The following is a 56,169-nucleotide window of genomic DNA, read 5'->3' on the forward strand; positions in this document are numbered from 1 at the left end:
GCTGCTGACGGTCCTCAATGCCATGATGCGAGACCGAAAGCCGTACCTACAGACCAAACCAACATAACAGTTGCCGGGTCGCGCTTCGCTTGCCCGGGACGACGGCTGAGTCTGCCGAGAGGATCAGCCCATCATTTGCAGGGCTTGGAATCCCTGACGTCGAATTTGTCCAGCGCGCCCGAGATCACGAAATCGTTGTAATCCAGTACCAGCGCGCGAGAGACGCCGTTCTCGTAGAGCTCGAACGACATCGCGTAGACCGGCGTCTGCTCGCCGTCCTTCGCGCGCGCGTCGCTGTCGTAATAGCTCACGGTCACCGGCCAGCGCGTCATGGCCTTCATCGCATTGCTCGCCGTCGACGGATCGGGCGATGACGGCGCGCGGTCACCCGCGATCGGCCGCCCGATCACGGTCAGCGTGTTGTAGATCTTCTCGCCGTTGTCGGAGCCGTCATAGACGGTCTGCTCGAGCACCGATTTGCCATCGCGGGCGGCACCGATGATGTGCTGGATCTGCTCGGTCGGGAACACGATCTTGCCGTCGATATTGAACGTCTTCTTCACCGGCTGGGTCAGCTTCACGGTGATATGATCGCCGACCCGCTCGGCGATGCCGTCGACCGGCGACGATTCACTGTCGTTCATCCGCGTATCGATCTTGAAGCGGTAGCTTTTGCCCGACGCGTCCTCCCAGGACGTGGAGCGAAGATCTGATAGCGTCACCTTGCCCTCGCCACTATCGAGCTCGGACACCTGGCGGAACTCGGAGGTATAGCCTTCGCAGGAGTTGCCGGAGAAATTGTAGAGGATGCGCCCGCGCGCATCGCTGACCGAGTTGGAGCCGCGCGACTTCACCAGGCTGAGGTCGTAGAGCGCCTGATGCGCGAGGAACGGCCCGCTTGCCGCAGCGACCGCGGACCCCTGAACCAGGCCGGATCCTGCGGCAACGGCGATCGCAAACACCAGGGCACGCGACGGAGTCCGGAACGGCAGGGTCATATGGTTTCCTCAAGGAGGTAGGGATTCGCCACAATAGTGACGGTGGTATTGCGCCGCAACTGGGGCAAGTCTGACAAAATGGCAATGTACGCAGCGAAAATGCCGTCATTTTCGGCAGCTTTCCGTGCGATTCGGCACGTCATGGCCGCGTTGTCCTCACCTTACCGTCGCTTGCAACCGGCGGCATGATGCGCGAAACAATCGAAACAAACTTGGCCCTGACCGCGTTTCAGGCTTCGTGCAATCCAATTTGGGGGACCAAAAGATGGCGGGTACCGTCGAACAAAAACTGGCATCACAGGGCATCACACTTCCCGAGCCGACCTCCCCGGTCGCAAACTATGTCCCCTTCGTCCGCAGCGGAAACCTGCTGTTCGTGTCCGGCCAGGTCTGCTTCAACGCCGAAGGCAAGCTGATCGCCAAGGGCAAGCTCGGCGCCGGCGTCACGCTCGAACAGGGCGCCGCCGCCGCGCGCGGCTGCGCAATCAACCTGCTGGCCCAGATCAAGGCCGCGCTCGGCGACCTCGACAAGGTGGTGCGCGTGGTGCGGCTCGGCGGCTTCATCAATTCGGCGCCCGACTTCTTCGACGGGCCGAAGGTGCTGAACGGCGCCTCCGACCTGATGGTCGAAGCATTCGGCGACAAGGGCCGCCATGCCCGCACCACCGTCGGCGTCGCCTCGCTGCCCGCGGACGCCGCGGTCGAAGTCGAAGGCGTGTTCGAAGTCGCCTGATCGATGCGCGCTCCTGATTGGCTGACGAAACGGCCGGTCGCCCATCGCGGCCTGCATGATGTCGCGCGCGGCATCATCGAGAACATGCCGGCCGCGGCCACCGCCGCGGTCGCCGGCAACTTCGCCATCGAGTGCGATATCCAGCTCACCGCCGACGGCGAGGCGATGGTGCATCACGACGATGCGCTCGGCCGCCTCACCGAGGGGGCGGGCCTGCTGGCGACCAAGACGGCGGCCGAGCTGAAGGCCGTCAAGTTCAAGGACACCTCCGAGCAGATGATGACGCTTGGCGATCTCTGCGCGCTGGTCGCCGGCCGCGTGCCGCTGGTGGTCGAGGTGAAGAGCCATTTCGACGGCGACCGCAGACTGGTGCGGCGGATGGCCGAGGTGCTGGCGTCCTATTCCGGCCCGGTGGTCGGCATGTCCTTCGATCCCGACCAGGTGCTGGCGCTGCGCGAGATCATGCCGAACCTGCCGCGCGGCATCACCGCCCAGCGCACCTATGACGACGGCCATTGGGACAAGCTGACGCCGGCGCAGCGCGACAGCATGCTGTACCTGCGGCACGGCTTTACGACCGAGCCGCATTTCGTCGCCTATTGGGTCAACCAGCTGCCGGCGCCGGAGCCGTGGATCGCCCGCAACGTGTTCGGCTGCCCGCTGCTGGCCTGGACCGTGCGGACCGCGGAACAGCGCGAACGCGCGGCGCGCTACGCCGACCAGATGATTTTCGAGGGGTTTGTGCCGGGAACCTGACATGTCCGAGACATGCCCCCTGCAGTCTTGAACTCATCGCTGCGACGCACGATGTTGGCGAAGGTTGGTCGTCATCGGCGATGGCGGAATGCGGGGCATGATCCGGAAGTGGAGCCAGCTGTTCCGGAAAGATCATGCTCAAACGAGGCACCGGTCTTCATTCTCGATGGCGTCTTCTGAAATCACCCTAGAGGCTGTAGCTGACATCGGCGGCATTCCGACCGCCGAATGGGACGCCTGCGCCAATCCCAAGGCGAACGCGGACAGCATCCATAACCTCGACACGCTGGCCTCGCCCGGTTCCGCAAACGATTGCCAGACCGCCGCAAGTTCGAGCTATAACCCGTTCGTTTCCCACGCCTTTTTCGCCGCCGCCGAAGCCTCCAATTCGGCCTGCTCGCGGACCGGCTGGGGCCCGCGGCATCTGATCGCCAAACTCGACGGCCGGATCGTCGGCGTCGTGCCCTGCTATCTGAAATCGCACTCGCAGGGCGAATACGTGTTCGATCGCGGCTGGGCCGAGGCCTATCACCGCGCCGGCGGCAGCTATTACCCGAAGCTGCAGGTGTCCGTCCCCTTCACGCCCGCGACCGGGCCGCGGCTGTTGATCCGCGACGGCGTCGACCGCGAGGTGATCGGCTCGGCGCTGGCGCGGGGCCTGCGGGCACTCTGCAACGCTACCGAGGCCTCCTCCGTGCATGTGACGTTCGCCCGCGAGGACGAGGCCAGGTTCCTCGGCGCACACGGTTTCCTGCAGCGGACCGACCAGCAGTTCCACTGGCACAATGAGGGCTACAAGACCTTCGACGACTTTCTCGGCTCGCTGAACTCGCGCCACCGCAAGGGCATCAAGCGCGAGCGCCGCGAGGCGGTTGCCGCCGGGATCACCATCCACTGGCTCACCGGCTCCGACATCACCGAGGACGCCTGGGATGCGTTCTTCGAGTTCTACATGGAGACCGGCTCGCGCAAATGGGGCCGGCCGTATCTGACCCGAGAATTCTTCTCGCTGATCGGCGAGACCATGAGCCGCGACGTGCTGCTGGTGATGGCCAAGCGCAACGGACGCTGGATCGCGGGTGCGATCAACTTCATCGGCTCGGACACGCTGTTCGGCCGCAACTGGGGCGCGATCGAGCACCACCCGTTCCTGCACTTCGAGGTCTGCTACTACCAGGCGATCGACTTCGCGGTTCAACGCGGGCTCAAGGTGGTCGAGGCCGGCGCGCAGGGCGAGCACAAGCTGGCGCGTGGCTACCTGCCGCAGACGACCTATTCGGCGCATTTCATCGCCGATCCCGGACTGCGCAGGGCGATCGCCGATTACCTCAAGCGCGAGCGCGACTATGTCGCCGAGGTCGGCCGTGAGCTCGCCGAGGCCGGCCCGTTCCGCAAGACGGTCGACGACGACGCTTGACGTCTCCGCCGCCACCTAGGCAATAAAAGCAGCATCATCGAGGAGCCGCCGCCATGCCCGCCGCCTACGACAGCAACAACATCTTCGCAAAGATCCTGCGCGGCGAGCTGCCCTGCTACAAGGTCTATGAAGACGAGCACGTGTTCGCCTTCCTCGACATCATGCCGCGCTCGCCGGGGCATACGCTCGTCATTCCGAAGGCCCCTGCCCGCAACATCCTCGACATCAAGCCCGACGACTACGCGCACGTCGCGCGCGCCTCGCACAAGATCGCCGCCGCCGCGATGAAGGCGTTCGAAGCCGACGGCATCACCGTGCAACAATTCAACGAGCCCGCCGGTGGCCAGGTCGTGTTCCATCTGCACATGCACGTCATGCCGCGCAAGGACGGCGTCGCGCTGCTGCCGCCTGCGAGCCACAAGGAAGATGCCAAGGTGCTGGAGGCGAGCGCGGCAAAGCTGAGCGCGGCGTTGAAATAGGCCACGGCGCTATTCCGTAGCCCGGATGAAGCGCAGCGCAATCCGGGAATCTCTGCCGTGCAGTAAGAGTGCTGCACCGGATTTCGCTTCGCTGCATCCGGGCTACGACGTCGCAGATTTTACTCCCTCTCGAAGTCCCCCGCCTGCGGCGGGGCCAGCGGGGTGAACTCGCAGCGGTCGGGCTTGACGTCGATCAGCGGCGTCTCGTCGAGGCAGTCGAGGCCGCGCACCAAAATGACGTTGCCCTCGACACCGACCAGCTTGACGATCGAGGTGCCGATCGGGTTGGGGCGCACCGGCGAGCGCAGCGAGAAGGTGCCGCGGGTGTTGCCGTTGTTCTTCGGGCTTTGCAGCACGATGTCGCGGCGCGACTGGTGCAGCCAGTACAGCACCTCGAGATTTGAATAGAAATCGACGCCCTTGATCGCGGCGACCCAGGGCTCGAAAATCTCGAGCCGGCACACCGGGCCGTCGTGCCGCCCCTGCCGCGGCGTCGCCAGCCGCGAGGTCCAGGGCGTACGGATGCGGCCGATGAAGACCAGCCCGGCATCGCGCGCCGTCGGCATGTCGACGGCGACCTCGCCCTGGCGCAGTTCCATTTCACGTACCATGTGTCAATCCAGCGATATGTTCAGCGCCTTGACCACGCCCGCCCATCGCGCGCGATCGGTATTCACGAACTTGTCGATCTCGGCCTGGCTCTTCGCGTGCAGCGGCGGGAATCCGATCTTGAGCAGCGAAGCGCGGAACGCCTCGTCGTTCAAGGCCCGGTCGAGGCTCGCCTTGATCTTGTCGGCGACGTCATCAGGCACTTTCGATGGCGCTGCGATACCATACCAGACGCTGACCGCATAATCGGGATAGCCGCTCTCGGCGATCGTCGGCAGATCGGGCAAATCGGGGATGCGCTCCGTCGAGCTGACGCCGAGCGGCCGCAGCATGCCCGATTTGACCGGCGGCAGCGCGGTGCCGAGCGTGTCGAACATCAGCTGGATGTTGCCTGACAAGAGGTCGGTCAGCGCCGGACCCGCGCCCTTGTAGGGCACGTGGGTCATCTCGACGCCGGCCATCTGCTTGAACATCTCGCCGGCGAGATGAACCGTGCCGCCGGTGCCCGCCGATCCGAAATTGAGTTTTCCGGGATTCTTCTTCGCGTAGGCGACGAACTCCGCGATCGTCTTTGCCGGGACGGACGGATGCACCTCCATGATCATCGGCGCGTCCGTGATCACCGACAGCAGACGGAAATCCCTGGCCGGATCGTAGGGCAGCTTCTTGTAGAGCAGCGGATTGAGTACGAAGATCGAGGCCGCCGTCACGAATAGCGTGTAGCCGTCGGGATCGGAGCGCGCCACGGCCTCGGCGCCGATCGCCCCCTGCGCGCCGGCCTTGTTCTCGACCACGACCACCTGCTTGAGATCGCGCCCGAGATATTCGCCGACGATGCGGCCGAGCACGTCGGTCGGCCCGCCCGCGGCATAGGGCACCACGAGCTTGATCGGTCGCGTCGGATAATCCGCGGCACGCGCCGGCAGCGTCGCCGCCAGCAAAGCCGTCAGAGCAACAATGAATAGCGATGATGCGCGCCGCTGCATGCCGTTTCCCCGTTGTCTTGTTCTTGGGGAGCGAGAGTAGCGGATAATGCGGACGCCGCAATCAGCCGAGCCAGTATTTGCCTGCGATCATGACGATCTCGCCCGCGATCACGCCGGCGAAGATCGACTTCCTCGCCAGCATGAACACGACAAAGCCCGCGGCGACGGCGCCGTAACGCAGCCAGTCCGGCACGCTGGCGAGCGCGCCCGGCGGCTGCACCACGATCTGCGCGATGATGCCGGCGAGGATCGCGGTGGCGACAGCCCTCACCCAGACCAAGAGCTCGGAGTTCTCGTCGATGCCGCCGCCGAACCACAGGCCGAGCATGCGCCAGATCTGGTTGGGGATGACGCCCGCGACGAACAGGATCGCGAGCGCGTGCCAGTCGCCGATGAAGGTACTCATGCGCGCGCCCCGACGATGCCCGCCCTCGCCCGGTGCACGGCATAGGCGATGGTGCCCGCGACGACCCCGCTGACCAGGATGTCGACGCCGCTGTTCAGCATCGCCGCCAGCGGGAACAGCAATAGACCGAGCACCAGCGCGATGACATCGGCGAGCTCGCGACAATTGCGCGCCGTGGAGAACAGGAAGGCGAGCGGCGTCAGCATCAGCATTCCGGCGGCGAACAGCGGCGTGAGGTTGGCCGCGAGCATGTAACCGAACATGTTGGCGATCAGGCAGACCGTGACCAGCCCGCAGCCGAGCCCGTGGATGAAGGCGATCCGCCGGTTGCGCGGCACCTGCGGCAGGAAGCGGAAGCATTCGACCCACAGCGTGACGGCGGTGAGATGCGCCACCAGGATCAGATGCCGCCGCTTGGTCTGTTCGGTGCGCATCATCGGCAACACCGAGACCACCATCGGGAACAGGCGGATCGCGCTGACGGTGACCGCGATTGCCGATTGCAGCACGGTGGCGCCGGAGCCGAGCGTCGTGATCACGATGATCTGCGCAGGACCGGCCCAGACAAACGCCGTGCTTGCCAGGGTCCAGCCCAGCGAGAAGCCGGAATCATGCGCCAGCGCGCCGATGCCGAGATAGGTCGCAAACAGCACCAGGGTCAGCACGGTCGCGCCGATCGACCGTGCGCCCCACAGGAAGGCGCGGAACGAGGTGTGCCATTGCGGAGAATCGAGCGGAGGAAGCGCCACGGGGAACCGGATGGTTTTGCAATCGCGGCGGATTAGGGCGCGGACAACGCAGGGTCAAGCAAGAGACGGCGCACGGCGGGTATGCAGTAGCCCGGATGGAGCGCAGCGTAATCCGGGGATCGCGCCCGACGCCAACGTCCCGGATTTCGCTTCGCTTCATCCGGGCTACGCAATCACGCCCTGTTCTTCAGCACAAAGCACGCCCCGCCCGCCTTGCGGATACGGCTGCACAGGCCGTCGGCTTCGGGGCGCGTGTCGGCGCCGATGCGCACTTGGTAGAAGGTCGCGCTGCCGCGGGTGCGAAGCCGTGAGCTCAGCAAACTCGGATCCTGATCGCCGATCACGTTGGCAAGGCGCTTGATGGCGCGGGCATACATCGCGAGCGCCTTGTCGCGGCTGAAGCCGGCGGCAAGCTGCACGCCCCAGACCTTGGCCGCCGACAGCGTGATGTGCTGCTCGAGCCCTGCGACGAACGGGTTAGGCGCGCGCTTCAGCAGCGCCATCAGCTCGCGGCAGCTCGTGGTCGGCGCGCGCTGCGGCATCTTGCCGTTGCGCCCGGCGGCGGCCCAGTCGTCGACGCTGGAGCCGGTGATCGCGGAGACGTAATTGCGCGTCTCCTGCGGCATGTAGCCGGAGCCGGCGAGCCAGTCCTGGATCCGGCGCGGGCCGGCATTGTAGGCCGCGGCCGCGAGGCCGAGATTGCCGAACTGGTTGCGCAGCTCGCTGAGGAATTCGGCCGACTTCGGCAGCGCCTGCACCGGATTGAAAGGATCCAGCAGCCCGCGCTCGTTTGCCGTGCCCGGCATGAATTGCGCGATGCCCTGCGCGCGCTGGCCGTTGCGCGTCATCGGACCAACCGCATCGGCCTGGAAGCGGCTCTCCTGCCAGATCACGCGCGCGAAGAATTCGAGCGGCAGGTCGTTCGCCCGCGCCGCCGACTCGATCATCAGGCACATCGCCTCGCGGGTGTCGCTCTCGCGCGCGTCGTCCGCGGGTTTCTCAGTCGTTGCCGCAGGTTTCTCGGCCTGTGTCGCCGGCGTATCCGCGGGGGGTGCAGGTTTCTCGGCCGATGGCGCAGCCTGCTCTCCCGGCGGTGGCGCAGGCTGATCTGCCGGCGCCGCGGCGGGTTTCTCGGCGGGCGCGGCGGGCTGGTCAGCGGGCGGCGCTGCGGGCTGCTCGGCGGACGGCGGCGGCGCCGGGGCTGCGGCAGGCGCGTCCTCGGCGCCGGCGCCGACCGGCGACACCAGCAACACAAGCATGACCCATGCGGCGCAACGACCCGTTCGCATCGCAAATCTGTTCCCGCGCGGCGTGGCTTGACACCGCAAGCTCGTGGTCTAGCTATGGACTGAAATGATGGCGCGCAAAAGGGAGCGCAAAATGGCCGCAGCTTCGGACGATCAACTCGGCTTTGCCCCCGACGACGACGCCCCGATCGGCTATATGAAGCGGACCCGCGATTATTACGCGGCGATCGGCTACACCACCCCCTACCGCTGGGCGCATTACACCTCCGCCCCGTTCCAGCCCCTGAAGAAGCCGTTGAACCGGTCCCGCGTCGCCATCATCACGACGGCAGCGCCCTTCGATCCCGCCAGGGGCGACCAGGGTCCCGGCGCGAAATACAATGGCGGGGCCAAGTTCTATGCGGTCTATGACGGCGACACGTCAAAGCCACAGGACTTAAGGATTTCGCACATCGCCTATGACCGCACCCACACCACGGCGACCGACAGCGGCACCTGGTTCCCACTGGCACAGCTCAAGCGTCTCGCCGCGGCCGGCACGATCGGCGACGTCGCCCCGCGCTTCTTCGGCGCCCCGACCAACCGCAGCCATCGCGTCACCATCGAGACCGACGCGCCCGAAATCCTCAAGCGCGGCCGTGACGACAAGGTCGACGCCGCGGTGCTGGTGCCAAACTGCCCGGTCTGCCACCAGACCGTCAGCCTGGTGGCGCGGCATCTCGAAGCCAACGGCATCTCCACGGTCGTGATGGGCTGCGCCAAGGATATCGTCGAGCACGCCGCGGTGCCGCGCCTCCTGTTCTCCGACTTCCCGCTCGGCAATTCCGCCGGCAAGCCGCAGGACGTCGCCTCGCAGGCGTTCACGCTGGAGCTGGCGCTGCGCGTGCTGGAGTCCGCGCCCGGCCCGCAGACCACCGTGCAGTCGCCGCTGCGCTGGAGCGCGGACGCTGCCTGGAAGCGCGACTACAGCAACGCCGATGCGCTGAGCGCCGAGGAGCTGGCCCGCCTGCGCCGCGAGTTCGACGCGCAGAAGGAAGTCGCCAAGGGGCTGCGCGAGCGCGTGGCGTAAGGCTCGGCCTGTCTACAATTTTCTTGCCATGCCCGCTTCCATGGCTTCAACGCGACCTCCTTTTGTCAGGGTGTTGCGACGACCGGTCGAATCCGCCCAGTATTCCAGAGACACCGGTCAGTCACGGAGAAGCCGCGGCGTACCGGGTCCCCCGGTCAAGCCGGGGGACGACAAGCGGAGAGAGCTCGCTCAATGCGCCTTCACCGGCGCCGGCAAAGCGCCTGAAGTGGCTTCCTCGGCCTCCGGCCTCCGCATAACGCCGCGCCGATGCGGCCCGGCCGTCGAGTTGGCCTAGGCGATCACGGAACGCGGCGGCCGTAGGACTGAAGTGATATGCCTGCTTGGCTGCGCCGGCCAAATAGTTTGATGCGTCGGGTCAGCCCAGCGCTTCCGCCTCAAAATCAGCCTGTGAATATTCCGGATAACGTGCAGAGCCGCTGGCACGCTCGTCGAGCGTGTCGTGCTTACATCTCGCACGAATCACTGACAAGAGAATGCAAACTTGGCCAGCCGAAATCAGCCTTGCTTTTGTGGCTCCGGAAAAAGATTTAAGCACTGCCACGGACGCTATCGCACCGAAGCTGAACCGTTGTCGCTCGAGCGTCAAAAAGCAATCCTTCATGATCGGCAGAAGCAGCAGGGGTTCGGGAAGGCAATCCAAACCTACGGCCTTCAGAAAGGTAGGGCCGTTGTTGTGGGTCGCTCAATTTTTGTCGGCGAGTGGGTAACCTTCACCGATTTCCTCCTCACCTACCTCGCGGAACGGATTGGTAAGCAATGGATTGCAGCTGAGATGACCACAGGCAGCGATGGTCATCTCATCGGACAATGGGCGTCCGCCATGCGCCGAGCCGCGAGGAGCGCGCCTTCGCCAGCACGCTCCATAACAAAAGCCAAAGTCAACAACGGGTTTCGAAGTACTCTGGCACTTGCTTATGATCTATACCTTATCGAACATCACTATGAGCAATACGATGAGCCGCTACTCGATCGAATGATCAACCGACTTCGTATGTCGGATGGCTTCCTGGCGACTTTGTCGGAGATGCACGCAGCCGCCGCATTCTTGAAGGCCGGCTTCTTCCTCAAGTATGAGGACGACCTGCGTCCAGGGCACCACGCTGAGTTCACTGCCATCTCTCCGGAAACGGGCCGCCGCTTCTCTGTTGAAGTCAAGACTCGTCTCGGCCAACTCAACGCCGAACGCCCTTCAATTGATCAGATCAAGCTGAAGAACAAACTATCTCAGGCTCTGAAGAAGGACCTGCCGTGGTCTCGGGTCGTTTTAGTCGACCTCAACTTGCCAGATGTCACGGGCGACTCAATCAATGAGTCACTGCTTAGCGCACTTCTGTTCCAAGTCGAGGACGCCGAACGTTCGCTCAAGATCCGAGGCCAGCTCGCCCCATCCGCTTATCTATTCTTGCTGAACCAACCATTTCATCACAATCATGACTCGCTAGAAGGCGCGTCAGTGGCAGCCGCGATAGGGTTTCGTATGCCCACCTTTCAACCGCGCCCGCCCGCGACGTTTCAGCAAATCGTCCTAGCGCGCGAAGCACATCCGGAAATGCATCGGCTAATAGAATCAATGAAAGTGCACACGGAAATACCGTCAACCTTCGATGGTCAAGCTCCGGAATTTGCGTTCACCGATCAGTCCGATCACCCTCGCTGGATCGTCGGCAACGAGTATGCCGTGCCAGATGCTAGCAACAAGAATGTCTTAGCACGCCTTGTGAGCGCATCTGCCAACGCAGAGACAAAGACGATGCATGGAGTATTCGAAGCCAACGGCGCGAACTTTCTAGCGTCTTGCCCCATGACAGATATCGAGGTCGACGTATTCCGACGAAATCCGGAAACATTTTTTGGCGTACTACAATCCGTCGATCGGCGAGCCCAAAATGCATACGAACTCGCCGAGTTCTTCTACGAGACCTACAAAGATACTCCACGAGAAAAGCTGCTTGAGTTTTTGAAAGACCATCCTGGTTTGGATGCCTTCCGCGACTGGTCCCAAAAACATCTTGCGATCTTCATTTGCGAGCAATGGGCCCTCGGCGCAGAAGGCAGCACCAAGACCCGTCGACCGCAAGAAGGTCAGCCAAACATCGTTGATCCGAGCAAAGACACCAACTAGCCCGACAACAGTGTGAATATAATGGAGATCCAGAAACTTCCCCCGCTGATCACAATGACTACGTTCGCAGCCCTTTCTGTTGCGATGGCGCGAGCCCATCAATGCACAACACTCAGACCCAATTGACTGCGCAGATATCGTCGCACGCAGGCGCCTACGAGTTAACAGCTGCTAGCATACCGGTCCGTTCGTGACAGCCGAGATATTCGAAGAACTGCTCGTCCGCGGCTGCCACGGTGACCTCGTGATACAGCCTGAGCTTGGCGTTCGGGCCCAATGTCGAGAGATACTTCATCGCCGCGCCAAAAATCCTGACATGGGTCGGGTGCGATTCCGCCCAGCGCTCCAGCGCCGCGAGGCTCTTCCACCAGCTCTGGCCGTAGGACTTTTCGGTCGGCCTGCCCTCCCCATCGACAACGCGCATGTAGCGGTTGGCGTAGCAGCCGATCGGCACGCCGTCGTCGCGCAGGAAATCCATGCCCTCGCGCAGCACCGGCTCGACATCGTCGAGATACATCTTGCGCTCCGATGTTTCGGTGTCGCTCCAGTCCTGTCCGGAGCGGATCAGGCAGAGATTGTCATGCGCAATCACGCGGATGCGTGCGCCGTCGCGGATCGCGCGCGGATCGCCGCCCGGCGTCATCGCGTCGGTCTGCGACAGCGGGATACGGTCGCGCATGCCGCCCCAATAGGCGTGCTCCTGCACCTCTCCGCTCATGCCATCGGCAAGCACAGCGACACCCTCCGGACGGCCGAGCGACGAGAACAGGGTCTCGTAGCGCGCAACATGCGGCCGCAGCACCTCGATGAAGCGGCCAACACCGTCAGTGGCGCCGCTGCCGGTCCAGGTCTCGCGCGCACCGTCGAACCAGGCGTCGAAACGCCCGGCATCGTCCCAATAGGCGACCGAGACGACATTGGTGTAGCCGGCCTGGTCGACATGTTGCGCACGATCCCAATGCGTCGGGCCGTTCTCGCTGGCAAAGCGTTTTGCGATCGATGCGAGCGCCTCGTTCGCCGCGGCAGTCAGTTCGCCGCGAAACTGCACGCCGAAATAGGCCATGATCACGCGTGCCACCGCAGGCTTGTGGCGCGCGACAAAGGACGGATAAGGCGGCGCGTAGTCGTCGGGCACGCGACGATGACGGGTCCGCTCTGTCTTCAGGTGAGAGGGAATCGCGGATTCCATGGCAGTCGCCTCCGGTTGGATGTCGTGCGTTCAGCTCGCAGCCGCGTCGATCTCCTCAAGGCTGTCGAGCGGCAGCGCGAAGTGCTCGACGCGCTTCGAGGGCTTCTTGTTCAGCAGCAGACGCGTGACATCGGGGCGCGAATAGTGCCCGGCCGGGTCGGCGGCGTTCTTGGCGATCCCGATCGCGCCGAGATCGATGTCGGCGAGCAACAGCCCCTCCTGCTCGGGCGGCAGCTTCTCGGCGATCGAGCTGCCGTCCGGCCCGTAGATCGCGGCATGTCCGCCGCCGACATGCAGCAGCGCGTGCTTGTCGTCGCGGTCGCACATCTCGTCGACCATCGCCTGCGAGACCGTGGCGCAGGGCGCCAGCACGAAGCACGAGCCCTCGACCGCATAGACTCGCGAGGCCGCGTTGTTGACCTCCCAGCCGAGCGCCGGCGCGAACGGATCGTACAGCGAGAAGCTCGGCCAAGCCGCAACATGGACCTGCTCGTTCTGGGCATACATCGCGTATTTCGACAGCGGCTGCAGGTGCTCCCAGCAGCACAGCGCGCCGAGCCGGCCGATGCCGGGGCGGTCATGCACCGCAAGGTCGCTGCCGTCGCCCTCGCCATAGACGGTGCGCTCGGCATGGGTCGGCCGCAGCTTGCGCCGCTTGGCGATGGTCTCGCCGTCGGGCCCGATCAACCATTGCGCGAGGTAGAGGCTGCCGCCGTCGCGCTCGGACAGGCCGAGCACCGCGGTCATGCCGGCCTTTTTCACCGCGAGCCGCAGCTTCTCGGCCTGCGGGCTGTCGTAGCTGAGCGAGTTGTCGAAATAGCGCTGCACGAAGCCGCGCCCGATCGCCCAGGCCGGCGAGTCCAGCCAGATGTACCAGGGATAGCCGGGGATGAAGGCCTCGGGAAACGCGATCAGCTTCGCCCCCTTGGCGGCTGCCTCCTCGATCAGCGCGATGGACTTGGCGATGGAGGCGTCGAGGTCGAGCCAGGCAGGTGCGGCCTGCACCACCGCAACGCGGTATTTCGGATGTTGGATGCCCATGATGTCCTCCTCGCGGCCGACGCTTCCGGCCGGTTCGTACTTGATCGGCCATGGCGGCCTCTGACATCATGCTGCCCCGGGACCGGGCACGCCGTTCGACCAGGACGGAAGGAAAATTCGACTGCGGAGGAGATTCCCCGGCCGCCCCCGGTATGAAGCTTGCTTTGTTCGCGTGGCCAGCGTTTGCACTCGTGAAGGGAGGAAATCATGCCGGCCCTGTTCACCACGGAAGACGCGCCCACCCATCGGCGCCTTGCGCTCTGGCAGGACATCGTCTGCGACGTCTTCGTGCAGCTCGACTGCAAGTCCGATCTCGGCACCGCCTTCCACGGCGCCATCACCAGCACGCAGCTGGGCGCGGTGAAATGCTCCCTCGTCTCGTCGAGCCAGCAACGGGTGCTGCGCACGCCGTCGCGGATCGCACGCGCCAGCGAGGATCTTGTTCTGTTCGCGCTCGGCCGGAGCGGCGCTGGCGCCGTGCTGCAGGACGGCCGCGAGACCGTGATCCAGCCCGGCGAGTTCGCATTCTACGACACCACCCGGCCCTATGAATTGCGCTTCAACGCCGACTTCACGCAGACCATCTTCCAGGTGCCGCGCGCCATGCTGCACCGGCGCTTCGCCGGCACCCAGGGCTTAACTGCGACCACGTTCACATCGGATCGTCCCGTGCAGCGGCTCGCCTGGCAGTTCATCGCGGGGCTCTCCGAGATCGCCGACAAGCTCGATCCTGACAACGCGATCCGCCTCGCCGACCAGGCTGCCGACCTGCTCGCGATGGCGATGAGCGAGCGGCTCGGCGGCGCCGCGCTGCCCGCCTCGACCCACCGCTCCGCGCTGCTCTACCGCCTGAAGGCGCATGTGCTCGCGCATCTGCCGAACCCCGAGCTCGGCCTCACCGAGACCGCCGCCGCGCTCGGCATCTCGCCGCGCTACGTCAACAGCCTGCTGGCCGACGAGGACACCTCGTTCCAGCGCTTCGTGCTGGCGCAGCGGCTGGAGCGCTGCAAGCGCGACCTCGCCTCGCCGGCGCACGCGCATCGCCACATCGGCGAGATCGCATTCGCCTGGGGCTTTAACGATCTCTCGCATTTCGGCCGCGTGTTCCGCGACCATTACGGCCTGTCGCCGCGCGACTGGCGGCAAAGCCGGCTGCCGAACTAAAGCGTTTTCGAGCGAAGCGGATACCGGTCCGCGTTAAGAAAACGCGCCAAAAGAAGAAACCAAAGCCCAGGGGTCTTTGCGGCGCAAAAAATACCCGGGAATCCGCACCCTCGCAGAGCAAACAATTTACACTAACTGCAACGGGTTCCCCGGCGCCCTTCTTTTCGCTGAGGCGGACCGGTACAGTCGTGCCGTTCATTTGGAGGATTTCCCATGCAGGACCGGCGCCAGAGCGTACGCGACAAGGTGTTTTATGGTGCGGTTGCGGAGATCAATGAACGCGGCTCGACGATGGATTGCGTCGTTCGCAATATCAGCGAAGGCGGTGCCTGCGTTGAATTTGGCGATGCCGTGCATCTGCCCGAAGAGATCAATCTCAGCGTCGCACGCAAGGGCCGCTCGTTCCTGGCCCGCCTGATCTGGCGCCAGGCGAACAAGGTCGGCCTCGCCTTCCGGATCATGACCTCGGACACACCGGTCAGCGATCTCGACGAGCGGGTCCGCCGCAGCGAGATCAAGAAGCGGCAGCTGCAGCGGCGCATCAATGAGTTGCTCGGCCAGGGCTGAGCCAGCTCGGCTCGGAGCCATCGTTTCCGTCGCGGCCGACATCCGGCATTCGGGGTTGCAAAGGCCGGGCTAATCCAGCATGCGGTAATCCCCGCAACGCCGGAACCCGAGAGCCACTCCACGACATGTCGTCCGCGATGACAGAGCATCCCGACGGGCTGCCGCAGCCGCAGCGCAATTGGGCCATTCTCACGATCGCGCTCGGCCTTGTGATGGCCGTCGTCGACGGCTCGATCGCCAACGTTGCGCTGCCGACCATTGCCCGGGATCTGAACGCCAGCCCCGCGTTCTCGATCTGGATCGTCAACGGCTATCAATTGGCGATCACGATCTCGCTGCTGCCGCTGGCCTCGCTCGGCGAAATCATCGGCTATCGCCGCGTCTATCTGGCGGGGCTGTTGCTGTTCACGCTGGCCTCGCTGTTATGCGCGCTGTCGCATACGCTGCCGTTGCTGACGGTCGCCCGCATCCTGCAGGGGTTTGGCGCTGCCGGAATCCTCAGCGTCAACACCGCGCTGGTCCGCTTCATCTACCCGCATTCGCAGCTCGGCCGCGGCATCGGCGTCAACGCGCTGGTGGTCGCGATCTCGGCCGCGGTCGGCCCGACCATCGCCTCGTTCATCCTGGCGGTCGGGACCTGGCCGTACCTGTTCGCCATCAATGTCCCGCTCGGCATCGTCACGCTGGCGCTGGGCTGGCGCTTCCTGCCCCACACCAGGCCGGCGGTTCACGCCTTCGACTGGCAGAGCGCCGCGATGAGCGCCATCGCGTTCGGGTTCGGCATCAGCGCGATCGACAGCGCCGGCCACGGCGGGGCGCTGTATCTCTGCGCATTGGAGTTCGCCGTCGCCGCGGTCGCCTCGCATTTGCTGTACCGGCGGCAGCAGCATCTGCCCTCGCCGCTGCTGCCCGTCGACCTGCTACGAATTCCGATCTTCGCGCTCTCGATCGGCACCTCGATCGCCTCGTTCTGCGGTCAGATGCTGGCCTTTGTCGCGATGCCGTTCTATCTCGAGAACCATTTCGGATATTCGGCGGTTCAGATCGGCCTGTTGATCACGCCCTGGCCGATCGCGGTCGCGTTCGCCGCCCCGCTCGCGGGCTGGCTGGTGGAACGTTATCCGGCCGGCCTGCTCGGCGGCATCGGCCTGCTGCTGTTCGCGACCGGATTGGGCACGCTGGCCTTGATGCCGGCCAACGCCGCGCCGATCGACGTGATCTGGCGCATGGCGCTCGCCGGCGCCGGCTTCGGCCTGTTCCAGACCCCAAACAACCGCACCATGATCGCCGCCGCCCCGCGCGAGCGCTCGGGCGGCGCCAGCGGCATGCTAGGGACCGCGCGCCTGCTCGGACAGACCATCGGCGCCGCGCTGGTGGCACTCTTGCTGGCACGCTATCCGGCTGACGGCACCCGGATCTCGCTGATGGTCGGCGTCGGCTTTGCCGTCGTGGGCGCTGTGCTCAGCACGCTGCGACTGTCCTCGGCCGGCCGCCGCGGCGCCGATCAGGTCCGGGTCCATGAGGGCCAGCGCCTGAAGGGCGAGTGACGCCGCATACAATGCGGATCGCATCGAGGCCCTCCACCGCCGCAAACAAAAAGGCCGGCTGTCCTCAGCCGGCCTTTTCGTTTGGTTGTTCGCTCGCGCCTCAGACCTTGACCATCGGCCCCTTTGAGGCCGGCCCCTTGGTGCCGCCTCCGCCGCCGTTGGGACCACCCTTCGGCGGCTTGCGCTTGCGCGGCGGCAGGTTCTCGGGCTTCGGCGTGACCGGACCCTCGACATATTCGAAGCCGATCTTGTCCTTGGCGGTCGCCTCGTCCTTGACCAGGATGACGCGGACGTGTCCGCCGCCCTTGAGCTGGCCGAACAGCACCTCATCCGCGAGCGGCTTCTTGATGTGTTCCTGGATGATGCGCGCCATCGGACGTGCGCCCATCTGCTCGTCATAGCCGTGCTCGATCAGCCAGGCCTTTGCAGGCTCGGACAGCTCGATCGTGACGTCGCGGTCGGCGAGTTGCGCCTCGAGTTGCAGCACGAACTTCTCGACCACCATGCCGATCACCTCGGCATTGAGGTGCGCGAAGGAGACGATCGCATCCAGCCGGTTGCGGAACTCCGGCGCGAACTGGCGATTGATCGCCTCGTGATCGTCGCCTTCCCGCTTCGAGCGGGTGAAGCCGAAGGCCTGCCGCGCAAGATCGGCCGCCCCGGCATTCGTGGTCATGATCAGGATCACGTTGCGGAAGTTGACCTGCTTGCCGTTGTGGTCGGTGAGTCGACCATGATCCATGATCTGCAGCAGCACGTTGTAGAGATCCGGGTGCGCCTTCTCGATCTCGTCGAGCAGCACCACGCAATGCGGATGCTGATCCACGCCATCGGTGAGCAGGCCGCCCTGGTCGAAGCCGACATAGCCGGGAGGCGCGCCGATCAGGCGCGACACGGTGTGCCGCTCCATGTATTCGGACATGTCGAAGCGCAGCAGCTCGACACCGAGCGACGCCGCGAGTTGCTTCGCCACCTCGGTCTTGCCGACGCCGGTCGGCCCCGAGAACAAATAGCTGCCGATCGGCTTCTCCGGCTCGCGCAGGCCGGCGCGCGCCAGCTTGATCGACGCCGCCAGCGACTCGATCGCCTTGTCCTGGCCGAACACCGTGCGCTTCAGGGTCTGCTCGAGATGCTTCAGCACCTCGGCATCGTCCTTCGACACGCTCTTCGGCGGGATCCGCGCCATGGTCGCGATCGTGGTCTCGATCTCCTTGATGCCGATCGTCTTCTTGCGCTTGCTCTCGGCGACCAGCATCTGCGCCGCGCCGGACTCGTCGATCACGTCGATCGCCTTGTCGGGCAGCTTGCGGTCGTGGATGTAGCGCGACGACAGCTGCACCGCCGCCTCGATCGCCTCATTGGTGTATTTCAGCCGATGGTAATCCTCGAAATAGGGCTTCAGGCCCTTGAGGATCGCGATCGCATCTTCCACCGTCGGCTCGTTGACGTCGATCTTCTGGAAGCGCCGCACCAGCGCGCGGTCCTTCTCGAAGTGCTGACGGTATTCCTTGTAGGTGGTCGAGCCCATGCAGCGGATCGTGCCCGAAGCCAGCGCGGGCTTCAGCAGATTGGACGCATCCATCGCGCCGCCGGAGGTGGCGCCGGCGCCGATCACGGTGTGAATCTCGTCGATGAACAGGATGGCGTTCGGATGCGCTTCCAGCTCCTTCAGGACCTGCTTGAGCCGCTCCTCGAAATCGCCGCGATAGCGGGTGCCCGCGAGCAGCGTGCCCATGTCGAGCGAGAACACGGTCGCGGCCGCCAGCACTTCCGGCACGTCGCTGTCGACGATGCGCTTGGCGAGGCCTTCGGCGATCGCGGTCTTGCCGACTCCGGCTTCGCCGACGAACAGCGGGTTGTTCTTCTGGCGGCGGCACAAGACCTGGATCGCACGGTTGATCTCGGCATTGCGGCCGATCACCGGATCGATCTTGCCGTCGCGCGCCTTCTTGTTGAGGTTGACGCAATAGGTCTCGAGCGCCTCGCCCTTCTTCTTGGCGTCCTCGTTGCCCTTGGTCTCGGTTTCCTCGTCGACGCCGCGCACCGGCCGCGCCTCGGACACGCCGGGCCGCTTGGCGATGCCGTGGCTGATGTAGTTGACAGCGTCGTAGCGCGTCATGTCCTGCTCCTGCAGGAAGTACGCGGCATGGCTCTCGCGCTCGGCGAAGATCGCGATCAGGACGTTGGCGCCGGTCACTTCCTCGCGACCGGACGACTGGACGTGAATCACCGCGCGCTGGATCACGCGCTGGAACCCGGCGGTCGGCTTCGCGTCATCGGCGCCGTCAGTCACCAGGTTTTCGAATTCGGTCTCGAGATAATTAACGAGGCTCGTCCTGAGCTTGTCGAGATCGACGCTGCAGGCCCGCATCACAGCCGCCGCATCCGAGTCGTCGATCAGCGACAGCAGCAGATGTTCGAGCGTCGCGTATTGATGGTGACGCTCGTTTGCGATCGCCAATGCACGGTGCAGCGATTGTTCAAGGCTTTGGGAAAAAGTTGGCATTCGCGTCCTCTATGGCCCCCTGCCATCATGATCGCCATTACCGGGTCAGGCAATAACAACCTTCGTGATCGCCTTTGATATAGTTACGGCGGATCGTGGCGAAAGACCGGTCCCGCGATGATGGTTTTCTTCTAAATTCGGGGCATCGGGGCGTCGCGTGGCGGCGCCCCGTGATCGTACGGGAACGCCGTTCACCACCATCAAAAACCGCGATGCAAGACCCGTTCCGCGCCCCGCGGCGGGTCAGTCGTTCCAGCGAGCTATTTCTTTTCCATCACGCATTGCAGTGGATGCTGATGCTTGCGCGCGAAGTCCATGACTTGCGTCACTTTGGTCTCGGCGATCTCGTAGGTAAAAACGCCGCACTCGCCGATCCCGTGGTGGTGAACGTGCAGCATGATCTTGGTCGCCGCCTCGGCGTCCTTGTTGAAGAAGCGTTCCAGCACGTGAACGACGAACTCCATCGGCGTGTAGTCGTCGTTCAGGATCAGGACGCGGTACAGGTTCGGGCGCTTGGTCTTCGGCTTGACCTTGGTGATGACCGAGGTCGACGGGCCGCTGCCCGTCCCATTGCGGTTGTCATCATTGTTCATTTTCGGCGCCGGCGCGGCGGCCACCGCCGGCATCGACGAAACCGGCTCGGAAATCGGGACTGTCAACGTGGATCGCAACATGGCTCAGGCGTTCGAATTCCCCAAGGGAAACCGGATGGCGGGAAACCGGATGGCAATTGGACGGTGGTCGCGATTGCCGCAAGACTGATCGCGGAACCCCCAGCAATGCTTTCCAGATTGCCGCTCCCGGTCCGATCCGGCGGCCGGATCGACCTCCCGAATATGGGCCTCGCGAGGTCCTGCCGCAAGCGCGGACCCGGCGCGGCCCACCGGTCCGATTCCCGGCGCGGCAACCCTCGGAAGGTTAATCATTTCTGCCTGATTTGACAAAGGAGTCGGGCCGCCAATTTAGACCTCATTGAGGATAGCCAGCGCTTTTGCCCGGCTTTTGAGCCTCCCCCGCGCCACCCTGCCGGGTTTCCCGCGCCCGATTCACTATCTGTTTAGCGGCGCCGGTCGAGATGCCACCGCAATTCATTTCGACGAGAGTGCCATGCTTGGTTCAGCCATTTCCGATCGCGTCTGCGCGGTTGCTCGCCGGTTTTCCAGGGCAAATAGCGGCAATGTCGCGGTGATCTTCACCTTCGCAATGCTGCCGCTCCTCGCTTTCGTGGGAGCCGCGATCGACTATACCCGCGCCAACAACGCCCGCTCCGCGATGCAGGCGGCGCTCGATTCGGCCGCGCTGATGCTGTCCAAGGATCTGACCATGGGCAACATCACGGCTGCGGATATCCCGAGCAAGGCGCAGACCTATTTCACCGCGCTTTACACCAACAAGGACGGCCAGGGCATTTCCGTCACTGCCAACTATACCACCCCGACCTCTGGCGCGGCGGCCAACATCCTGCTGGGCGGATCCGGCCACATCAAATCCGATTTCATGCAGCTGGCCGGTTTTCCGACGCTGGGTTTCAACAGCACGACGACCACCACCTGGGGCAACACCCGTATGCGTGTCGCGATGGTGCTCGATAACACCGGCTCAATGGCCCAGAACGGCAAGATGGCAGCACTCCAATCCGCGGCCAAAAGCATGATCGATACGCTGTCGACCTATAACAAGCAGACCGGCGATGTTTATATTTCGATCATTCCATTCTCGAAGGATGTGAATGTCGATCCAGCGAATCTGAACCAATCCTGGCTCAATTGGACCGAATGGGAGGGTGAGCCGCCGATTCTCAAGAACAACTATCCGAGCGGCTGGAACACGATCCAGGCCGGATCGGATTGCCCGTTCACGAACAGGACGCACGGCTTTACGTGCACGGACCGGCCAGCGACCGTGAGCGGTGCCAGAAGCACGAACACGATCCCCTCAACCGGCACGTATGCAGGTTACATCTGCCCCAGCATGGACAGCGGCAGAAAGTTACCCGGCAAGACCAGCATCTACTACAACGGGTGCTACACGACTGTTACAGTGCCGGGGACCACCGTTGCTTCCGGCTCCGGCGCAAGCTGCGGCTCGACCAGCAACTGCACCTGTTCCGGGAGCGGCAGCAGCAAGGTTTGCAGCACGCCGACGACGTATTCTCATCTCTGGCGCGGCGACGGTACCGCCGCGACCGCGGCAGCCGCACCCAGCCGCAGCACGTGGACCGGTTGCGTGAACGATCGCGATCAGGACTACGATACGAAGAATACGGGCCCCTCCTCCGGCAGCGGGACGCCGTCCACGCAGTTCTATGCCGAGCAGTTCGCGGATTGTCTTCCCGGCACGGTGACGGCAATGAGCAACCAGTGGAGCACGCTCAAAACCCAGATCGACAATATGTATCCAAGCGGCAACACCAATCAGGCGGTGGGGCTGGCGTGGGGATGGCTGTCGCTGAACACCGCAAACCCGCCGATCACGGCACCGGCGAAAGAGAGCAACTACGCATACAAGGACTATATCGTCCTGCTATCCGACGGACTGAACACCCAAAACCGCTGGAGCACGACCCAATCGGACATCGACACTCGGCAAGAGCTGCTGTGTTCGAACGTCAAGGCCGATCCGACCAGCAGCATCACAATCTTCACGATCCAGGTGAACATCAACAACGCGGACCCGAAATCGCAGGTGCTGCAGGATTGCGCGACCGACGGCAACTTCCAGATGATCACGTCAGCCGGTCAGACGGCTGACGCCTTCCAGAATATTCTCACGCAGATCTCGAAGCTGCGGCTGGCGAAATAAACGCCCGCTTCAGGCACAACAAAAAAGCCCGGCCGAAACGGCCGGGCTTTTCGTTTGTCCTGGTCGGCAACGCTTACTGAGCGGCGGGCGCGAACTTGGAGACCAGGCCCTCATAGGGCTTGAAGGTCTGCTTGGCGCAGTCGCTGTAGAGGCCAGCGATCTTCTGCGATTCCGCAACGAAGGTCTCGTAGGACGAGCGCAGGTACTCGGTCTGCGCCTCGAGCGCCTTGTCCAGCGACTTCACGCCCGACAGCTTCTCGACGAACGACTTGGTGTCCTCAAAGGACTTCTTGGCATAGTCGCCATAGGCGGTGGCGATGGCCTGAACGCCGCTCTGCAGGTTGTTGGCCGACGCGGTGACCGACTCGAAATGCTCTTTGCCGTAGTTCTGAATGTCTTCGATCTTGACCATGGATGGAATTCCTTTTCCCAGACTTGAAGGCGCAAATTCCCATTGCCGGGAAGCTCCCGGCCCCCTGACGCCGATAGCCATATCGCATCGCACAATAGAGTCAATGAATATTGTGCATCGCACAATCACACAACCCCGAATCTCCGGCATTTGCGATAAACCCCGGGGGACTACGCAACGGTTGCTTAAGCTTTTGGAAACTCGGTCCGCCTAACCTGATTCCCGGACTTTGTTCGCCTTCCGACAGACAGCCTTGAAAGCTGTTTGTGAACAACACCTTAGCTAGAAGAGCGACCTGAGCCGCCACGTGGGCCGATGGTTCTGCCCGAAGTGGTTTGTTGCGCAGGCAAGGATCGATGGCCGCCGGGCACAATTTCGCCTCACGAGCCAGTGATCTAGATAGAAATTGGGACGGGGAAGTAGATGCTTCGAACAACCTTGGCCTCCTCGCGGGCGCTGCGAGTTGGCGTTCTTGGGCTCGTTACCGTCACGACGGCGATCCTGATCACGAGTGATAGCGCCGAGGCGCGCCGTCACCGGCGCCACTACGCCCGTCACCACCACAGCGAGGCCGCGCGCGAGAGCTACAGCCCGCAATTCGCGTCGATCATCGTCGACGGCAACACCGGTTCGGTGCTCACCGCCACCAGTCCCGACGGTCTGCGCCACCCCGCCTCGCTGACCAAGATCATGACGCTCTATCTGCTGTTCGAGCGCCTCGATTCCGGAAAGATGAAGCTCGACACCGAAATGCCGGTGTCCGAGCACGCCTCCGAACAGGACCCGACCAAGCTTGGCCTGCGGCCCGGCTCGACCATCAAGGTCGAAGACGCCATCAAGGGCCTGGTCACTCGCTCGGCCAATGACGCCGCGGTCGTGATCGCCGAGGCGATCGGCGGCAGCGAAGACGATTTCGCCCGGATGATGACCCGCAAGGCCCGTGCGCTCGGCATGAGCCGGACCGTTTATCGCAACGCCTCCGGCCTGCCCAACGATGAGCAGGTGACGACGGCGCGCGATCAATCGACCCTCGGCCGCGCGATCCAGGATCGCTTCCCGCGCTATTACCGCTACTTCTCGACCTCGGTGTTTAACTTCCGCGGCCAATCGATCCGCAACCACAACCATCTGCTCGGCAACGTCGAGGGCGTTGACGGTATCAAGACCGGCTACACCCGCGCCTCCGGCTTCAACCTCGTGACCTCGATGCGCCGCGGCAATCGCTTCCTGGTCGGCGTGGTGCTCGGCGGCCGCAGCGGCGGCTCGCGTGACGCCATCATGCGCAACCTGCTCGCAGAGAACGTCGGAAAGGCCGCGACCACCCGCACCGCCGCCGCGATCACCGAACGCAATCCGGCCGACGCCAATGTCGAGGTCGCCGACGCGGATAACGCGCGCGCGCCGGACACCTCGCCGGTCGCCGCGTCGGAGCCCGCCGCTGCAGCTGCCGCGATCCAGGCGCCGCGCCCGGCCAGCAAACCCTCGCTGATGGCGGCGGCCGCCGCCGCGCTGCCGCCGCTCCCGGCCAAGCCGGAGCCGCAGGCCAAGCCCGAGCCGGCGCCGCTGACCTCAGGCGTGATCCAGACCCAGCCGATCGCCGCGATCCCCGGCTCGGCTGAACCGATGAAGCCGGTCAAGGTGAAGACGGTGCAGGTCAAGGCCGGCCAGATCAAGCTCGCCGCGGCCGGCCCGGCGCAGTCCGCGCCTCCGGTCACCAACACGATCCCCGCGCGCGGCGAAGTCCCCGAGACCTCCAATGCGATGATGGCGCGGGCCGCCGAGACCTCGAGGCCCGAAATGCCGCCGCAGCCGGCCAATTTCGGCACCGGAAACGGCATCCTCGGCGTGCTGCCGGCCTCGGCCGTCCATGCACCCGCTGCCCCGGCGCCGCAGGCCGTGGCGTCGATCGAACCCGCTACCCGCAGCCTGCAGGCCGCTCCGCCGACCAGCTCGGCAAAGCCGAGCGCCGCGCACACCGGCTGGATCATCCAGGTTGGCGCGCTGGAGTCCGAGGGCGAGGCCAACAAGCGCATCGACCTCGCGCGCAGCTCGGCCCGCGGCCTGCTCAGCAAGGCGGATCCGTTCACCGAGGTGGTCGCCAAGGATAATCGCAAGCTCTATCGCGCCCGCTTTGCCGGCCTCGAGCGCGATCAGGCCGAGGCGGCTTGCAAGACGCTGAAGCGCGCCGAGATCTCCTGCATCACGGTTCGCAACTGATCGTCGGCATCAGCTGATTTCAAACGGCCGGCGCAGCAATCGCCGGCCGTTTTGCTTTTGCCGTCGCGAAAACGGCCGGCGGGCCGCGCGCGGCGCGACCATGAAACTTCTCGTCAAGATTTTACGGTTAAATTTCCCGAAACAACGATCGGCCACGCCGGACAGCGGCGGGCCAGACGGGGCATCAATCAGAAACGGAAGGCAGCTCTCGGCTGTGGCGTTGGTAGCGTAGCCGGAGTTAGAGATGCGTGCGAAGCAAAGTATCCTTGGCCTCGTTCACACGGGCCGCGAGGTACGTCGAGCCCCCCTGGTCGGGATGGAGTTTCTTCATCAGGGTACGGTGAGCCCGGCCGATATCGTCGCGCGACGCTCCCGGCTGCAGGCCAAGGATCTGATAGGCCTCCTCGTTCGTCATTTTGCCACCCGACGCCGCACGGCCCTGCCCCCGTGCCCGGTCGCCCTGTGCGTCCTGACGCCAGGCGGGAAAACGGCGATCCAGATAGCTTTCAAGTAGCGCGACGCTCTCGGCGTCGAAGCTCGGGACCATCGCCAATAGCTGCGACAGGTCGAACTCGTCGAGCATGCGGCCGGCCTGCGGTCCGGCCACGATCTGGCCCCTGAGCACGCCGCTGCCGTGATCGAGGGTCATATCGAGATATTGCGAGCGCACCCGCGAGCTTTGTCCCTGGCTGCGCGAACCGCCGAACATGCCCCCGAAATTGGGAAATCCGGTGGTTCCGAACGGCGACCAGCCGAGCAGTCCGGCGCCGAAGATGCCGAGCGGAATTGCCACCGCCAGTTCGCCCCGCACGCCGGTAAAGGCCGCGACCGCCAGCGCGAGCACCCCGCCACCGATCTTGATCGCGCGCGCAAGCACGGCGGGATTGGCCGCACGAAACATCTGCAGCGCGGAATAAAGGACGACAACGGCGACGACGCCAGCGATCAGGGTTGGCATGTCCGGAATATAAGCGGCCCGGCGGCAAAAAGCATGCGAAGCTTCGTCTCACCGGCATCAGGCGGACCCTGACGCGACGCGGCGCTATTTCATCTGACCGATCAGCTTCGCCGCGCCGCTCGCGGTCTTGGCCAGTTGCAGCAGGGCCTCGCGGCCGCCGGCGGCATAGGCTGCGGCGGCACGCAGCAATTCGCGGAGCTGCGCGGCCGCGCCGGGATCGAACCTGCACCATGCACCGCCGGTCAGCCGCGCGACCTCGCGAAACGTCTGTTCGGCGGTCACGTCATGCCCCTCCTGGAACATGAAGACCGGCACCTTGAGCAGGCCGAGCTCGCCCGCTTTGGCGCACAGATCGTCGGCGCTCTCCTCCATCGCGTCGCCGACGAACACCAGCGCGCGCACCCCTGCCTCGACCGCCTCGCGGCGCGTCTCGGACAGCACCTTGCCGATCTGGGTGTTGCCGCCCTGGCAATCGATCTTGCTCATCAGCCGCGCGAGCTGTGCGCTGTCGGAGATCCAGCCTGACGCACGGCACTCATTGAAGCCGCGATAATAGACGAGGCGGATATCGAGACTGCCGAGCGCGCCAGCCTCGCGGAACATGTCCGCCTGCAGTGTGCACGCCATGTCCCAAGTCGGCTGCCGGCTCATCGTGGCGTCGAGCGCGAACACCAGCCTGCCGCGCGCGCCGGCGCGATGCGGCGACATCGCCCGCGCCTTGGCGACGAATGCCGCGATGTCGTTCGCGCTGGATGTCGGCACGCCAGGCGCATGGGCCGGGCGTACATCGCTTCCGGATGTCGGTTTGATCGTCTTGCCGGCCATCAGCGCTTGCCTCGTACAGCAAACACTATGTGGGCCGCGGCTGCGGATTGGTCAACGTGACGGGCCAGCCTGGATCCCGGGCCGCCCGGTCAATTCGTGACCGACGGATCCTTCTTCGTCTCGGTCTTGGTCAGCGAGAGCGACTTCTTGAGCTTGTCGGTCAAGGTCTGAGGTTTCTCGACTGGCACGTAGAGCGAGACGGGACCGGGCTCCAGAATCTTCGGCGGCGCATTCCTGGTGTCGACCGGCGCGACAGCGCTGTCGGTATCGGCCAGGAATTTATCGAGCATGGCCTGGATCGAGTCCTTGGCCTTCTCGGGCCCGGTGTCACGCATGTCGTTGTGCTGGAAGTTGGTGTTCACCACGGTGATGCCGGCCTTCTCGCATTCGTCGGCATCGGGAACGACACCCGGATCCGGCTTGAACTGCGAATCGTGAGACCGGAATGAAAGAATCTTGAACTTGCCGTCGGTCATGAACGGCACGCGCAGATTGTCCAGCGTCACCACCTTCTTGATCTCGTCCGGATACTGCTTGGCGAAATACATCGCGATGTCGCCGCCATTGGAATGGCCGACCATCGTCAGCTTGCTGTAGTCCGCGTTCGGCTGGCGCTTCTTCATCTCCTCGATCGCGAACTTGATGTTGGTGATGCCGCGCTGGTACTGCGGCAGGCGGCCGACATAGAGCTCGCCGACCTTGGTCACCATCGGTCCGTCCGACGGCAGGTCGTTCTGAATGCTGATGGTCAGATAGCCGCGCGCCGCGAACACGTTCGCGAGGAAGGAATATTCGGTGAATTTGACGGTATTGCCATGATTGAGGATCGCAACCGGCAGCGTGATCATGCCAGCGTCGGCCTGCATCTCCTTGTCGAAGCGCACGGCAACGTCGACCGCGACCGGCCGCTCATCGCGCGTCGGGTCCTTGAACATGAGAGTTTCGTGACGGATCGCCCACTTGCTCGCGGTGAAATAGGCCGCCGTGATCACCACGGAGAGAGAAAGCAGAACGAGAATTCCACGCTTCATGACGTCCTCGAGGTGCCCGCCTTTTCAGGGCTATTCTTGGCCGGAGACTCTTCGGCCTCCTTTTGAGAATATATGTCACAGCGCTGTGACAGGAAGTCTAAAAGTTGGGACTTCGCAGCACGTTCATTGTGCGGCGCACACAACCTTTGTGCATTCGCTTCTAGCGCCATGGCTCTGCGGCACGATAATACCTCAAGACCAGCCGACGGGAGCGAGAACGCGGCTGGCTTGGGAAAACCGGATCTGGCCAGCTTTGTTCCGGCATTTTGGCGACGGAGTGGCCGAAAACCCCGCAAGACTACCGCGCTTCGGCATCGTCCCGGAAGTGACGATCGTCACCTCCTGTACGGCCGCCGCCCTGGAACCTGCCCGAGGGAGGCCTGACGGCCTAGCTGCCGATGATGTCGTCGACTTCCAGCGGCTTGTCGACCTGGCTGAACCATTCGGCCCGGTTCGCGGCCCGGCGGCGGCCGCGCTCGTCCAGCGGCAGCTTCAACTGGCGGAGCAAGCTCATCACCTCCTCGCGGGCGGTCACGTGGCCGAGGCTCGGGCGCGTGCCGAGCGTCGCCTCGTCGATGTCGTCGAGCGCCGTCAGCCCGCGCGGGAAGAATTCGCGATAGACTACCCGCTCGGCAAAGCCGTCGACCGAACGGAACCCGAGCTGCAGCGACAGCTGCTTCAAGCCGTCGGCGACCAGCTGCTTGTTGCGCGAGCCGAGCATCGACAGGCGGTTGCGCACCACGATCCAGTCGGTCGAGGCGCCGTCGAGCTGGCGGCGCTTGCGCCTGGTGTCGCGCACCATCTCCGCATAATGGCTCTCGCCGGTCACCGCGTAGGTCGCGGGATCGACGGTGCCGAGCACGTCGAAATCGAGGAAGCTGTCGTTGATCGGCGTCACCAGCGTGTCGGCCATCGAATGCGCGAGCCGCATCAGGTAGCTGTCGGCACCCGGGGTATCGATGACGATGAAATCATAGGCGCGTTCCACCGCGCTCACCGCGGCCATGAACTGCTGGAATTCCGCGTTCTCGTTCTCCTCGATCTGCATCGTCTCGCCGTACTTGATGCAGTGGTGGGCGGGGAGTTCGAGGTCGAGCCCGGTGCGTCGCGCCCAGGCCTGGCGATTGCTGATGTAGCGGGTGAAGCTCTGCTGGCGGCAGTCGAGATCGATGCTGGCGACGCGCTGCCCGGCCTTCAGCAGCGCGACGGCGATATGCAGGGCGGTGGTCGACTTTCCCGATCCACCCTTCTCGTTGCCCAGCACGATGACATGTGCGGAGCCGGATTGACCCTGACGAGCCTGCACCAACATGATTCAAATCCCGGCAATGATCTTCAAAGCGCGCGCCGCTGCGGTCAAGTGAAATGCATCGCCGCGACAGGAAATCAATTGCGGCTGTGCTCAATGATGCGTCGATCAAGCAAGGCTGCTGCGTCGATCGGCGGCACGGCAGCTGTGATCCACGCGCGTCCGAGATCGGTAAGGCTTGTCGCGGCGGTTTGCCGATAGCGGTTCGGACTTGGTAAGCTGCGTCACCTGCCGAACGCCAGCCCGTCCCACCCAGATTCGTCCCCACCCGGATTGCCCCACGAGCCGAGACCAGATGCCGAGAAATCCCACCGTCGTCCGTACCGTCCCCGCCCTTCGTCGCGCCGTCGACGCCCTGCGCGCCAAGAAGGCGACCGTCGCGCTGGTCCCAACCATGGGAGCGCTCCATGACGGCCATGTGTCGCTGGTGCGCCTCGCCAAGCGCCGCGCCAAGCGGGTCGTCGTCTCGATCTTCGTCAACCCGACCCAGTTCGCGCCGACCGAAGATTTCGGCTCCTATCCGCGCACCTGGAAAGCCGACGTCGCCAAGCTCGCCGCCGAGGGCGTCGACCTGATCTGGCACCCCGAGGTGAAGGCGATGTACCCGGACGGCTTCGCGACCAGGATCGTGCCCGAGGGGCCGGCCACTGCCGGGCTCGAGGATCGCTTCCGGCCGCATTTCTTCGGCGGCGTCGCCACCGTGGTCGGCAAGCTCTTCACCCAGGTCCGGCCCGACCTCGCGATCTTCGGCGAGAAGGACTTTCAGCAGCTCCGGGTCGTCACCCAGATGGCCGCGGACCTCGACCTCGGCGTCAAGGTGATCGGATCCAAGACGGTGCGCGAGCGCGACGGTCTCGCGATGTCGTCACGCAACGTCTACCTCTCCCCGGAGGAACGGCGCGCCGCCCCCGAGCTTCATCGGGTGATGAAGGAGACGGCCGGCCGCCTGCGCGCCGGCGAGGATACGGCGACCGCAATGGCCGACGGCGCCGCGGCGATCACCAAGGCCGGCTTCGTGCTCGATTATCTCGAAGTGCGCCACGCCGCCTCCCTGGCGCCGATCGGCTCGCTGAAGGACGGCCCGATGCGGATGCTGGTAGCGGCAAAGCTCGGCAGCACGCGCCTGATCGACAACATCCCGGTCTGAAGCAGGATCCGGAAAGTGTGATGCGGTTCATGCGCAAACGAGGTTCGAGCCTGTAATGAGGGCTCGGCCTCATCTGCGCGGCCGACGCGTGGATGATCGCGCCTTTCACAGGCGATCGGAATGAGCGGTTATTTCAGGCAAGGCATTGCTTTCGGCATCGCGCTCGTGGCCGCAGGCCTCGCGCAGGCGCAGACCCGGCCGCCGGTCGGCGGGGTCAATTCGGCGCCCGGCGCGATGATCTTCTATGTCGCACATGGTGCGCCCGATGCCTGTGGCCCGGGCTGCTCGGACTGGATCGCCGCCGAGGGCGCCGTGCAGTGGGATACCTATAAGCGCCTGCTGGCGATCCTCGACCGGCAGAACGGCCGCAAGCTGCCGGTGGTGATCAACGTCAGGGGGAATTCCAACCTCAACGTCGCCTCCAGCCTCGGCCGCATCCTGCGCGATCGCGGCATCGACGCCGCGGTCGCGGCGACCGAGGTCGAGGCCTGCACCGGAAAATCCGAGGAGGAATGTTTCGCGCTCAAGCGGCCCGGCGGCCCGCTCGATGCGAAGGAGAAGCTGTCCGGCATTGCCTGCGATTTCGCCTGCCTGCTGGTGCTGTCGGGCGGCGTGCATCGCAGCCTGCCGCAGGGCAGCCGCGTGGTGCTGAGCGGCATGGCGATCCACAACCGGCTCGCGCCCAACGTCTCGGCCGAGCACCGCGAGAGCCTGACCTCAATCTTCACCGACCAGTTCCGACGCTATCTCGGCGAGATGGGGATCGATCACGAACTGCTCGACGTCGCCGTCAGCAATGCGGGCGGCGGCCGCTTTGTCGAGATCCCGGCCTCCGAATGGGGCCGGCTGCACCTCGTGACACAGCCGCAGTAGTTCGCGGCAGCCATCGTGCTCAGAGCAAGCCGAGGTCGCGCAACTCGCGGCGCATCGGCTCGGGCATCGATGCCACGCTGGCCGCGCTCGACTTGGTGAGATCGGCCGGCGCGGAGTCCGCGGTCAGGTAGCGCCAGCCCTGGAACGGCCGCATCGGCCGCGGCGAGACCGCGATCACCTTGGGCTGCATCACCAGCCGGCAGCGGCCGATACCGTCCTTGTCGCGGAACGGCTCAATGGCGATGATCTTCTCGCGCGCGGCGATCTCGCCGCGGATCACCCAATAGAGCGAGCCGCCGGCAAGGATCTCCTCCTCGCGCTTCGGCGTCATCCGCGTGATGTGGACGTGACGGAGCGGCAGGCCCTTTTTCTTCGCGGTCGCCATCCGTTCGGCAACCCAGCCCTTGAGTTCCTTGACGGAGTCGCAACCGACGGCGAGCTTGATGAGATGAAGCGGCATGTGCCGGATGTAGCGGCCGGCGCGCGCTTTGAAAAGGGAGCGCTCTCCGCGGCGGTGGATATCGGGATTAGAGCGTTTTTCGAGCGAAGCGAAGCCGGAACAGTGCAGTGACGGCGGCTCAAGCCGCCGTCATCACGCTCATTGTTCGTTCGCAGCCGCCGGTGCGCTGGCGGCGGCAGGAGGCGGCGCCGGAGCTGCCGGGGCCGGCGCGATCTGGACCGGGCGCTTCGCTGCCGGCGGCCGCTTCGGGGCCGCAGCGGGCGGCGCGGCGGCGGCGCGCGCGGCCGGTGCGGCCGCGGCCGGCTTCGCCGGCTCGGGCGTCATGATGCTGACCGGCGGCGTGTTCGCCGAGCTCGGAAACTCCGCATTGGTCGGCTTGCCGGTGGGCAATGACTGCGGCAGCGCCGCGACCAGGCCGGCGGCGGCCGACGCCTGGGCGCCGGCTGGCGCGTTCCAGGACCCCGCGTAGCGCGTGATCAGGTTCTCGTAGGTCCGCTCGTTCATGTTGGCGATAATCTGATGGTTGTCGCCGAGCGAGCGGAACGCGGGGCACGCGGTCGGCGTGCAGTGGTCGCGCGCCATCAGCGCATAGGCCACCAGGCCGTAGCGGTCATGCTCGATGGCGCGGCGCAGCGCCTGCAATTCGGTGGTCGAATTGCGCTCGGCGGTCGCGAGGTCGCCCAGCGCGGTCAGGCGCGAGATCTGCGCCGCCGCGTAGCTGACCGCCGCCGCGGCCGTATCCGATGAACCGAACAGCACCTTCTCGCAGGCGTTGAGAACGGCGTCGCCGGCGAGGTCGTCGACGCAGGCCAGCGCCGGCACCGTCTGGCTGGTCAGTTGCGCCGTCCGCGTCTCAGCCGGCGCCGCCTGCCCGCCCGGGCCGAAGCCACGGATCGTCGCGGCGACCGCAACCGCGATCGACAGCAGCGTGATCACGGTCAGCGCACCGTTGGCGACGGATTTTTCCGCGCGCAGCAGCGTGACCAGAACGACGATCCCAAAGAACCCCGCGGCGGCCAGCGTCAGCCACATCGGGAAGGTCGGTGAGCGCCAGATCTGATCCAGCGAGGAAGCCCAATTCATGCGCGATGTCCCTCAACGCAGCGTAAGCACAATCGGCGACGGCGAACGCCGCCACCCCGACGTCCAACCTTCAGCACAATGGGTCTGCGAACAGGGCCTTTTGACGGCGGCGGTACGGAACCCGCCCCAGCCGCCGGCTTGCGCACAATTCCTTCAGGACAGCGCGAGCTGACTCTCCTTGGCCACCCGTTCGAAAGCTTCAGTCGAGCTCTTGATGCGATACTGGCAGTCGTCACCGTCGGTCGGCAGCAGCCGGATCACTTGATAGGTGCCGCTCGCGGCGGGGCGCGCCACGTTGCTGGCCGTGAAATAGACGGTCTCGCCAATCGAGTACTTATGCTTCAACGCCCTCTCCATTTTCTTAGAGATTGCTGGCTGAGCTGACAGTCCCGATAGCTCAGGCCGGCATTTTGAGAACCCTGCGGCAAGCTAGCACATCGCACCTCCCCAAATCCAGCAAGATTGGGGCATAGCGAAGGTGCAATTTTTGCAGGTTTTTCAGGGCGATAGGCAGCAATTTGCGTGCCAGCCGGAAATTGCCCGCCGAGCTCGGCTGGAACCCGATTCCAGCCGCTCAGGCGGTGTGCGGCAGCTTGCCGCCCGGGCTCGCGCCGTCGACCGCAGCCGGAAGTTGCTGGGCGAGCACCTTGGACAGCTGGTCCACCGGAATGTTGAATTTGGCGGCGAGCTGCTTGACCGTGTCGCTGCCGAGCACCTGCTGGAGCTGCTCGGCCGTGATCGGCAGGTTCTGACCGGTACCGATCCAGGATTTGACCTGCTCGCCGAGCCCGGCCTGCTCGAGCTTGGCGACGATCGCGGACAAGCCGCCCTGCCCGCCATTGCCCAAGACCTCGCCGAGCACGACCGGGATCACCGCCGCGCCAAGCTGGCCAAGCATGCCTTTCAGCTCCGGCGAATTCTCCAGGGAATCGAGAATGCCCATTGTCTAAGTCCTTTCACGACTTGCAAAACCAGCCTTTCCGGGTTCGACGCCTCCAACCCCGCGGCGTCAAGCCGCGATCTTTGCGACCGCTGTCACAATTCGGAAGCGCATCGAGCGTTTTCGAGCGAAGTGGATACGGTTCGCGTGAAGAAAACGCGTCGAAACAAAAATCCGGAGCTTCGGTTCTGATTCAATCAGGACCGAAGCTCCAAGACCGGTCAGGCATCCTCGAATCGAGCGATCCGCAGCGTCTCGGCAATGCCGTCGCGGGTCCATTCGGCGAACGCCGGCAGCGCCATCATGGCATCGACATAGTGCTGCGCTTCGGCCTTCACCGGGATCGCATAGGTGCGGAAACGATGCACCACGGGCGCATACATCGCGTCCGCCGCAGAGAATGCGCCGAACAGGAACGGACCCTGCTTGCCGTAGCGCGCATGGCAGTCGGCCCAGATCTCCTGGATCCGCGCCACGTTGGCGCGCGCATCGTCGGAGAGCGCGACGGCGCGGATCGGCCGGTGCAGGTTCATGCCGCATTCGTTGCGCAGCGGCATGAAGCCGGAATGCATCTCCGCCGAGATGGCGCGGGCATGCGCGCGCGCGGCGCGATCCGCAGGCCAGAGCTTCGCCTCGGGAAATCTCTCGGCGAGATATTCGATGATCGCCAGCGAATCCCACACCCTGACGTCGCCATCGATCAGTGTCGGCACCTTGCCGGCCTTGCTGAACGAGAGAATGCGGTCCTTGTCGGTCTGGTCCGTGTAGAGCGGAATGAAGACCTCTTCGAACGGGATGTTGTTGGCGCGCAACGCCAGCCAGGGCCGCATCGACCATGACGAATAGTTCTTGTTGCCGATGACGAGCTTGAGCATGTCCGGGAATCCTGTTGCCACGGTAGTTTGCCATAGTGCATTGCACGCGTTCAACCTGTACATGACGCGGATGCGGCCCGGCGCGGACAGTCAGCCGCGCGCTCACGAAGGAAGGCAACATGACTGGCTATTGGACCGACATCCTGGCCGTCGGCTTCTTTGCGCTGGAATGGCTGGTCTATACCATCACGCTGGAGCATACCGCGTATGGGCGCGACAGCCTATCGGCGCGGATGCATGTCTATCGCGAGATCTGGGTGCGGAATCTGCTCAACCGCGACGCACGGATGGTCGACATGCAGATCATGGCCAGCTTGCAGAACGGCACCGCGTTCTTTGCCTCCACCAGTCTGATCGCGATCGGCGGCGGGCTGGCGCTGTTGCGCGCCACCAATGACGCGCTTGCCGTGCTCGGCGCGCTGCCCGTCAACCTCACGCCCTCGCCCGCTTTGTGGGAGGTCAAGTGCATCGGGCTGATCCTGATCTTCATCTACACCTTCTTCAAATTCGCCTGGGCCTATCGCCTGTTCAACTATGTGGCGATCCTGTTCGGCGCGATGCCGCCGGCCGAGCAGCGCGATACGCCGGAGGCGGAAGCCCATGTGGTCCGCACCACGCGGCTGTTCGAGACGGCGGGCCGGCACTTCAACCGCGGCCAGCGCGCGTTCTTCTTCGCGCTCGGCTATCTCGGTTGGTTCGTCAGCCCCTGGGTGCTGTTCGTCACGACCGCCGCGGTCGTGATCGTGATCTGGCGCCGGCAGTTCGCCTCGAATGCCTGGCAGGCGATGGGAAGCTGAAGCGAACCTTGTCTACGACGCGAAATCGCGCGGGCTGAAGTCGAGGTCGAGCACCTTCCATTCGCCGTAGCGATCCCGCGGCAGCATCGCATAGGGCTGGCAGGCCTGCAGCGCCTCGGTCGCGCTCTTCAGCAGCAGCGGCCCCTTTTCCGAGGCGGTGGCCTCGATCAGCACCGGCTGCGCGGCGAGCTTGCCGTCGGGCTTCATGAGCACCCTGAGCTTGATCTTTACGTCGTCACCCGTGCTCAGCGTCGGCGGGAGTTTCAGGCAGGTCTTCAGATGACGGCGAAATTCGGCGACCACGCTCGAGCCGACGTCGGCCTGCTCGGTGGCGGCTGCGTCGAAATTGTCCTTGCCGGGTCCGGGGCCGGACGGCGCGCTGGCGGGCGGCTTCACGGAAATGTCGGGCGGCAGGCCGAGCATGACATTGTATTTGACCGAAAGATCCGGCTCGGGCTGCGCATAGGCAGGCGACGACGCTGCCGCCTGTTGCTGCGCCGTTGGCTGGGGCATCGGTGGCGTTTGCGGTGCCGGCGGCGCGGGCGGCGGCTCGGCCGCGGCACGTTGCGGCGCCGGGCTGGGCTTGGGCGCCGTCGGCGTCGCCTGCTTCTGAGGTGGTTGCTGTGGCGCGTTCTGCTGTGGCGCGGCCGCCTGCGCCGATGGTTCGGGCTTGGCTGAATCCACCGGCTTGTCGAGCGACGGCAACTGCAACTCGGGCGTCGGCGACGGGCTCGGTGCCGGTTCGGGCTTGGTCTCGACCTCGGACCTGGCGACCTCCTGCGGCGTCACGATCTCGACCGGCACCGTGTCAGCGGCGACGGGATCGAACTGATGGACCTCCGAATAAAGGAAAATCAGCGCGAGCAGCATCAGGTGCACGAACACCGACGCCATCAGATCCGCGTTTGGCCGAAACTTCATCCCACTCGATCACGTCAGTGATGTCTCTCCCCGCCGGCTATAATACCGGCCGGAACCCGCCTGCCTCAATCCCCATTCGGTCCAAAGCTGCAATCGGCCAGCGGGGCATTAGCATGATTGGGATCAGGACCCAGCCATTTTTCCGAGACTAGATTCTCAGGCAAAGACCCCGTGCGTCGCGGAGCCCATCATCGCGCGTCAGCGCTCCCGATCGCCGAGATCTCGCGCATGTCGTCGACCGACAGCTCAAAATCGAAGATGTCGATGTTCTCCTGAAGGCGTTCGAGCTTCGAGGTGCGCGGGATCGCGGAGACATTCTGTTGCACCAGCCAGCGCAGGCAGACCTGGGCAGCGCTCTTGCGATAGCGGTCGCCGATCCGCGCCAGCGCGCGGTCGCCCTTGACCCGTCCCTTCGCGATCGGGCTGTAGGCGACGAATGCCATGCCGCGGCGTCGACAGGCCTCGATCACATCGGCCTGGTCCAGATAAGGATGGTACTCAACCTGGTCGCAGGCGAGCGGCTCGGGGCATGTCGCCACCGCCTCCTCGATCAGCGCCGCGTTGAAGTTGGAGACGCCGATATGCCGCGCCAGGCCCGCCAGCCTGACTCGCGCCAGCGCGCCGAGCGTCTCGGCAAGCGGCACCTGCGGATTGGGCCAGTGCAGCAGCAACAGGTCGACCTCGGTCAGGCGCAGCCGCGCCAGGCTCTCCTTGGCGGCGCGTTCGAGATCCTTCGCCATGAAATGCGTGGTCCAGACCTTGGTGGTCACGAACACGTCGTCGCGCTTGACGCCGGAGGCACGCAGCCCCTCGCCGACCTCGCGCTCATTGTCGTAGATCTCCGCGGTGTCGATGTGGCGATAGCCGAGCCGCAACGCCTGCTCGACGATGCGCGCGCAGGTCCGCCCGCGCAGCTCCCATGTGCCGAGCCCGATTGCCGGGATCCTGGCACCGTTGCCTTCGACGACATTCATGCAGCCATTATGCGCGCATGACGAAGCGCTGCCAACTCACAGTGCGGTTCCGCGGTGGAACGTCGCGACGTCTCACCGCTCCGGCTGGTAACCGTCGGTCAACGTCTTCAGGAAGGCGATGATGTCGGCCTCATCCTGCGCCGTCATCGCGGGCGTGTCGCCGAGATGGCGCTCGAACGGCGGATCACTGACGTCGACATTGCCGTGATACTTTTCCGGCAGGTCATCGTACTTGCGCACCGTGCCGTCGGCGCCGCGCGGAAAGACCTTCTCCGGATTGGTATCGCGGAAGTTATAGAAGTCGAGCACCTGCTCGAGGCTGGTGAAGACGCCGTTGTGGAAGAACACGCGACGCGTCGCCGTGTTGCGCAAGGTCGGCGTCAGAAACATCCCGCAATATTGCGTCTGCTCGGCAATGTCGGTGCGGTACGGACCGCAAACCCCGAGATCGAAATGGTCGGGATCGCGGTTGCTGACAAGCGCGGCGTTGCGCGGCGCGCCGAGCGCCTCATATTGATGATCGGTGAACAGCGGCGGCAGACCGTCCCGGGTCGGCTGCGACGTATGGCAGCCGCCGCAATTGGCCTTGTCCGGATCGTTGAACAATTGCAGGCCGCGCAACTCGCTCTCGCTCAGCCGCGCCTTGCCTTCCAGCCAGTAGTCGAACTTGCTGGTGTAGGGATGGAAGCTCGGCTCCTCAACCTGATAACGCGCGACGGCAAACATCGCCTCCGCGACCAGCAGCCGCGTGTTGTCGAAGACACCGGCGCCGAACAGCTCGGCGAAGCGCGGCGCGTAACTCGCCTGGCGCAGCTTCTGCGCTACGATCTCGATGCTGCCGCCGTCCATCTCGTTGGGATCGAGCAGCGGGAAGATCGCCTGGTCCTGCAGCGTATCGGCGCGGCCGTCCCAGAACAGTCCGCCCTGCGGGACGATGTTGACGGCCGACGCGGCAGTCCCGGTCGCAACTTTCCTGGCGCGCGCGGCCTGCTGGCCGAGCGCGGCCAGTTGCGCGAAGTCGACGACATTGTCGTCCTCGTCCTTTTCGGGCCCGATGCTGAAATTCGGCTGCCGCTCGAGATAGGTCAGGCCCGGCACGGCGCGTGTCCCTTGCCGGGATTGCGCGGGCCCGCCGAGCATCACCGGCCCATCATTGGGTGGCCCGTAGGCATGGTCCGGACTGTGACAGGACGCGCATGACAATCCGCCCGAAGAGGACAGCGACGCGTCGAAGAAGATCTTCTGACCGAGCAGCGCCATGGCGGACAGCGGGGCGACCGGCGGACGCCTGAGCTGCACCGGGTTCGGATTGGTCCCCGGAAGTCCCTGCGTCTCGACGGCCGCAACAGTGCCGGCCATGCACAGCAAGCCGGCGCCGAGAAGCCACAAGGTGCGGCGGTTCATGTCAGATCCAGTGTCGTTAAGCGTTTTCGCGCGAACTGGAGACCAGTTCGCGCGAGCGAACGCGTCAGGGCAGAGCTTCGGTTCTGATTGGATCAGAACCGAAGGGCGTTAGTGGTGATGGTGATCATCCGGCGGGCTGACGATGACCGTTCCGGCTGTCGGATCAAGGAACAGCGTGTCCTGCCGGTACTCGTGGTCCTGGCCGTGGCCGCGCTCGAAGTCGAACAGGTCGGCGATCGATTCGACGCTGTCGTCGAACGAGCCGCCGCCAAGACGCTGGCCGTGCAGCCAGTTGTCCTCGATGAAGCGCACCACGGACGCCTGCGAGATGCGGGTGTGGCTGACGTAGTTGCGCTTGGCGAAGGGCGAGATCACCAGGAACGGGGTTCGCGTGCCGGGACCGCAGCGGCCGTTCACCGGCTGGCCATTGAGGCCGTTCGGCTGCGTCTGCTTGCCGATGCCGCGGCCGCACTGGCCGGGGCCGTTGACCTGGTCGGCGGTCGGGTCATACGAGGCGCTGATCGGCGCAAGGTACTGGTGATCGTACCAGCCGTCGGAGTCGTCATAGGTGATGATGACCGCGGTTTCGCCCCACTCCTTCTGCTTCTGCAGGAAATTGATCAGCTCGACATTGCCGGCCTGCTCGTCGAGCGGATCGGAGTTGCCGGGATGACCGTCCTGGTAGGCCGGCATCTTGATGTAGGAGACGGCAGGGAAGTTGCCGGCCTTCACCGCGGCGTAGAAGTCCTCGAGGTCGTAGGCGTGATTGGCCGGATCGAGCGTCTTGCCGCCGGGCACATAGGTGTGTCCGACCGCATTTACCGAGCTCGGCCGCGCATGGGTCGGGTTGGCCGTCGACTTGTAGTACTGGAACCAGGCGTGGTGCGGGATGTAGTCCACGACTGTGCCGTTGACGTTGCTCGAGAACGTGCTGCGGCCGCAGTTGGTGGTGCCGTTGCTATTCTTTAGCGTCAGGTCGAAACCGCCCATGAAGCTGCCCCAGCTGATCTGCTCGGCATTGAGCAGGTCGCCGATGTTCTTGCTGGTCATCAGGACCTGGCTGGTCGTGCTCGAGCAGGCATCGTAGGCAGGGTCGGTATCACCGATCAGCGTCAGGCCGCCCTGGCCGTCGGCGATCGACGACGACGAGCCGACGATGTTCTGCGCACCGTTGGTCTGGCCGGCAACCACCTCGAGCGCGCCGGGCGTCGACGGACCAAAGGTGTCGGTCCAGTTGTTGTCGCTCATCGCGAAGTTCTGGGCGTAATTCCAGAACGCGGTGACGGTGTTGCCGTCGAAATAGCCCATCACCTGCCCGTTGGTGCCGAAGGCGCCGACGCCGCCGGCGGTGCCGCGACCGGTGAATTTCGGAAACAGGTCTTCCTTGCCGTTGTCGACCGCTTGCTGCTCGGGCGTGTAGGCGTGATTCTGCGACTTGGTGTTGGCCTGGGTGCGGTCGAGGCGGAACGGATTGGTCGCGCCGGTGCCGTTGGCCGGGTTGGTGTTCGGGTTGTTGGTCAACAGATTGGCGCTGGTGAGGTTGTTGACCTTCGGCGTATGCGGCTTCGCCGTGAACGGGATAGAGCCGGTCGGGTTGGTCGCAACAGGATAGGTTGCGAAGTAATGATCGAACGAGCGGTTCTCGTTGAAAATAACGACGAGATGCTTGATCGGCGTTTGGGTGTGGATGTCGTGCGGATGATGATCGTGGCCGTTATTGCCCTTGTTGTCGTCTTGAGCTGCGGCGCTGCACATCACCGCAGCGGCAGCAACCAGACAGACTCCGACCGTCGAAAGAAATTTGGCTTTCACCGTAGTGCCCCTTTTATTTTTAAGGATTTATGACGTCGACCTGCGACAAGTTATCCACCGCCGATGACAGCGCTGTGTCGATCGAATGAATGCGACGAATGATGATGTGCGCAGATGTCCGCATCGGTTGCAGCAGGCATCGAGGCACCAATCTTTGCGCGCATGACAGACGCCCTCCTCTTCCGTCTCACGCGAGCGGCTATCTGTGGACGCGGTTTCGGTCACAAGACATGGAATTGAATGACAGCAATCATGCGAACAGATTGTGCGCCGCCTGCTGTCGCGGCGTGCTCACACCCGAAAAAAATCCGCGCCTTCCGAGGATGTTGCTCGAAAAGCGCGGATGCTTGGCCTGGTGGCGGATGATGGCCGCGATTCAACTCGGCGTGAAGCCTACTCCTTCATTCCCGTAATCGAAGCGCTGACCGCCCGCGGATCGCGCTGCGGCCAGCGACCGCTCTCGACCTGCGACAGGAAATCGCCGACGATCCGGTTGTATTCGTCGGGCTCCTCGATGTTGATGGCGTGGCCGCAGTTCGGCATCACCGCGAGCGCGGCCGACGGGATGCTCTGCTTCATCAGGATACCGGGCAACAGGCACGGCCAATCCTCGTCGCCGGTGATGATCAGCGTCGGCACATTGATGCGCTTCATCTCGTCGACCAGCGTGTAGAGCGAGGGACGCTCCTTCTGCACGCCCTGCTGGGTATTGGCCGATCCCACCGCCGAATGCTCGGCCAGCATGGTCTTGAACTCGGCGTGGCCACGCGGGTCCTTGTTTTCATATTGCACGCGGGTCGGCCCGTAGGCGTAGCGCTCGGCGAAGGCCGGCATGCCCTCCTTGCGGATCATGCCCGCGATCACGTCGGCCTCGGCGCGAAACGTCTCGCGCTTGTCGAGCTCGGCGCCGTAACCGCAGCCGCCGATGCACAGCGACAGCGCCCGATCAGGGTGACGCAATCCAAAATGCAGCGTCGCAAAGCCGCCCATCGACAGACCGACGATATGCGCTTTCGGCGCGCCGATGTGATCGAGCACGGCCAGGATATCGTCGGCGGCGCGCGCCTGCGAATAGGACGAGACCTGCTCCGGCACATCGGACGGTGGGAAGCCGCGCGCATTGTAGGCGATCGTCCGGAAGCGCTTGCCGAAGTGCCGCATCTGCGGCTCGTAGCTGCGCAGGTCGCCGGCAAACTCATGAACCAGGATTACCGGATGCCCCGATCCGGTCTCCTCGAAATAGAGCCGCACTCCGTCGTCTGTCACAGCATAGGGCATGTTGATCTCCTGCCTTCTCTCTTTGCTTGTTACGGGATGGTCGCGTTACGGGATGGTCGCGGCCTTCGGCGGCTTGGCACGCGGCAGATAGGTGCCGTGGTCCTTGCCGCCGACGAGCGTACCGTTATCGACGACGACCTTGCCGCGCACCATGGTCAGCACCGGCCAGCCCGTCACCTCGAGCCCTTCATAGGGCGTGTAGTCCGCGCCGTCGTGGATCAGCTCGTGACGGATCGTCACCTTGCGCTTCGGGTCCCACAGCGCGATGTCGGCATCCGAGCCGACCGCGATCGTGCCCTTGCGCGGATAGAGGCCGTAGATTTTGGCGTGGTTGGTGGCGCTGAAGGCGACAAAGCTGTTGAGGTCGATCCGCCCCTTCACCACGCCTTCGGAGAAAAGGATCGGCAGCCGCGTCGCGACACCCGGGATTCCGTTCGGCACCCAGCGGAAGCTGGTGCGGCCCTTCGGCGCAAGCTTGCCTTGCGGGTCGTCGTAACGGAACGGGCAATGGTCCGACGAGAACACCGAGAACACCTTCTGCTGCAAACCTTCCCAGCAGGCCTGCTGGCTGGCGACGTCGCGCGGCGGCGGCGAGCAGACGTATTTTGCGCCTTCCATGTTGAGCTGATCGAGATCCTTTTCGGTCAGCATGAGGTACTGCGGACAGGTCTCGCCCATCACCCGCAAGCCCCGCTGCTGCGCGCGCCGGATTTCGTCCATCGCCTCGCGGTTCGAGACATGCACGATCATGATCGGCACGTCGACGAGCTCGGACAACGAGATCGCGCGATGGGTGGCCTCGCGCTCAACCGGGATCGGCCGCGAGGTCGCATGGAAGCGCGGCGCGGTGTTGCCGGCGCGTTCGAGCCGGTCGGTCAGGAAGCGGATGGCGTCGAAATTCTCGGCATGCACCATCAGCATGGCGCCGGTCTCGCGCGCGACCGACATGGTTTCGAGCAGCTCGCGGTCCGACAGCGCGAGGCCCTCATAGGTCATGAAGACCTTGAGCGAGGTGTACCCGTCCTCGACCAGCGCCGGCAGCTCCTGGCCCAGCACATGCTCGGTCGGATCGGTGAGGATGAGATGGAAGGCGACGTCGACATGGCACTCGCCTTCGGCCAGCGAATGGTAATGCTTCAGCGCCTCGCGCAGCGTCTGGCCCTTCTCCTGCAGGCAGAATGGCAGCACGGTGGTGTTGCCGCCGAACGCCGCCGAGCGCGTGCCGCTGGCAAAGCCGTCGGCCATCACGATGCCGTCGCCGGACGGCTGGGCGAAGTGGACGTGGCTGTCGATGCCGCCCGGCAGCACCAGGCGGTCGGTCGCGTCGATGATCGTGGCCGCATCGCCGAGATCATGGCCGAGCGCCGTGATCTTGCCGTCGCGGATACCGACGTCGCAGGCGAAGGTGTCGGCAGCGGTCACCACGGTGCCGCCGCGGATGATGGTGTCGAAGGACATCAGTTTGTCCCTTCCTTCGGTGAGCGGTGTTCGATGATTGCGGCGAGTGGCTCGGCCAGCCCGCGCGTCGGCTTCGGATCGGGACGGCGGAAGGTGCCGGCCACCGCCTTGCGCGGCTTGAGCACGGCGAGCGTTTCCGCCTGCCGCACCGCCGCCACGACCGGATCGACCACCGGCACCGGAATGCGATCGCGGACCTTTGCCGCGAGTCCGGCGAGCGGCGCGCCCGACAGAATGACGACATCGGCGTTGTCCTGCTCGACCGCGCGGTTGGCGAGCCCGACCAGCAGTTCCTCCTTCTCGGCCTGCACCTGCGAGATCGACTGGAAACTACCGTCAAGCGTGCGGATGCCGGCGCAGCGCGCGCTCAGCCCGTGCATGGCGACGCATTCCTCGTACCAGGGCGCCAGCGCGCCAGCGAAGGTGACGATCGCAAACCGGCGGCCGAGCATGCAGGCCGTGAGCATCGCAGCTTCGGCCAATCCCACGACGGGAAAGGCGAACAGCTCGCGCGCGCCGAACAGGCCGGGATCGCCGAACGCCGCGATCACGGCGGCATCGACGCCGGGGCCGGCTTCTGCCAGCATCTCCAGCGCGATCGCGCCGCCGATCTGGGCCTCCGCGCGGGTCGCGATATAAGGCACGCCGCGCGCGGCAGTGACCGGCACGAGCTCGGTGCCGGCCGACGCCGCCCTGCTGCCGGCGGCATGAAGCAGATCCGTCACATCAGCCGTCGTGTTGGGATTGAGCAGCAGGATCTTCATGGCGCAACGTTCCTCGTCTTCCGGCCACGCGGTCTTGCCGGCGGCTCCGGTGCCGCGGCGTCGTCCGCCTTGTCGTTCATTGCCTTGGCATCCAGCGTCTCGGCGACGATCTCGCCGGTGCGGCGCACGTGGTGGGCCAGTATCTGCCCGGCCCGGGCCGCATTGCGCGCCTTCAGCGCGGACAAGATCTCCTGATGCTCGCGCACCGATTCATCCCAGCGGCCGAGCACCGACAGCGCGAAGAAGCGCGCGCGCTCGGCCCGCGCCAGCAGCGCCTCGTGCGTCGCCTTCAGCACGGCATTGCGGGCGAAGCCGACGATCGCCGAATGGATCTGCTGATTAACTTGAAAATAGTCGCGCAGCTCGCCGCGGCCGTGATGCCACTCGATCTTGTCCTGCAGCGCCGCGAGCCGTTCGAAGTCTTCCGGCTCCATGCGCAGCGCGGCGAGCTCGGCGGCGCAGCGCTCGATGCCGCTGACGGCCTCGAACAGTTCGGCGAGCTCGGCACGGCGGAACGGCGCCACCACGGCGCTGTGGTTGAGCCGCAGCTCGACCAGGCCCTCGCTCGCCAATTGCTTGAGCGCCTCGCGCAGCGGCGTGCGCGAGATGCCGAGCGCATCGGACAGGTCCGCCTCCCCCAGCGATTGCCCCGGCGCCAGCTCGCCGCGCACGATCATGGTGCGCAGCCGCGCCGCCGCCTGCTCGTGCAGCCCGACCCGCGGCACACGTAGGCGTCGGCGTTGCAGCGCGGTCATCGCGCGCTTGGGTTCCTTGGTACGTCTGGTCGCTTTGGCTTCAGTCACCGCTTGCCTGCATTGTCATGATTGGAGATCGCGCTCTCCCACGTGGATCGCGGTGGCCGCGCGCAGATCGGGGTTCGCGAACAGGCTGCCCCAGCCCTGCACGCGCGACGGATCGCAGCCGGCAGCTGTGAGGCACGCCCACAGCGTCACCGCAATCGAATCCAGCACCGGAACGCCAAATCCCCGCTCCAGCCGCTCGGCTGCGCCGGCGCCGCGCATGTTGGTGCAGAGCACGACGGCGACATCGCAGCCCTCGCGCACCACCTCCTCGATCAGCCGCGCGACCTCGGCCTCGCTGACCTCGGCAAAGGAGAAATTGTCCTGCAGCGACAGATGCCGCTCGGCAAAACAATGCAGCCCTTGCGAATTCCAGTTGGCGATGATCCGCTCCTGCACGTCCTTGCGATACGGCGTCACCAGCCCGATGCGGCTGGCGCCGATCCGCCGCAACAGGTCGCGATAGGCCAGCACCGTGGTACAGGCCTTGATACCGGTTGCCGCCGTGATCTCCTCGCACAGGCTCTCGTCGCGGTCGAAGCCGAGCCAGCTTGCCGAGGTGCCGTTCCAGGCGATGACGTCGACCTTGGCATGGGCGAGCAACTCGGCCGCCCGAAGAATCTCGCTGGCGTCGAACTGGCGCAGCGCCGCCTCCGACAGCGCGATCTCGGTCACCTTGAAGCGCGAGAAATGTGCCGAGACGTCGTCGACGCCCGATAGCATCGCGCAGGTGATCGGCTCCAGCGCGGTATTCGACGACGGCGTCAGCATGCCGAGCCTGATAGGACGTGTCATTGGTGAGCCTCGTCAAGCGGCCGAACCCTTGGCGGATTCGGCCGCATCGATTTTAGACCGGGAGCTTGCGGCTGTAATCGATCAGGGTCGAGCAGATCAACAGCGCAATGCCCGCGGCGGCGAAATACATCAGGGCCAGGAAGTAGGAGCCGGTGGCCTGCACGATGAAGCCGACGATCAGCGGCGTCGTGATGCCGGCGATGTTGCCGCCGAGATTCATGCAGCCGCCGAGGAAGCCGGACTTGCCGCGGCCCGCCAGCGCCGACGGGATCGCCCAGTACATGCCGCACCAGCGCAGGAAGAACAGCGTCGTCGACAGCAGCACCACGACCGCAACCGCGTTGGTGACGTAGGCGACGAGGAAGATCGAGACCGTCGCCATGATCGCCGCGATGCCGAACAGCGTGCGGAACACGGTGTTGGGCGACCCGCCCCGCTCCCGCCAGTTATCGCCGATCCAGCCGCCGACCAGCTCGCCGACGAAGCCTGCGAAGAAGATGATGAAGGACGCGCCGCCCAGCGCCTTGATGTCGAAGCCGTGCACCTTGAACAGGTAGGTCGGCATCCAGGTCAGCAGCCCGTAGAACGTGGTATTGAAGAACATCCAGCCGAGGCACATGCACCACACCGAGCGAAACCGGAAATACGCCATCCAGCTTGCGCCCGAAGACGGCGGCGTCGCCGCATCCTCGATCGCGTGCGCCTCCTCGAGATAGCGCGCCTCGGCTTCATTGACCGACGGATGCTCGCGCGGCACGTTGCGGATGTAGTACCAGGCCCACAGCCCGCACAGCATGGTGCCGACGCCGGCGATGACGAAGGCGACGCGCCAGGAGCTGAACGCCGCCATCAGCCAGGCGATCACGATCGAGCCGAGCGCCGCACCAAGCGGCGCGCCGCCGTCCAGCAAGGTGGCGCCGCGGCCGCGCTCGGTCTGGGTCATCCAGATCGCGTTGAGCTTGCCGCCGGCCGGATAGATCGGCGCTTCCGACGCGCCGAGCCCGAGCCGGGTCAACAGCAGCAGCATCCAGCTGGTGGACAGCGCCGCCAGCGCCTGGAAGAAGCCCCAGAACAGCGTCGCAAGCGCGATCACGATGCGCGGCTTGAAGCGATCGGCGAGCATGCCGCCCGGCACCTGCATCAGCGCGTAGGTCCAGAAGAACGAGCTCAGGATCAGGCCCTGCATCGCCGGATCGATATCGAACTCCTTGGCGATGACCGGCATCGCGACCGAGAGCGAGGCGCGATCGATATAGTTGATCGAGATCAGGAACAGCATCAGCAGGAAAATCTTCCAGCGCACGCCGCTCGGCTTTGCCGTATCTGCCATTGCGATGGTGGACACCTGATCGCTCATTGCTCGCTCCTCCCGACAGATTGCTTTGCCCTGGCGCGCCCCTCGTCCTTGAAGGTTGCTGGCCTCTCCTGCCCTGCGCGAAGTCTGCTTCAAGGCGGCCAAACCGACAAGCACATTTTGTATTCTGCATGCAATTTCTTACATAACATTGATATTACTTATCATTTAGTAGTTCATGCATTGATTTTGATCAGCCGGTGATGACGGATTGAGCGTGAGGTCATCCGCTCGGCCAGCCAATTTCAGGCAATTGGTCCCCGCGTTGCGGCTCCACCGATCGCACGCACAACGGCGTTCTGCTCGTTGCAAAAACAGTGGTCCGCGCTTCCCGTCGGAAGCGCGGACCTGTGGTGAGCCGCCGATAGGGATCGTTCGTCAGCGGCGGATGAAGGCCGCAACCACCGCGCTGGAGGTCGCGCAGACGGCGACCACCAGGAACACCAGCGAGGTCTGGTTATGCTTGTCCATGAAGTGGCCGATCATCGGCTCGCCGAGACCTGCGAACAGATAGGCGAAGAAGTTCATCACCCCGGTTGCGGTCCCTGCCCGCTTGTGGCCGACCAGATCCGGGCACAGCGCCCAGAACGAGGATTGCGGGCCGTAGGTGAAGAAGCCGCACAGGAACAGCACCGTCATCCCGAGAACGACATCCGAGGTCGGGATCGCGTACATGCACAGCGAGGTGACCGCGGCGAGCGCCATGTAGAGCACGATGGCGAGGTAGCGGCGCGAACCGAATACCTTGTCCGAGACCCAGCCATTGCTGAACGCGCCGACCGCCATGCCGACCGGCAGCGCGATGCTGATCCAGCGCGGATCGATCACCGAGGCGGCGCCGGCCTTGGCCCAGTTACTGCCGAGGAAGTGCACCGGCACCCATACCAAGAGGCCGTAGCGCGCCGCGTTCTGGAAACCGATCGCGACGCCGGCGACCAAAAGGCGCCAGTTCGACAGCACCGCCTTGTAGCGCGCGAGCGAACCCTCATTGGCGTCGACCGCGGCTTCCGCCGCCGAGACCTCGTCGGCCTCGTCATGCGGCGAGGCAAAGCCCATGTCCTCGGGCTTCTCGCGCGCGATCAGATAGAACGCGATGCCGCCGAGCAGCAGCAGCACCACCGGGATGCGGAAAATCCAGCGCCAGTCGAGCTGGAAGTAGCCGACCACGACCAGCGAGGTGACGAACGACAGCACCGAGGCAAGCCCCGCCGCGAATGTATAGAGCCCGTAGACCGTGCCGCGCTCGTGGCGGCCCCACCAGTTCGACAGCAGCCGGCTGCCCGGCGCCCATCCCATCGACTGGAAATAGCCGTTGATGCCCCAGAACACGGTGAGGCTGACGATGCCGGTCGAGAGGCTGGTGGCCCAGTTCATGATGAAGGAAAGGATCGCGCCGGCGCTCATCACGCGGCGGCCGCCGAACTTGTCGCCGAGATTGCCGTTGATGGCCTGCCCGACCGCGTAGCACCAGAGCAGCGCCGCGCTGGCCCAGCCCAGCGCCTCCTTGGTGACGCCGAACTCGGCCTGGATGCCGGGGATGGCGAAGCCGAAGGTTTGCCGCCCGGTGTAGAAGAACAGATAGCAGAACATCGCCGCGAACAGCATCCGCCACTGCGCGCGGCGGAACGATGTCGCAAGCTCCGGATTCTGCACTCCGACCGAGCCGACGCCCGACGGACTGAACGTGATCGACATTAAGACCTCCCCTGATTGTTTGGTGATTGCAGTCGGCCGCCGCGTTGTTCTTGTTGCGCGCGTGCGGCCCTCGTTCGGTCGTCCCTATGCCGGCCAGGGCAGCGAATAGGTCTTGACGTTGGTGAAGCTCTTGATCGCCTCCTGCACGCCTTCCTTGTAGCCAAGGCCGGAATCCTTGATCCCGCCGAACGGCGACATCTCGATCCGGTAGCCCGGCACTTCCCAGACATTGACGGTGCCGACATCGAGCTCGTTGACGAACCGCGTGATGTAGTCGAGCCGGTTGGTGCAGACGCCGGACGACAGGCCGAACGCGGTCGCGTTCGAGATCCCGATCACGCTGTCGATGTCGTTGGGCACGCGGATGATCGGGATCACCGGGCCGAAGGTCTCCTGAATCACCAGCTCGCTGGTGTAGGGAATCCGGTCGACCACGGTCGGCGGATAGAGCGCGCCGTCGCGAGCGTTGCCGTGCAGCAGCTCGGCGCCGTCGGCGACGGCGGCATTGACGCGGCGCTCGAATTCCTTCGCCGCGCCCTCGTGGATCACGGTGCCGACGTCGACCGTCGGGTCCATCGGGTCGCCGCACTTCAGCTTGCGCGCCTTCTCCAGCACCAGCGCGGCGAAATCGTCGGCGACAGCCTCGACGCAGAGGATGCGCTTCACCGCCGTGCAGCGCTGGCCGGAATTCTTGGTGGCGCCGGTGACCGCGAGCTCGGCCGCCTTGTCGAGGTCGGCGTCCTCCATCACGATCAGCGGATCGTTGCCGCCGAGCTCGAGCACCAGGCGCTTGTAGCCCGCCTTCGCCGCTATGTGCTTGCCGACCCTGACCGAGCCGGTGAAGGTGACGAGATCGGCGTCCGGATCGGTGATCATCGCATCGCCCATCGAATGCGGATTACCGGTCACCACCGACAGCATCTCAGGCGGCAGCCCGGCCTCGTACAGCACGTCGGCGAGCGCGAGCGCGGTCAGCGGCGTCAGCTCGGTCGGCTTCAGCACCACGCGGTTGTTGGTCGCGATTGCGGGGGCGATCTTGTGGCTCACCATGTTGAGCGGATGGTTGAACGGCGTGATCGCCGAGATCGCGCCGAGCAACGGCGTGCGCGTCGTGAAGATCTTGCGCGCCTTGCCCTGCGGGCTGATGTCGCAGGAGAACGTCTCGCCGTCATCCTTGATCGCGAGCTGGCCGGCAAAGGAATAGACGTCGTAGGCGCGGCCCGCCTCGTAGAGCGAATCCTTCCAGCACAGGCCGGACTCGGCGGTGATCAGCCGCGCGAATTCCTCCTTGCGGCCGGCCAGGATCTCGGCGGTGCGCAGCAGGATGCGCTGGCGCTCGTAGCGCGTCAGCTTCGGCTTGAACGCGGCCGCCCTGGCGAAGGCGCTGCGCACATGCTCCGGCCGCGCCGCCGGCACGGTGCCAACCACCTTGTTGGTATAGGGATTGAAGACCTCGACATGCTCGTCGGTGTCGACGAGGCTGCCTGCGATCCGCATCTGCTCGTGGCGAACGGCCGGGCTCTGGATGTTCATGGCACTGTCCTTGGGGTCCGAATGCGTCACTGGATGCGGTTGAGCGCGACGTCGAAGGCGTCGAAATTGCGCAGGGCGTGACCGGCGGGCAGCGCGATCCTGCGGTTGGCGATCAGCGGCACCCGCTCCTCGGTGAGCCCGCCATGCGAGCGCAGCGGCTCGGTCAGGCCCGAGAGATCGTGACGGGACTCGCTGGTGCCCAGCACCTTGTGCCTGGTCGAGATCACGACGATGTCGCCGATCCGGTCCGGCGGCAGCTCGAACCTGGCGCAGGCCTCCTTGCGCGTCAGCGCGACCTCGATGCCGCCGGTCGCACGCAGCCGCGACAGCAGCGTGTCGACGTTGGCGCCCTCCGGCGTGTAGATGGTCGCGAACGAGCCGAGCGAGCCGTGATGGGCGACGTAGGGATCGGTGATCGGCAGGATCACCCGCGCCGCGCCCGCACCCGTCCAGTCGTCCATGACGTCCTGGAGGTAGATCACGTCGGGCTTGCCGTCAGGCAGGAACTTGTCGTTCATGCCGTGGTCGGCGGTCGCCACGATGTTGCAGCCGAGCGCATCGAGCTTCGCAAGATGGCCGTCGATCATCGCGTAGAAGTCGTTGGCGATCTTGGTGCCGAGCCCGACCTTGTGCTGGATGTAGTCGGTGGTCGACAGGTACATCAGATCGGGACGGTAGTGCTCGACCAGCTTGACGCCGGCCGCGAACACGAAGCGCGACAGATCGGCGGAGTAGACCTCGGGCAGCGGCAGGCCGACGAAGTCGAGCACATCATCGATGCCGTTGGCGGCCTTGGTGGCCTGGTCGGCCTTCTCCGACGAGAACGCGATGGCGCGGCCGCTGGAATAGTCCAGACCGTACGCAAGCAGGGTGCGCAGCTTGTCCTTGGCGGTGACGGCGGCGACCTTGTAGCCGGCGTCATGGACACCGGCGAGGATGGTCGGTGCGCGCAGGAATTTCGGATCGTTCATCATGACTTCGGCGTTGTTCGCCGTGTCATAGAAGTAGTTGCCGGCGATGCCGTGCACCGCGGGCGGGCGCCCGGTGATGATCGAGAGGTTGTTCGGATTGGTGAAGCTCGGGATCACGCTGGCGGCATGAACATGCGCGCCGTCCTTCATGAAGCGCGCGAAGGTCGGCGCGACGCCGGCCTCGATCGCCTGCTCGATATAGCCGGGCTCCGAACCGTCGAGGCAGATCACGACGGTTGGCCGCGTCGGCGCGTCGTAATGGCGCCCGTTGACGGTGATTGTCTTACGATTGTCTTGCATGATGCCTCTCCCTGTCACTGCGCCGTCGTCACGCGTTCACCGCGCTCGGCATCCGCTGCGTCTGCGCTGCCTCGATCAGCCGCTCCTTCGACCCTAAGAAGTTGCGGCCGCGCTCGCCTTCGAGCGAGTCCGCGATCAGCGCGTGCCATTCGGCGCGCTCGATCCTGTAGGCGGCCGGATTGCAGGAGATGCCGAGCCGCGCCATGAAGTCCTCGAGATCGTCGGCCGCCCGCGCCAGGTCGGCGCCGAAGATTTGCTTCAAGCTGTCCTCGCAGAGCCCGCCCGCCCCTTTGACGCTGCGCAGCACCATCGGCAGCGAGAACGAGCAGGCAATGCCGTGCTGCACGCCGTGCCGCAGCGTGATCGGATAGGACAGCGAATGCGCGATCGCGGTCTTGGTGTTGGAGAATGCCAGGCCTGCGAACAGCGCCGCCTGCGCCATTCGGCTGCGCAGCTCGAGATTGCCAAGGTCGTTGGCGAGCTTCGGCAGCACGTCGAGGATGCTGCGCGCCGCGGCCACCGCGTGGTTGGCCGACACCGGGTTGTTGTTGACGTTCCAGATGCTCTCCAGCGCATGCGACAGCGCGTCGAGCCCGGTGCTGATGGTGAGAAGCTGCGGCTTGCCTAGCATCAGGCGCGGATCGATCACCGCATGGGTCGGATAAAGCGACGGACGCGCCAGCGAATATTTCTTGCCGTTGGCCTCGTCCCACACCGTGCCCCAGCAGGTCACCTCGCTGCCGGTGCCCGCGGTGGTCGGCACCGCGATGATCGGGATCGCCGCGAGACGCTCGGCGCCCTGTTGCGTCTCCAGATAGGTCTTGACGGTCGCGAAGTCGCCGCCGGCGGCCGCGAACACCTTTGCGGAGTCGATCACCGAGCCGCCGCCGAGCGCGACGATCACGTCGGGCTGCCTCGCGAGCCCGGCAAAGCGCGCAGTCTGCTCGGTGAGCAGGCGGTAGTCCGGATTGGGCGCGACGTCGCGGATGGTCAGGATGGACGGTCCCGCCGCGGCGCGCAGCCGCCGCTCGAGCTCGTCGAAGACCGGCTCGCCATAGGTCACGAGCGCATAGGCGCGCTTGCCGATCAGTCCCGGCAGCTTGTCGAAGCTGTCGGCTCCGAATTCGATCCTCACCGGGTTGGAATAAGTCCAGTCCATCCGCGCGTCCTCCGTTTGGCGCGAAGGTACGGCGCCGGATGCTATTGACAAATTCATTCTACGGATGCGTTCTATTGATTATGTCAATAGTGTTCAGCCAGCTGCGCGCCTTCCATGCGGTCGCCACCCATGGCGGCTTCACCGCGGCCTCGCGCGTGCTCAATGTCGGTCAGCCGACGCTGACCATTCAGGTCAAGGAGCTGGAGGAGAGCTACGGCGTCGAGCTTCTGATCCGGAAGCCGCGGCACACCGAGCTCACCGAAGCAGGCAGCGCGCTGGTCGAGATCACCCGCGGCATCATGACGTTCTGCGACGAGGCGCACGACCTGTTGGCCGCGCACGGCAAGGCCACCAAGGGACACCTGCGGGTCGCGACCGTCGGGCCGTTCCATGCCACCGAAATCATCGCAGCATTCAAGCGCGATCATCCGGAGGTGCAGATCTCGACCCTGCTCGGCAATTCCGAACGCACCTTCCGCCACATCGTCGACTTCGAGGCCGACGTCGCGATCCTGGCGGAGGTGCCGGAGGATCCGCGCGTCACCATGATCCCCTACCGCACCCACCGCGTGATCGTGTTCGTCAACCGCGATCATCCCTGGTTCAAGCGCAAGTCGGTGAGGCTGCGCGAGTTGGCAGATCAACCGATCGTGCTGCGCGAGCGCGGCTCGACCACGCGGCGCGCGTTCGAGGCGACGATGCAGGCCGAGGGCATCAGCATCGAGCCGGTGTTCGAGATCGAGAGCCGCGAGGGCGTGTGGAAGGCGGTCGAGCGCGGCCTCGGCATCAGCGTCGTTGCCGACTTCGAATTCGTGCCGCATCCCAACCTGCGCGCCCTGGAGATTAGCGACCGCACCATCAAGACCCAGTACAGCATCGCGCATCACAGCGGGCGCGGTCATTCCCCGATCATCAAGGCGTTCATCGACACGGTCCGGCGGATGAAGGGTCGTGATGCTACCGCGAGGGGGTCTTCGGCCCGGGCTTGAGTGCGAACAGCGCAAGAAGCGCAGCCAAGCTCAGAGCCGATGTGACCGCAAGCGTGTAGCCGCCGAGCGGCGAGATCAGGAATCCGAATATGAGGGGCGCGAGTGCTTGAGACAGTCGCGACGGCGCGCCGAGGAGTCCCAGGCGGTAGCCGTAATCCTTCGGACCGAATATCGCCAGCGGCAGCGTGCCGCGCGCGATCGTCAGGATTCCATTCCCCGCGCCGTGCAACAGCGCGAACACCCCCGCGAAGCCACCGCCGAACAGGCCGATGACACAGGCGCCCAAGGGATGTGTGATGCAGGCCAGGCGCGCCGACCAGAGCGGATGGAAGCGCTTCAGCAGGCTCGCTTCGACAATGCGCGCCGCCACCTGCGCCGGGCCGATCAGTGCGCCCGCCGCGATCGCCTGCGCCTGCGTCGCGCCGAGCGACTCCAGAATTCGCGGCAGATGAACCGCCATCGCCGACGTCACGCTCCAGGCGGCGGCGAAGGCAAAGGCGAGCAACACCATCGCGCGGTCGATGGCGATGTGCGGCTTCGGCGTGTCGGCCGCGATCCGATGCTCCCGCTTCAGCTTGGGGATCAGGAGGCCGTTGAGCGGCAAGCAGATCAGGATGTGCGCCGCCGCCCAACCGAAACAGGTCCAGCGCCAGCCGATGGTTGCGAGCCCCCACGCACTCAGCGGCCAGCCGATCGTGCTGGCGAAGCCCGCGATCAATGTAATGCCGGTGATGGAGCGGCGGGCGGCGTTGCCGTAAATGCGCCCGAGCGCTGCGAAGGCTGCATCATACAGGCCGAGGCCCATGCCGACGCCGAGCAACAGCCAGCTCACCGCCATCAGCACGGCGCCCTGCGACAGCCCGAGCAGGATCAGCCCCGACGCCAGAATGAGGTTCGACGCGCAGAGCACTTCGCGTCCGCCCATCCGGTCGATCTGGCGGCCGACGCGCGGACCGAGCAGCCCGGAGATCACCAGCGCCATCGAGAACGCGGCGAACAGCCAGTTGGTCGAGATGCCGAGGTCTCGCGCGATCGGGTCCGCGAGGATGGCGGGCAGATAATAGCTCGACGCCCAGGCAAGCGTTTGCGTAGTCCCGAGCGCAACAATCAGGACGTTGTCTGCACGGCGGCTCATCCGGCGCGCGCGCCCGGCGTCCTTGGCGGGACCACTTCACCGTCTTCCTTGACGAACTGGCCGATGTCGGCCACGGCGAGAAGATCGAGCACGGCCTCGGACGGCCGGCACAGTTTCACGCCCTTCGGCGAGACCACGATCGGCCGATTGATCAGGATGGGATGCGCGATCATGAAATCGATCAGCTCGTCGTCGCTCCATTTCGGATTGGCAAGGTCGAGCGTCGCATAAGGCGTGCCTTTCTCGCGGAGCAGCGCGCGGGGCGTGGTGCCCATGGCCTTGATCAGCGCGATCAGCGTGTCGCGCGCGGGCGGATTCTTGAGATATTCGACGATCTCGGGCTCCTCCCCGCTTTGGCGGATCATGGCCAGGGTGTTGCGCGACGTCCCGCAATCGGGATTGTGGTAGATCGTGATCGTCATCGGATTGCTTCCATCTTCGTTTCGGTCTGCCGCAGGAGCCACGTCATCAGCGCCAGCGCGACCATCGCCCCCAGAATCTCGGCGACGATAAATCCAGGCAGGTCCTGCGGGCGGATACCGGAAAACGTATCGGTGAATGATCGCGCGATGGCAACGGCTGGATTGGCGAAAGACGTGGACGCGGTGAACCAGTAGGCGGCCGTGATGTAGAGCCCGACCAGCCACGGGATAGCGGCCTCGCGAAACCGCAGGCCACCGATGATCGTTGCGACCAGGCCGAACGCGGCAACGAATTCCGCAAACCACTGCGGGAACCCGGTCCTCGCCTTGGCGGAGAGCTCCAGGAGCGGCAGGCCGAACATGGCATGCGCGACCATCGCACCCAGGATTCCCCCGAGCACCTGAGCCGCGACGTACTGCGCGGCGTGCGGCGGGCGGAGTTCGCCCTTGAGTGTGAACACCAGCGTGACCGCCGGATTGAAATGCGCGCCGGATATCGGTCCAAGGATCGTGATCAGCACCACCAGGATGGCGCCGGTCGGTAGTGTGTTGCCGAGCAGCGCCAGCGCCACGTCCTTGGTCAGGGTTTCTGCCATGATGCCGGAGCCAACGACGGTCGCGACCAGAAGCAACGTGCCGAGACCTTCGGCCACAAGGCGCCGTGGCAGATCGAAATCGCGCATCAGGCACGCGCCTTCTTTTTGCTCGTGGAAGGCTTGCACTGGGCGGCGGCGAGCGCCGGCGCGCAGATCTCCGGGTGGCCCGCGCAGCAATCCTTCATCAGGAAGGCAATGAGGTCGCGCAAACCGGTGAAATCCGCCGAGTAGATGATCGAGCGCGCCTCGCGGCGCGGCAGGATCATGCCCGCGTGTTCGAGGTCCTTCAGATGGAACGACACGTTGGATGGCGACACCTCGACCGCCTCCGCAATCGCCCCCGCGGCCATCCCCTCAGGACCGGCCTTGACCAGCAATCGCACGATCCGCAGCCGCGTTTCCTGCGACAGCGCGGCAAACGCGGTTCGGGCTTGACGCTCCTCCATCTTTCGATAATCCTACAATTCAATAATC

The 56,169-nt window shown here is 64.9% G+C and carries 54 protein-coding genes; 16 read left to right on the top strand and 38 right to left on the bottom strand.

Translation table 11 applies throughout. The features are described 5' to 3' along the window. Positions 1 to 131: 131 nt before the first annotated feature. On the bottom strand, positions 132 to 998 hold the full coding sequence (locus tag QJT82_RS33500; RefSeq protein WP_028343339.1) for a cell envelope integrity EipB family protein: 867 nt from the start codon (positions 996 to 998) through the stop codon (positions 132 to 134). Between the two features lie 265 nt (positions 999 to 1,263). Between QJT82_RS33500 and QJT82_RS33505 the strand changes: the two genes are divergently transcribed. From QJT82_RS33505 to QJT82_RS33520, 4 genes are all read left to right on the top strand, one after another. Beyond that, the gene (locus tag QJT82_RS33505) at positions 1,264 to 1,731 is read left to right on the top strand and encodes a RidA family protein (RefSeq protein WP_016845428.1); all 468 of its coding nucleotides are present in this window, start codon (positions 1,264 to 1,266) and stop codon (positions 1,729 to 1,731) included. Between the two features lie 3 nt (positions 1,732 to 1,734). Then, complete coding sequence (locus QJT82_RS33510) at positions 1,735 to 2,487, top strand: glycerophosphodiester phosphodiesterase (RefSeq protein WP_028343340.1); 753 nt, start codon at positions 1,735 to 1,737, stop codon at positions 2,485 to 2,487. Between the two features lie 166 nt (positions 2,488 to 2,653). Beyond that, positions 2,654 to 3,904 carry a GNAT family N-acetyltransferase gene (locus tag QJT82_RS33515; RefSeq protein ID WP_028343341.1) on the top strand — a complete coding sequence of 417 codons (1,251 nt, stop codon included), beginning with the start codon at positions 2,654 to 2,656 and terminating at the stop codon, positions 3,902 to 3,904. A gap of 53 nt (positions 3,905 to 3,957) precedes the next feature. After that, positions 3,958 to 4,383, top strand: coding sequence for an HIT family protein (locus QJT82_RS33520; protein WP_028343342.1), 426 nt, complete (start codon positions 3,958 to 3,960; stop codon positions 4,381 to 4,383). A gap of 119 nt (positions 4,384 to 4,502) precedes the next feature. Here the strand turns inward: QJT82_RS33520 and tsaA are convergent, their stop codons facing one another. The 5 genes from tsaA to QJT82_RS33545 all read right to left on the bottom strand — a co-directional run bounded on the left by tsaA (position 4,503) and on the right by QJT82_RS33545 (position 8,392). Continuing rightward, positions 4,503 to 4,994 carry a tRNA (N6-threonylcarbamoyladenosine(37)-N6)-methyltransferase TrmO gene (gene tsaA / locus QJT82_RS33525; RefSeq protein WP_028343343.1) on the bottom strand — a complete coding sequence of 164 codons (492 nt, stop codon included), beginning with the start codon at positions 4,992 to 4,994 and terminating at the stop codon, positions 4,503 to 4,505. A gap of 3 nt (positions 4,995 to 4,997) precedes the next feature. Further along, complete coding sequence (locus QJT82_RS33530) at positions 4,998 to 5,978, bottom strand: tripartite tricarboxylate transporter substrate binding protein (RefSeq protein WP_028343344.1); 981 nt, start codon at positions 5,976 to 5,978, stop codon at positions 4,998 to 5,000. A gap of 61 nt (positions 5,979 to 6,039) precedes the next feature. Beyond that, entirely contained in the window at positions 6,040 to 6,384 is a 345-nt protein-coding gene (locus QJT82_RS33535; protein WP_028343345.1) for an AzlD domain-containing protein, read from the bottom strand. Then, positions 6,381 to 7,133, bottom strand: coding sequence for an AzlC family ABC transporter permease (locus tag QJT82_RS33540; RefSeq protein ID WP_028343346.1), 753 nt, complete (start codon positions 7,131 to 7,133; stop codon positions 6,381 to 6,383). Before QJT82_RS33540 ends, QJT82_RS33535 begins: the two co-directional genes overlap by 4 nt. Before the next feature lie 173 nt (positions 7,134 to 7,306). Beyond that, positions 7,307 to 8,392 carry a lytic transglycosylase domain-containing protein gene (locus tag QJT82_RS33545; RefSeq protein WP_028343347.1) on the bottom strand — a complete coding sequence of 362 codons (1,086 nt, stop codon included), beginning with the start codon at positions 8,390 to 8,392 and terminating at the stop codon, positions 7,307 to 7,309. A gap of 121 nt (positions 8,393 to 8,513) precedes the next feature. Between QJT82_RS33545 and QJT82_RS33550 the strand changes: the two genes are divergently transcribed. Together QJT82_RS33550 and QJT82_RS33555 are read left to right on the top strand one after the other, a co-directional pair. Further along, on the top strand, positions 8,514 to 9,449 hold the full coding sequence (locus QJT82_RS33550; RefSeq protein ID WP_028343348.1) for a glycine/sarcosine/betaine reductase selenoprotein B family protein: 936 nt from the start codon (positions 8,514 to 8,516) through the stop codon (positions 9,447 to 9,449). A gap of 502 nt (positions 9,450 to 9,951) precedes the next feature. Then, a complete protein-coding gene (locus QJT82_RS33555; protein WP_080686903.1) occupies positions 9,952 to 11,592 on the top strand; it encodes an SEC-C domain-containing protein in 1,641 nt (546 codons plus the stop codon). Between the two features lie 154 nt (positions 11,593 to 11,746). Here QJT82_RS33555 and QJT82_RS33560 read toward each other — a convergent pair whose 3' ends face one another. Both QJT82_RS33560 and QJT82_RS33565 read right to left on the bottom strand, forming a co-directional pair. Beyond that, complete coding sequence (locus QJT82_RS33560; RefSeq protein WP_028343350.1) at positions 11,747 to 12,781, bottom strand: phenylacetaldoxime dehydratase family protein; 1,035 nt, start codon at positions 12,779 to 12,781, stop codon at positions 11,747 to 11,749. A 30-nt stretch (positions 12,782 to 12,811) separates the two neighbouring features. Continuing rightward, positions 12,812 to 13,822 (bottom strand): carbon-nitrogen hydrolase family protein, encoded by a 1,011-nt coding sequence (locus tag QJT82_RS33565; protein WP_028343351.1) that lies wholly within the window; start codon positions 13,820 to 13,822, stop codon positions 12,812 to 12,814. Between the two features lie 207 nt (positions 13,823 to 14,029). On the opposite strand from QJT82_RS33565, the gene QJT82_RS33570 reads away from it, so the two are divergent. From QJT82_RS33570 to QJT82_RS33580, 3 genes are all read left to right on the top strand, one after another. Further along, the gene (locus QJT82_RS33570) at positions 14,030 to 14,986 is read left to right on the top strand and encodes a helix-turn-helix domain-containing protein (protein WP_028343352.1); all 957 of its coding nucleotides are present in this window, start codon (positions 14,030 to 14,032) and stop codon (positions 14,984 to 14,986) included. A 213-nt stretch (positions 14,987 to 15,199) separates the two neighbouring features. Then, a complete protein-coding gene (locus tag QJT82_RS33575; protein ID WP_028343353.1) occupies positions 15,200 to 15,553 on the top strand; it encodes a PilZ domain-containing protein in 354 nt (117 codons plus the stop codon). 125 nt (positions 15,554 to 15,678) lie between these two features. Continuing rightward, on the top strand, positions 15,679 to 17,100 hold the full coding sequence (locus QJT82_RS33580) for an MFS transporter (protein ID WP_080686904.1): 1,422 nt from the start codon (positions 15,679 to 15,681) through the stop codon (positions 17,098 to 17,100). Positions 17,101 to 17,200: 100 nt separating this feature from the next. Here QJT82_RS33580 and clpA read toward each other — a convergent pair whose 3' ends face one another. Both clpA and clpS read right to left on the bottom strand, forming a co-directional pair. Continuing rightward, positions 17,201 to 19,606: an ATP-dependent Clp protease ATP-binding subunit ClpA gene (gene clpA, locus QJT82_RS33585; RefSeq protein ID WP_028336408.1), complete on the bottom strand. Its 2,406-nt coding sequence runs from the start codon at positions 19,604 to 19,606 to the stop codon at positions 17,201 to 17,203. 260 nt (positions 19,607 to 19,866) lie between these two features. Then, the gene (clpS, locus tag QJT82_RS33590) at positions 19,867 to 20,199 is read right to left on the bottom strand and encodes an ATP-dependent Clp protease adapter ClpS (protein WP_028343354.1); all 333 of its coding nucleotides are present in this window, start codon (positions 20,197 to 20,199) and stop codon (positions 19,867 to 19,869) included. Between clpS and QJT82_RS33595 the strand changes: the two genes are divergently transcribed. Beyond that, positions 20,192 to 20,368, top strand: coding sequence for a hypothetical protein (locus tag QJT82_RS33595; RefSeq protein WP_155258706.1), 177 nt, complete (start codon positions 20,192 to 20,194; stop codon positions 20,366 to 20,368). The two genes, clpS and QJT82_RS33595, sit on opposite strands and share 8 nt — an antisense overlap. A 210-nt stretch (positions 20,369 to 20,578) precedes the next feature. Further along, a complete protein-coding gene (locus QJT82_RS33600) occupies positions 20,579 to 22,408 on the top strand; it encodes a TadE/TadG family type IV pilus assembly protein (RefSeq protein ID WP_338132191.1) in 1,830 nt (609 codons plus the stop codon). Positions 22,409 to 22,481: 73 nt separating this feature from the next. Here the strand turns inward: QJT82_RS33600 and QJT82_RS33605 are convergent, their stop codons facing one another. Continuing rightward, positions 22,482 to 22,820 carry a phasin family protein gene (locus QJT82_RS33605; RefSeq protein ID WP_016844841.1) on the bottom strand — a complete coding sequence of 113 codons (339 nt, stop codon included), beginning with the start codon at positions 22,818 to 22,820 and terminating at the stop codon, positions 22,482 to 22,484. Positions 22,821 to 23,243: 423 nt separating this feature from the next. Between QJT82_RS33605 and QJT82_RS33610 the strand changes: the two genes are divergently transcribed. After that, positions 23,244 to 25,037, top strand: a complete 1,794-nt coding sequence (locus tag QJT82_RS33610) for a D-alanyl-D-alanine carboxypeptidase (RefSeq protein WP_028343356.1) — start codon at positions 23,244 to 23,246, stop codon at positions 25,035 to 25,037. 238 nt (positions 25,038 to 25,275) lie between these two features. Here the strand turns inward: QJT82_RS33610 and QJT82_RS33615 are convergent, their stop codons facing one another. From QJT82_RS33615 to QJT82_RS33630, 4 genes are all read right to left on the bottom strand, one after another. Continuing rightward, positions 25,276 to 25,995 (bottom strand): DnaJ domain-containing protein, encoded by a 720-nt coding sequence (locus tag QJT82_RS33615; protein ID WP_028343357.1) that lies wholly within the window; start codon positions 25,993 to 25,995, stop codon positions 25,276 to 25,278. 84 nt (positions 25,996 to 26,079) lie between these two features. After that, a complete protein-coding gene (locus QJT82_RS33620) occupies positions 26,080 to 26,820 on the bottom strand; it encodes a hypothetical protein (RefSeq protein WP_028343358.1) in 741 nt (246 codons plus the stop codon). Positions 26,821 to 26,909: 89 nt separating this feature from the next. Then, positions 26,910 to 27,851 (bottom strand): alpha/beta fold hydrolase, encoded by a 942-nt coding sequence (locus tag QJT82_RS33625; protein WP_050999547.1) that lies wholly within the window; start codon positions 27,849 to 27,851, stop codon positions 26,910 to 26,912. Between the two features lie 388 nt (positions 27,852 to 28,239). After that, the gene (locus tag QJT82_RS33630; protein WP_016842850.1) at positions 28,240 to 29,163 is read right to left on the bottom strand and encodes a division plane positioning ATPase MipZ; all 924 of its coding nucleotides are present in this window, start codon (positions 29,161 to 29,163) and stop codon (positions 28,240 to 28,242) included. Positions 29,164 to 29,455: 292 nt separating this feature from the next. On the opposite strand from QJT82_RS33630, the gene panC reads away from it, so the two are divergent. Both panC and QJT82_RS33640 read left to right on the top strand, forming a co-directional pair. Beyond that, entirely contained in the window at positions 29,456 to 30,307 is an 852-nt protein-coding gene (gene panC, locus QJT82_RS33635; protein WP_028343359.1) for a pantoate--beta-alanine ligase, read from the top strand. 120 nt (positions 30,308 to 30,427) lie between these two features. Then, the gene (locus QJT82_RS33640; RefSeq protein ID WP_028343360.1) at positions 30,428 to 31,180 is read left to right on the top strand and encodes a hypothetical protein; all 753 of its coding nucleotides are present in this window, start codon (positions 30,428 to 30,430) and stop codon (positions 31,178 to 31,180) included. Between the two features lie 19 nt (positions 31,181 to 31,199). Here QJT82_RS33640 and QJT82_RS33645 read toward each other — a convergent pair whose 3' ends face one another. The 5 genes from QJT82_RS33645 to QJT82_RS33665 all read right to left on the bottom strand — a co-directional run bounded on the left by QJT82_RS33645 (position 31,200) and on the right by QJT82_RS33665 (position 34,538). Next, positions 31,200 to 31,640, bottom strand: a complete 441-nt coding sequence (locus QJT82_RS33645) for a DUF1489 domain-containing protein (RefSeq protein ID WP_028336418.1) — start codon at positions 31,638 to 31,640, stop codon at positions 31,200 to 31,202. Positions 31,641 to 31,778: 138 nt separating this feature from the next. After that, positions 31,779 to 32,723, bottom strand: coding sequence for a hypothetical protein (locus tag QJT82_RS33650; protein WP_028343361.1), 945 nt, complete (start codon positions 32,721 to 32,723; stop codon positions 31,779 to 31,781). A gap of 153 nt (positions 32,724 to 32,876) precedes the next feature. Further along, complete coding sequence (locus QJT82_RS33655) at positions 32,877 to 33,080, bottom strand: hypothetical protein (RefSeq protein ID WP_018272021.1); 204 nt, start codon at positions 33,078 to 33,080, stop codon at positions 32,877 to 32,879. 217 nt (positions 33,081 to 33,297) lie between these two features. Next, entirely contained in the window at positions 33,298 to 33,666 is a 369-nt protein-coding gene (locus QJT82_RS33660; protein WP_028343362.1) for a YidB family protein, read from the bottom strand. A 218-nt stretch (positions 33,667 to 33,884) separates the two neighbouring features. After that, positions 33,885 to 34,538, bottom strand: coding sequence for a glutathione S-transferase family protein (locus QJT82_RS33665; RefSeq protein WP_028343363.1), 654 nt, complete (start codon positions 34,536 to 34,538; stop codon positions 33,885 to 33,887). 119 nt (positions 34,539 to 34,657) lie between these two features. On the opposite strand from QJT82_RS33665, the gene QJT82_RS33670 reads away from it, so the two are divergent. Continuing rightward, positions 34,658 to 35,335: a DUF599 domain-containing protein gene (locus QJT82_RS33670; RefSeq protein ID WP_028343364.1), complete on the top strand. Its 678-nt coding sequence runs from the start codon at positions 34,658 to 34,660 to the stop codon at positions 35,333 to 35,335. 12 nt (positions 35,336 to 35,347) lie between these two features. On the opposite strand, the gene QJT82_RS33675 is transcribed toward QJT82_RS33670, so the two are convergent. The 14 genes from QJT82_RS33675 to psrA form a co-directional block, all read right to left on the bottom strand. Then, the gene (locus QJT82_RS33675; RefSeq protein ID WP_028343365.1) at positions 35,348 to 36,256 is read right to left on the bottom strand and encodes a hypothetical protein; all 909 of its coding nucleotides are present in this window, start codon (positions 36,254 to 36,256) and stop codon (positions 35,348 to 35,350) included. Positions 36,257 to 36,444: 188 nt separating this feature from the next. Further along, the gene (locus tag QJT82_RS33680; RefSeq protein ID WP_028343366.1) at positions 36,445 to 37,230 is read right to left on the bottom strand and encodes an aldo/keto reductase; all 786 of its coding nucleotides are present in this window, start codon (positions 37,228 to 37,230) and stop codon (positions 36,445 to 36,447) included. Positions 37,231 to 37,302: 72 nt separating this feature from the next. Continuing rightward, a complete protein-coding gene (locus tag QJT82_RS33685; RefSeq protein ID WP_028343367.1) occupies positions 37,303 to 38,634 on the bottom strand; it encodes a cytochrome c peroxidase in 1,332 nt (443 codons plus the stop codon). Positions 38,635 to 38,742: 108 nt separating this feature from the next. Continuing rightward, on the bottom strand, positions 38,743 to 40,446 hold the full coding sequence (locus QJT82_RS33690) for an alkaline phosphatase family protein (protein WP_028343368.1): 1,704 nt from the start codon (positions 40,444 to 40,446) through the stop codon (positions 38,743 to 38,745). Positions 40,447 to 40,839: 393 nt separating this feature from the next. Next, entirely contained in the window at positions 40,840 to 41,724 is an 885-nt protein-coding gene (locus tag QJT82_RS33695; RefSeq protein WP_028343369.1) for an alpha/beta hydrolase, read from the bottom strand. A 45-nt stretch (positions 41,725 to 41,769) separates the two neighbouring features. Beyond that, entirely contained in the window at positions 41,770 to 43,182 is a 1,413-nt protein-coding gene (hydA, locus tag QJT82_RS33700) for a dihydropyrimidinase (RefSeq protein WP_196238218.1), read from the bottom strand. Next, the gene (locus tag QJT82_RS33705) at positions 43,182 to 43,946 is read right to left on the bottom strand and encodes an aspartate/glutamate racemase family protein (protein ID WP_028343371.1); all 765 of its coding nucleotides are present in this window, start codon (positions 43,944 to 43,946) and stop codon (positions 43,182 to 43,184) included. The genes hydA and QJT82_RS33705 overlap by 1 nt, the downstream gene beginning before the upstream one ends. Beyond that, entirely contained in the window at positions 43,943 to 44,749 is an 807-nt protein-coding gene (locus tag QJT82_RS33710; protein WP_028343372.1) for an FCD domain-containing protein, read from the bottom strand. The genes QJT82_RS33705 and QJT82_RS33710 overlap by 4 nt, the downstream gene beginning before the upstream one ends. Before the next feature lie 15 nt (positions 44,750 to 44,764). Beyond that, positions 44,765 to 45,541: an aspartate/glutamate racemase family protein gene (locus QJT82_RS33715; RefSeq protein ID WP_028343373.1), complete on the bottom strand. Its 777-nt coding sequence runs from the start codon at positions 45,539 to 45,541 to the stop codon at positions 44,765 to 44,767. A gap of 52 nt (positions 45,542 to 45,593) precedes the next feature. Continuing rightward, positions 45,594 to 46,898 (bottom strand): MFS transporter, encoded by a 1,305-nt coding sequence (locus QJT82_RS33720; protein ID WP_028336433.1) that lies wholly within the window; start codon positions 46,896 to 46,898, stop codon positions 45,594 to 45,596. Between the two features lie 375 nt (positions 46,899 to 47,273). Further along, positions 47,274 to 48,590, bottom strand: coding sequence for an MFS transporter (locus QJT82_RS33725; protein ID WP_080686905.1), 1,317 nt, complete (start codon positions 48,588 to 48,590; stop codon positions 47,274 to 47,276). 84 nt (positions 48,591 to 48,674) lie between these two features. Then, on the bottom strand, positions 48,675 to 50,123 hold the full coding sequence (gene phnY, locus QJT82_RS33730; RefSeq protein ID WP_028343375.1) for a phosphonoacetaldehyde dehydrogenase: 1,449 nt from the start codon (positions 50,121 to 50,123) through the stop codon (positions 48,675 to 48,677). Between the two features lie 26 nt (positions 50,124 to 50,149). Further along, complete coding sequence (gene phnA / locus QJT82_RS33735; RefSeq protein WP_035632694.1) at positions 50,150 to 51,394, bottom strand: phosphonoacetate hydrolase; 1,245 nt, start codon at positions 51,392 to 51,394, stop codon at positions 50,150 to 50,152. A gap of 28 nt (positions 51,395 to 51,422) precedes the next feature. Beyond that, positions 51,423 to 52,553, bottom strand: coding sequence for an iron-containing alcohol dehydrogenase PsrA (gene psrA / locus QJT82_RS33740; protein ID WP_028343376.1), 1,131 nt, complete (start codon positions 52,551 to 52,553; stop codon positions 51,423 to 51,425). An 80-nt stretch (positions 52,554 to 52,633) separates the two neighbouring features. Between psrA and QJT82_RS33745 the strand changes: the two genes are divergently transcribed. Then, complete coding sequence (locus QJT82_RS33745) at positions 52,634 to 53,542, top strand: LysR substrate-binding domain-containing protein (RefSeq protein ID WP_035632696.1); 909 nt, start codon at positions 52,634 to 52,636, stop codon at positions 53,540 to 53,542. Here the strand turns inward: QJT82_RS33745 and QJT82_RS33750 are convergent. Genes QJT82_RS33750 through QJT82_RS33765 form a run of 4 tightly spaced genes read right to left on the bottom strand, consistent with a single transcriptional unit; the run spans position 53,511 to position 56,141 of the window. Beyond that, entirely contained in the window at positions 53,511 to 54,677 is a 1,167-nt protein-coding gene (locus QJT82_RS33750) for an MFS transporter (RefSeq protein ID WP_028343378.1), read from the bottom strand. The genes QJT82_RS33745 and QJT82_RS33750 overlap by 32 nt on opposite strands. Continuing rightward, positions 54,674 to 55,099: an arsenate reductase (glutaredoxin) gene (gene arsC, locus QJT82_RS33755; RefSeq protein WP_028343379.1), complete on the bottom strand. Its 426-nt coding sequence runs from the start codon at positions 55,097 to 55,099 to the stop codon at positions 54,674 to 54,676. The genes QJT82_RS33750 and arsC overlap by 4 nt, the downstream gene beginning before the upstream one ends. Further along, entirely contained in the window at positions 55,096 to 55,782 is a 687-nt protein-coding gene (locus QJT82_RS33760) for an MIP/aquaporin family protein (RefSeq protein ID WP_035632698.1), read from the bottom strand. Before QJT82_RS33760 ends, arsC begins: the two co-directional genes overlap by 4 nt. After that, positions 55,782 to 56,141 (bottom strand): metalloregulator ArsR/SmtB family transcription factor, encoded by a 360-nt coding sequence (locus QJT82_RS33765; protein WP_028343381.1) that lies wholly within the window; start codon positions 56,139 to 56,141, stop codon positions 55,782 to 55,784. The genes QJT82_RS33760 and QJT82_RS33765 overlap by 1 nt, the downstream gene beginning before the upstream one ends. Positions 56,142 to 56,169: the final 28 nt, after the last annotated feature.

Origin of the sequence: Bradyrhizobium sp. Mp19 (genome assembly GCF_029952935.1) — a bacterium.
In the GTDB taxonomy this organism is placed as follows: Bacteria; Pseudomonadota; Alphaproteobacteria; order Rhizobiales; family Xanthobacteraceae; genus Bradyrhizobium; species Bradyrhizobium elkanii.

Bases quoted from the DNA above. Each gene is read 5' to 3' on its own strand.
- QJT82_RS33675 (WP_028343365.1), bottom strand. From the start codon at position 36,256: ATGAAGTTTCGGCCAAACGCGGATCTGATGGCGTCGGTGTTCGTGCAC.
- QJT82_RS33535 (WP_028343345.1), bottom strand. From the start codon at position 6,384: ATGAGTACCTTCATCGGCGACTGGCACGCGCTCGCGATCCTGTTCGTC.
- QJT82_RS33520 (WP_028343342.1), top strand. From the start codon at position 3,958: ATGCCCGCCGCCTACGACAGCAACAACATCTTCGCAAAGATCCTGCGC.
- QJT82_RS33560 (WP_028343350.1), bottom strand. From the start codon at position 12,781: ATGGAATCCGCGATTCCCTCTCACCTGAAGACAGAGCGGACCCGTCAT.
- QJT82_RS33640 (WP_028343360.1), top strand. From the start codon at position 30,428: ATGAGCGGTTATTTCAGGCAAGGCATTGCTTTCGGCATCGCGCTCGTG.
- QJT82_RS33620 (WP_028343358.1), bottom strand. From the start codon at position 26,820: ATGGCCGGCAAGACGATCAAACCGACATCCGGAAGCGATGTACGCCCG.
- panC (WP_028343359.1), top strand. From the start codon at position 29,456: ATGCCGAGAAATCCCACCGTCGTCCGTACCGTCCCCGCCCTTCGTCGC.
- phnA (WP_035632694.1), bottom strand. From the start codon at position 51,394: ATGCAAGACAATCGTAAGACAATCACCGTCAACGGGCGCCATTACGAC.
- QJT82_RS33570 (WP_028343352.1), top strand. From the start codon at position 14,030: ATGCCGGCCCTGTTCACCACGGAAGACGCGCCCACCCATCGGCGCCTT.
- QJT82_RS33575 (WP_028343353.1), top strand. From the start codon at position 15,200: ATGCAGGACCGGCGCCAGAGCGTACGCGACAAGGTGTTTTATGGTGCG.
- QJT82_RS33625 (WP_050999547.1), bottom strand. From the start codon at position 27,851: ATGAAGCGTGGAATTCTCGTTCTGCTTTCTCTCTCCGTGGTGATCACG.
- QJT82_RS33725 (WP_080686905.1), bottom strand. From the start codon at position 48,590: ATGTCGATCACGTTCAGTCCGTCGGGCGTCGGCTCGGTCGGAGTGCAG.
- clpA (WP_028336408.1), bottom strand. From the start codon at position 19,606: ATGCCAACTTTTTCCCAAAGCCTTGAACAATCGCTGCACCGTGCATTG.
- QJT82_RS33500 (WP_028343339.1), bottom strand. From the start codon at position 998: ATGACCCTGCCGTTCCGGACTCCGTCGCGTGCCCTGGTGTTTGCGATC.
- QJT82_RS33750 (WP_028343378.1), bottom strand. From the start codon at position 54,677: ATGAGCCGCCGTGCAGACAACGTCCTGATTGTTGCGCTCGGGACTACG.
- QJT82_RS33670 (WP_028343364.1), top strand. From the start codon at position 34,658: ATGACTGGCTATTGGACCGACATCCTGGCCGTCGGCTTCTTTGCGCTG.
- tsaA (WP_028343343.1), bottom strand. From the start codon at position 4,994: ATGGTACGTGAAATGGAACTGCGCCAGGGCGAGGTCGCCGTCGACATG.
- QJT82_RS33610 (WP_028343356.1), top strand. From the start codon at position 23,244: ATGCTTCGAACAACCTTGGCCTCCTCGCGGGCGCTGCGAGTTGGCGTT.
- QJT82_RS33580 (WP_080686904.1), top strand. From the start codon at position 15,679: ATGTCGTCCGCGATGACAGAGCATCCCGACGGGCTGCCGCAGCCGCAG.
- QJT82_RS33530 (WP_028343344.1), bottom strand. From the start codon at position 5,978: ATGCAGCGGCGCGCATCATCGCTATTCATTGTTGCTCTGACGGCTTTG.
- QJT82_RS33760 (WP_035632698.1), bottom strand. From the start codon at position 55,782: ATGCGCGATTTCGATCTGCCACGGCGCCTTGTGGCCGAAGGTCTCGGC.
- clpS (WP_028343354.1), bottom strand. From the start codon at position 20,199: ATGAACAATGATGACAACCGCAATGGGACGGGCAGCGGCCCGTCGACC.
- hydA (WP_196238218.1), bottom strand. From the start codon at position 43,182: ATGTCCTTCGACACCATCATCCGCGGCGGCACCGTGGTGACCGCTGCC.
- QJT82_RS33660 (WP_028343362.1), bottom strand. From the start codon at position 33,666: ATGGGCATTCTCGATTCCCTGGAGAATTCGCCGGAGCTGAAAGGCATG.
- arsC (WP_028343379.1), bottom strand. From the start codon at position 55,099: ATGACGATCACGATCTACCACAATCCCGATTGCGGGACGTCGCGCAAC.
- QJT82_RS33665 (WP_028343363.1), bottom strand. From the start codon at position 34,538: ATGCTCAAGCTCGTCATCGGCAACAAGAACTATTCGTCATGGTCGATG.
- QJT82_RS33765 (WP_028343381.1), bottom strand. From the start codon at position 56,141: ATGGAGGAGCGTCAAGCCCGAACCGCGTTTGCCGCGCTGTCGCAGGAA.
- QJT82_RS33550 (WP_028343348.1), top strand. From the start codon at position 8,514: ATGGCCGCAGCTTCGGACGATCAACTCGGCTTTGCCCCCGACGACGAC.
- QJT82_RS33645 (WP_028336418.1), bottom strand. From the start codon at position 31,640: ATGCCGCTTCATCTCATCAAGCTCGCCGTCGGTTGCGACTCCGTCAAG.
- QJT82_RS33565 (WP_028343351.1), bottom strand. From the start codon at position 13,822: ATGGGCATCCAACATCCGAAATACCGCGTTGCGGTGGTGCAGGCCGCA.
- phnY (WP_028343375.1), bottom strand. From the start codon at position 50,123: ATGAACATCCAGAGCCCGGCCGTTCGCCACGAGCAGATGCGGATCGCA.
- QJT82_RS33510 (WP_028343340.1), top strand. From the start codon at position 1,735: ATGCGCGCTCCTGATTGGCTGACGAAACGGCCGGTCGCCCATCGCGGC.
- QJT82_RS33685 (WP_028343367.1), bottom strand. From the start codon at position 38,634: ATGAACCGCCGCACCTTGTGGCTTCTCGGCGCCGGCTTGCTGTGCATG.
- QJT82_RS33605 (WP_016844841.1), bottom strand. From the start codon at position 22,820: ATGGTCAAGATCGAAGACATTCAGAACTACGGCAAAGAGCATTTCGAG.
- QJT82_RS33745 (WP_035632696.1), top strand. From the start codon at position 52,634: ATGTCAATAGTGTTCAGCCAGCTGCGCGCCTTCCATGCGGTCGCCACC.
- psrA (WP_028343376.1), bottom strand. From the start codon at position 52,553: ATGGACTGGACTTATTCCAACCCGGTGAGGATCGAATTCGGAGCCGAC.
- QJT82_RS33695 (WP_028343369.1), bottom strand. From the start codon at position 41,724: ATGCCCTATGCTGTGACAGACGACGGAGTGCGGCTCTATTTCGAGGAG.
- QJT82_RS33655 (WP_018272021.1), bottom strand. From the start codon at position 33,080: ATGGAGAGGGCGTTGAAGCATAAGTACTCGATTGGCGAGACCGTCTAT.
- QJT82_RS33680 (WP_028343366.1), bottom strand. From the start codon at position 37,230: ATGAATGTCGTCGAAGGCAACGGTGCCAGGATCCCGGCAATCGGGCTC.
- QJT82_RS33505 (WP_016845428.1), top strand. From the start codon at position 1,264: ATGGCGGGTACCGTCGAACAAAAACTGGCATCACAGGGCATCACACTT.
- QJT82_RS33720 (WP_028336433.1), bottom strand. From the start codon at position 46,898: ATGAGCGATCAGGTGTCCACCATCGCAATGGCAGATACGGCAAAGCCG.
- QJT82_RS33615 (WP_028343357.1), bottom strand. From the start codon at position 25,995: ATGCCAACCCTGATCGCTGGCGTCGTCGCCGTTGTCGTCCTTTATTCC.
- QJT82_RS33715 (WP_028343373.1), bottom strand. From the start codon at position 45,541: ATGACACGTCCTATCAGGCTCGGCATGCTGACGCCGTCGTCGAATACC.
- QJT82_RS33650 (WP_028343361.1), bottom strand. From the start codon at position 32,723: ATGAATTGGGCTTCCTCGCTGGATCAGATCTGGCGCTCACCGACCTTC.
- QJT82_RS33545 (WP_028343347.1), bottom strand. From the start codon at position 8,392: ATGCTTGTGTTGCTGGTGTCGCCGGTCGGCGCCGGCGCCGAGGACGCG.
- QJT82_RS33515 (WP_028343341.1), top strand. From the start codon at position 2,654: ATGGCGTCTTCTGAAATCACCCTAGAGGCTGTAGCTGACATCGGCGGC.
- QJT82_RS33630 (WP_016842850.1), bottom strand. From the start codon at position 29,163: ATGTTGGTGCAGGCTCGTCAGGGTCAATCCGGCTCCGCACATGTCATC.
- QJT82_RS33705 (WP_028343371.1), bottom strand. From the start codon at position 43,946: ATGAAGATCCTGCTGCTCAATCCCAACACGACGGCTGATGTGACGGAT.